Here is a 56,930-nt window from a genome sequence, read left to right on the forward strand (position 1 = left end):
GACTATCGCTATTGTGCGACCTGCCTGCTCTATTTTCTCCCCTCTTCAGCGTTCTATGCTATCATGCTCCTCTAAACAATGACTGAACACAACCAAGAGCCTCGTTCCCGGGTGGAAGCGAGGCTCTTTTTTCGGCAGGGTGAGGGTCTGGCTATACGAGAGTGCGGTCCCAAGGCACCGTATGCAGGATGACCACATTGCGATTGAGGTTCAAATCCAAGGTATAAGGAACGGGCGTCGGATGCCCGTCGGCTTCGCGGATAATACGGACGATCGGACGGTGGGCCAGCCGGTTGTCGACGTTCTCGACGACGCCCATCTGGCCGGTGCTCAGCAGGACGACGGACGATACCGGGAAAACGGCGATATGCTTCAGGAAGAGCCGGATCATCCCGATCCCGAAATCGTAGTTGCCCGCGGCGAACAAATACTCCATCGCTTCGATATTCGGGTAGGGATCGCGGTGATGCCGTTTCGAGATAAGCGCGTCATAGACATCGGCCAAGCCGATGATCTGGGCCATCTCCGGAATGTCCCCGCCCTTGAAGCCAAGGGGATAACCTCCGCCATTGTACCGTTCGTGATGAAGCAGCGCGCTTCTCGCCGCCTGCTGGGGAACTTCCCGAATCGAGGACAGCACTTTGTAGCCGACCTTGGTATGCTGCCGGACCAGCGACCGCTCCGAATCCGTCAGCTTCCGCTGCGCCTTGATCAGCCGCTCCGGCAGCCGGGTCATCCCGACGTCGAACAGAAGCGAGCCGATCGTCAGCTCCTGCAGGCGGGACCGGTCGAATCCGTTCAAGTCCGCCGCGATATTGGAGAGCAGCGTCACCTGCAAGGAGTGCTCGAACAGCTGGGTATCGGTCTGCTGCAGCACGCTCATCTCCTGGGCGATCGCCGGCTGGGCCATCGCCTCCAGCACCCGCTCGCGGAACTCGCGCCGGAAGCGCGCCGTCTCGGCGTAGGGGAGCGACAATCGGTCGAACGTCTGCTCCGACTCCGCGAACCAGCGAACGGCATCCATCGTATCCGCCACGGCCCGGGCATCGTCCTTCATCCGGTCGATGGCCGCCGTGTTCCAGGTGAGGATCTCCTCTTCCGCCTGTTCGCGGCTGCGCTTCCAGGCCTGCGCCGCATCCGGCGCCGAATGGACGCCGCTCCTGCCCTTGACCGCGACCCGGCGAAAACCGAGCGTACGCAGCCGATCGATATAGTATGGCGTCAATACGGTGCCGGCCTCCAGCATGACGATTCCGTTCTTGCCGAAGACGGTTCGCTCCAGCACGTCGCCGGACTGCAAATCGTCCACATGAATCTCCCTCATCTCTCCACCCTTTTCCCCGATCGGTTCCGCAGCAGCATAGATAGTCATATCGTACCATATCCCGACAAGAAAATGGATGAAATTCTAGTGGATTCCGATCGGTTTTTATAAATCTTTAGAACCAAATCTCTTAATTCGTCGAATCATAGGGTTTTCCGAAAACACGAAAAAACCGGAACCGCGATAGATTGCGGTTTCCGGTTTTTCCGGGCGCCGGTTACTGCGCCTTGATCAGCGAGTTCGGGTCGACGGACTGGCCGTTGTTGCGGACTTCGAAGTGGACGTGAACGCCTTCGTTCTGCTCCATTTCGCTCCGGCCGGCCATGGCGAGAACGTCGCCTTGCTTGACCTCGTCGCCCTGCTTCACCTTCAGGTCGTCCAGGCTTTGATAGACCGTGACGAGCCCGTTGCCGTGGTCGATCTGCACTTCGTAGCCGTTGGTCGGAGTTTGCTCCGCCACCGTCACTTTACCGCTCATGGCCGCGCGAACTTCGAACGCCTTCTGATCCTTGCGGGCGAAGTCGATCGCCGTGTGCGGCGTGAAGCTGTTGTTGTACTCTACCATCGCTGCGGCTTTCTTGTCCTCGGACGCGTTGGCGTCATAGAACGGCAGCGATACCGACAGGTCTCCCGAGCTGACGAACGGCCATTCCAACGACTCTCCGGATGCGGCGGCTTCCAACGCTTCGGGGCTGGATCCCGCGTCTTGCGTCTCGACTCCCGACAGACCGGGGGCAGCGTCTTGCGGCTCCTTCGTGCCGCTTCCGCCCGCGTTCAGCCAGAGAATCGTTACGATGATTGCCGCGGCGGCCATGTAGGCTGCTGGGAACACCCAGCGCTTGGAGAAGAACTTCTTCATCCCCGACGGCTTGGCGGGAGACGACGACCCGGCACTCTTCGGCGCCTCTTCGATCTTGCGAGTGGTTTTGTTTTGGTCACTCATTATTTGATCACCTCAGTAAGCAAGTGTTACCAGGTGATAGACTTTTATACGTGACCGGTTGAAAGGTTTTTATTTTTATAGTTTGGCGGCTCCTGCGAGCTTCGAAGCGTCCTCGATTTTGATCCCGGTATAGTAATAGGAGACGATCTGCGAGGCGGAATAGCCTTCCTTGGCCATGCCTTCCGCGCCCCATTGGCTCATGCCGACGCCGTGTCCGTTTCCATAGGACGTAATGACGATAGTCTTCTTATCCAGATCGAGAGTAAACGCGGCGGAGCGGAGTCCCAGCTTCTCACGAACCTCTTCCCCGGTCCATTCCTGACCGCCGACCGCCAGCGTCTTCACTCGCCGGCCCGGCGTCCGGTCGACGATCCGAATGCTGGAGCCCGCTCCCGCGCGGGCGAGCTTCGCCGTCTCCTGCACGCCGAGCGCCCCGTAGAAGTCTCGAACCGAAATCTCGCTCGTCGTCTCCCAATTGCTCGCTTCCTCCCGGTCCCAAGGGCTGGCTACCGACCGCAAATAGGGGACACTCTCGGGGAATACTTCCTCCGAATTCTCGGTGAACCCGTTGCTGGAAGAAAAATAGAGCGCTTCGATCGGCTGGCCGTCATAGACGAGAATCTGCCCTTTCGTCCGAAGCGCCGCTTCGTTCGCCTTGCTCCACAGAGAGGGATCCGTACGCTTCAGCTCGTCCATCTCGGCTTCCGACCGATACACCTGGTTGTCCTGCGTGTCGATCGTATCGGCTCCGCCGGCGGGAACGCCGGTCCGGTCGTTATTCAGCAGCTTCCTTACGATATACGTCCGGGCGGCCAGCGCCTGCGCTTCGAGAGCGGCCGGTTCGAACGACAGCGGCATCTCGGCGGCCACCACTCCGCGGACGTACGTCTCCAACGGCACTGTCTCTACGGCGCCCCGGCCGCTCAGGTATACCCGTACGCGGACACTGTCGCTCCAAGCGGCTGCGGGCGCGGCCGGCGACACTTTCTCCTTCTTCTCGGAAGGCTTGTCCTGCGTTTTCGGCGACGCGCTGGATTTGGGATGCGCGTGCTCCGCCGGCTTCTCTATCGTGTGCGGCGGAACCGCCGCCTGCTCTTCCGGATCCGCAGGATGCCCGGGCCCGCCGTGCAGCGACGCCCACAACGTGCCGGCGACCGCGATTCCGCCCGCGAACGCCGCGACGTCCGTCCACCAAGGATAATTCGTGCTCCGTCTTATGCTCCATCTAAGCATCTTCCACCTCCGCGAGAATTACGCTGTTTGCTCTTACTCTATGAATTTCCATTCATCGCTAGAACAAACCCCGCCAAGAGGGCAAGAGAATTCAGTTACTCGAAAAAACGGCGGCTGCACAGTTAACAAACAATGCTAGCGCAAATATGCGAGTCCCTTTCGCTAAGGGGCTTTGCGGCACGCCGTGCCTCTATCGGTTCCGGCGGCCCGTTACCCGAGGGCTTTTGCGGCACGCCGTGCCGCCGCCCAAAATGTCGCAGGTCGCCTCAGTCCCTATAGACCGCCCCTCATGCGATCTTCCGTATCTTATTTAGCCGATTTTCTCGGCTATCGGCATCCGTTCGACCCGCCGCGAGGCTCCATTAGCCGATTTTCTCGGCTATCGGCATCCGCTCGGCCCGCCGCGAGGCTCCGTTAGCCGATTTTCTCGGCTATCGGCAACTGCTCGGCCCGCCGTGAGGCTCCGTTAGCCGATTTTCTCGGCTATCGGCATCCGTTCGGCACGCCGCGAGGCTCCGTTAGCCGATTTTCTCGGCTATCGGCATCCGCTTAGCCCGCCGCGAGGCTCCGTTAGCCGATTTTCTCGGCTATCGGCAACCGCTCGGTCCGTCGCGAGGCTCCGATAGCCATTTTAAATTTGCACAAAAAAAGCTCCGTCTCGTAAGCCGATCGCCTTCTCGCAAAAGGAAGATCGGGACTTAAGAGACGGAGACGGAGTCGCCGTTTATGGAAAGATGCAGATAAATTGCATTTCGCTCATATGTTCGGGTCTAGCGTTATCCTTATTGTTATATCCTTAGGCCAGCGTCGGTTGAACGCGAACCCGGGAGATCTCGGCAGGCGCCCGGTCTCCGAGCGCCTCCATGATTTTCGCGGGGTGGCGGGACGCGTGTTCGGCTTCCGCCAGCACTTCTTCCGGCGAAGGAGCCCGGTAGACGTCGGCTCCGAGCGCCACGAGCTTGCCGACGATGTCCACATAGCCGCGGTCGATGTGATGAATGCCGGACACTTCCGTCGTTCCTTCCGCCGCCAGCGCCGCGCAGATGAGCGCCGCTCCGGCCCTCAAGTCCGTCGCGCAGACTTGCGCGCCGACCAGACCCGAACCGCCGGATACGACCGCGGTGCGGCCGTCGACCTTGATCGTCGCTCCCATCTTGACCAGTTCCTCGACATGCATGAACCGGTTCTCGAACACCGTCTCGGTCACGATGCTCGTGCCTTCCGCATGCAGCAGCAGCGCCATCATCTGCGCCTGCATGTCGGTCGGAAAGCCCGGATACGGAAGAGTCTTCACGTCGACGGCCCGCAGCGGCCGACGGGAGACGACCCGGATTCCGTTCTCGTCGCTCTCGACGCGAACGCCCATTTCCTCCAGCTTGGCGACCACCGGACCCAAATGATCGTGGATCGCCCCTTCGATATAAACATCTCCGCCCGAAATGGCGGCCGCAACCATATACGTGCCGGCTTCCACCCGGTCCGGGATGACGGCATGCTCAACCCCGGCCAGACGTTCGACGCCTTCGATGCGAATGACGCCGGTGCCCGCGCCGCGCACTTTGGCCCCCATCGCGTTCAGGAAGTTCGCCAGGTCGACGATCTCCGGCTCCTTGGCCGCATTCTCGATCGTCGTCGTGCCGGCCGCGGTGGCCGCGGCCATCATGATGTTCTCGGTCGCTCCGACGCTGGCGATATCCAAATAGATCTTGGCGCCGCGCAGCTTCCCGTTCACGCGGGCTTCAATCGCCCCTTGGCCGAATCCGATCTCGGCTCCCATCGCTTCGAATCCCTTTAAATGCTGATCGATCGGACGCGTGCCGATCGCGCATCCTCCCGGAAGAGACAGACGCACCCGTCCCAAACGGGCAAGCAACGGCCCCATAACCAGGAAGGAAGCCCTCATTTTGCGTACCAATTCATACGGCGCCTCGAACGAAGTCAGCTTCGCCGCGTGCAGGTGCACTTGGTCGCCGCTTCGTTTGCTTTGGACTCCGAGCGCCGCCAGTACCTCTATAATGTTCGTCACATCGTCCAGAGCGGGCACATCATGGATGACGCAAGCGCCTTGCTCGGCCAACAAAGATGCGGCCAGGATCGGCAGAACTGAATTTTTAGCGCCGTGTACGCGGACAGTCCCTTTCAGAGGACGGCCGCCTCGGACGATGATTTTGCTCATGGGTGATTCCCTCCGCGGGTCTGTAATCATTCCGAAGCGATCGGCTGGCAGCCAGCCCCGGAAAACCCAAACTCCATCATATCACTGTCACCGCTTTTGGCACAAGCGGCAGGTCTTTACAAAATTCTCCTTATTTCCCGGGCAATCGGGCCGTCCGAACGTTGTTACGCCATATTCCCCATTGTTATCATTCCGGCGTCCGGTTATGCGCGGACTTCGGAACGGGCACCGGACGTCAGCCGGATCCGAACAGCCATTTCAGCGATGAAGTCCAGTTCCAGTAGTCGAGAATAAATCCTGCCAGCTGGTGCCCGATCACGATCGCCAACATGAGCTGCAGCAGCCTCGCGCCCGGACTGAGCGGATGCCGGAAAATCCGGTCCCAGCGGATCTCCTTGAGAAGGACCCAAGTGACCGCGATCAGCCCCAATGTGACGAACATGGAGAACAAGGCGTTCCAGCCGGCCGAACTCATAAGATCGCCGGTGCCCATCGAATTTCAACTCCCTCCCTTACAGCAAGTTGGCCAGCATGGCGGCCCATTCCGCCCGGGTGACCGGCCGGTTCGGACGGAACGTTCCGTCCGGGTAGCCGCCGATCCAGCCTTTTCGGACCAACGCGTCCAACGCCCCGGCCGGCTTGCTGAGAATCGGAACGTCCGCGAACCGAAGCTTGGGGGCATCGGGGATCGTCAGCTTCGCCGCCCTCGCGAGCAGCAAGGCCGCTTCCCCTCTGGTCATCGCCCGATCCGGTTCGAAGCGAATGCCTCCGATCCCGTTCAACCAATGAGCCCCTTCCGCTTGCGCAATCGCATCATGTGCCCAGTAGCCGTCCGGAACATCCGAATAAGGCGGCTGGCCGGCATTCGCGACAGGCTTTCGCGCGCGCACCGCCATGACGACCGCTTCGGCGCGCGTGACGCTGCGGTCCGGTCCGAACGTTCTTCCTCCGTAGCCGGCGACCCATCCGGCCTCCGCCAGAGCTCGGATCGCCGACTCGGCCCAATGTCCCTTAATGTCGAGGAAAAGGGAGCTCACGGGATCCTGTTCGAGCGTCAGCCGGTAAAAAGAATCGCGGAACGGAGCGTCGGCCGTCAGTTTGACGTAGTACGTTCCGGGATCCAGCCGGCCGCGATAGCCGGCCGTACCCGCGCCCGCCGCGGTGCTCCAGTGGCCGATCTCGGCGAGCTGCTTGCTGTAGAGCGTCATCGTCGCCCGGACCGACTTCGGAATTTTCGCCAACTGCAATCTTACCAAATTTGACTCGTCCAACGCGAATCGGAACCAATCGGCGTCGGTTGCCGTTCCGATCAGCCCTTCCCTTCCTTCGGCTCCCGCAGCGAGCGGCGTCGCTTCGAGCGGCCCGTCGTTCGGCTCGTTCCGGTCTTCATACGGAGCAATGTATTCCAGCCGCGCGGTATACGTTCCGATCACCCCGACCGGATCGGGAGCCGTCGCGTTACGAATTCGTATGTAATACTTGCCGGGCGACGCCTGCGGAAGAATCACTTCTTCGCTCTCTCCGTCTCCGTTGTCGTCCGTTTCCTCCGCTTCTTCCCCTTCCCGCTCGACCGTCAGCGCCGGATCAATGCGGGTCGTATCGGCATCCACCCGGATGCTGAGTTTGCCCTCCCGGGGAAGGGTGACGGCAAACCAGTCCTCGTCGCCCTGCTTGTCGAAAGTGCCGGTCCATTGCTGGGTGCGTGCCCCAAGCGTAAACGCCGTCAGCGCCGTCTGGTTCGGCTCCATCGCGTCGGGCGCCATCCGGAACGCCGACTCCAGCCGATAGCTCTGTCCGCCCGCTCCGCCTTGGGTCTCCAAAATGTAGCTGCCCTTGGCCACCGTCCAGGTGCGGGAAGACGACGCGTTCTTGGCGGCCGGAGTCATCTTCTCGGCGCCTGCCGCGTACAACCGAAGATCCGGCTGGCTTCCTGCGCCCGCCGTTGAAGCGGTCTGCCAGGAGACGGTTAGCGAGCCGTCCGCGGGCACCTCGATCCGATAGTCGTCGCGGTCCTCCGGCGACGCCCATATTCCCAGCGCTTCGGCTCCGATCGGCAGCACGGATGCGTGGCTCCGGTCGTCGTTCGGCTCCCTCCAGTCGGCGTTCTCGTCGGCTTCGACCGCCCGGTCGGCCCGTATGAGGCCATAGCCGGTAGCCGAATCCCAGCCTGCGGAACCGATATCCTGCGCGGTTCCCCGCAGAAGGTCGCGGAGCCGGGCCGGACTTGCTTGCGGCTTCGCGGCCCGGAGCAGAGCCGCCGCTCCCGCCGCCTGCGGAGCGCTCATCGACGAGCCTTCCATCGTCACGGTTCCGCCGCCCGGCTTCAGGGTCTGCACTTGCCACGCGGCGGAGACGTCGAGCTCGGGCCCGGGCGTCGACCGGCTGTCCGCCTTGGTGCCGTTCGAACCGCCGACCGCCAGCACCGTCGGGTAGGCCGCCGGATACTGCACCGCCGCCTTGGTTCCGAATTGCGCGGCATCGTTGCCGCTGGCGGCTACCAGCAGCACGCCTTCCCGCTCGGCCTGAGCTACGGCCTGGCGAATGTCCGAGGAGTCGCGGTGCAGTCCGAGCGAGAGCACGACGATGTCGGCTCCGTGGCCGACCGCGTAGCGGATGCCCTCCGCCAGACTCGCTTCGCTTCCTTCCGCTTGGGCATCCAAAGCCTTGATCGGCATGATCTTCATGCGCCAAGCGGCGCCTGAACGGGAAATCTTCGCCGCGTCCGCGATCTCCGCGAGAACGCCGGCGACCGCCGTTCCGTGTCCGTTGTCGTCCAGGGGCGGCTTCGTTCGGTCCAACAGATTGATACCTTCCGTCAGGTAAGGCGTCAGCCGCGGGTTTTTCAGATCGGCTCCCGTGTCGATCACCGCTATGGTTCCCGAGACATCATGGGTCAGATGCGCCCAGGCTTCCGGAATGCCGATCATTTTCAAAAAAGCGGGTTCTTTGTCCGGCTTCATCGCTTCCGCCGCACTCGGCTGAGCGGCCGGTTCGGCGGCAGCGGCGGTTTGTTCCGGAGAGGGAACCGCAGCGGCAGCCGTTTCCGCCGCCGCTGCGAGGCCGCTCGCCCCAAGCGCCAGCGCCGCCAGGCATGCGGCCGCTCGTATCCGGGCTTCGTTGGCCACGATCGATCACAACCTTTGTTCGTCCATTCGCTCGGGCTTCCCGGCTATTTCTCTTTACCCGCCGATGCCTCATTTTGACTCGAAGAGCGAGATCCCAAAGGTGCCTTTGACTGATTTCGATCGGGCTGCCGCAAGCGCCTGGACAGCTCTTTCTCGAGAAGCGCGCCCCGCTTCGTTACGTCTTTTATCGCCCCGGACCATCGCATCATTATATGATTCGTGCAATGACATCCGCTTCCTTCCGTGCGGCGAAAAAAAAGGACTTTTGTCGCATTTTCGACGATGTTGTCATTAACGCCACTCTTGTGCAACCTGCCGCCTCTCACCTCCCGGGCAAAGAGAAACCGCCGGAGAAAGCCTCCGGCGGCCGAGTCTCGAGCGCGGACCGAGCGTCCGCGCTACCGGGCCAGGAAGTCGGTCGTCAGCGAGAACAAGCCGTCCACCCAATCCAGCACCGGCTTCGGAAAAATGCCGAGCGCCACCGAACCGGCCGCGCAAACCCAGATAACGACTCCGGTGGGGATCGTCATCCGCACGGAAGGCTCGTTTTCTCCGCCGCGCATGTACATCTGGCGGATGAACGAGAAGTAGACGTAGTACGAAACGACGGTCGTTCCGAGCAGAATGGCAGCGAGCCAATATTCTCCGGTTTGTACCGTGGCGAACAGGATGTACAGCTTCCCGTAGAACCCGGCCGTGATCGGCAGCCCCGCCAGCGAGCAGAGCAGCGCGGTCATCGCCGCCGCCGTCCAAGGAGCGCGGTGGTACAACCCGGCGAACGCGGACAGCTGCTCGTGCCCGGACGACCGCGACACGAGTGTCAGCACCGCGAGCGCCCCTATATTCATCAATACGTAAGCCGCCAAATAATAGACGAATTCCGAGAACAAAGAGGAGTGCAAGTTGGTCAGGTCAAGCGAAAGCGGCACCAGCAGAATGCCTGCGTTGGCGACGCCCGACAGGGCGAGCAGCCGCTTCGCGTTCTGCTGCTTCAGCGCCCCGGCGATGCCGACGATCATGGCCGCCGCGGCCAGCACCCCTAGCGCGAGGAACAGATCGTCCCGCACCTGCGAGTCGTCCCCCGTCGCGAACTGGGCGGTGTTCAGGAAGATGCGGTATACCATCGCCATCGCGGCCCCTTTGGCGACGACGGCCAGGAACGCCGTCACCGGCGTCGGAGCCCCCTGGTACACGTCCGGCGCCCAGGCGTGGAACGGCGCGAGCGCCAGCTTCAGGGCGAAGCCGACGATCATCAGGAAGAAGGCGACGTAAATCATCGCCCGGTAATCCGCCAGCGCTCCCGGCAGCGCCTGCCCGATCGAGGCCAGATGCGTGGTGCCGGTGACCCCGTACAGGAACGACATCCCGTACAGCACGAACGCCGACGCCGTCCCTCCGGTCACCACGTATTTGAAGGCCGCCTCCGCGGACTGTCCGCTTTTTTTGCGCACGGCCACCAGAACGTACGTCGTGATGCTGAGCAGTTCCATGCCGACGTACATCGTCAGCATGTCGCCCGAGGAGGACATCGCCATCGCGCCGATAACGGCGGGAAGGATCAAGTAATAGAATTCTCCCTTGATCGGAACCTCGCGGTCCCGGACCGTTCCGAGCGAAGCGAGCACGATCAGCGCCGTCGCCCCGAGGAACGCCAGCTTGAGCAAGTTGCCGAAGTTGTCGACGCGCCAGCTGCCGCCGAGCACGTTCCGGAAAGCGTCTTTGCCCGCATCCTTCCAGACATTCAGATCATGGATGTGCCAGCAGACGAACACGCCGGCCAGCACCAGCCCGACGAGCGCCCCCCAACCGATGACGTCGCGGCCGACCCGCCTCGGCAGCGCCAGATCCAGAACGGCCAGCGCGATCGTAAAGGCCGCCAGCACGATCTCGGGCGCCAAGTACCAGCTATCGCTCCATGTCAACGTCGTGATCATGTTCAGCCCCCCACCCTCGTCTGGAGTTCCTTAAGCAGTCCGTCGAAGCCGTGCTGCATCAGGTCGGTGAGAAGAGACGGGTAGACGCCGAGCAGGACGATGAGCGCGGTAAGGGCGACCATCGGAAGCGCCTCGATGAATCTCGCCTCCTTGAGGCCGATCCACTTCTCCTGCATCGGTCCGTGGATCATCGCCAGCACGCCGCGAAGCACGTACACCGCCGCGAACAGGACGCCCAGCACGCCGATCGCGGTCAACCATTTCCAGGTATCGAACAGACCGAGGAACGACAGGAATTCGCCGATAAAACCCGACAAGCCGGGCAGCCCGAGCGATGCAAGCCCCGCGGTCAGCAGAATGCCCGACGTGAACGGCAGGCTGCGCGCGAGTCCGCCCAATTCGTCCAGCCTTGTCGTCCCCGTCCTCTCGTACAAGCTGCCGACGATCAGGAACAGCAGCGCCGAGATGAGCCCGTGCGAGACGGCTTGGTAGATCGCGCCCTCGAATCCGGTCTCGTTCAAGGAAGCGATGCCTAGCAGGACGATCCCCATATGGCTGATGCTGGAATAGGCGAGCACCAGCTTGAATTCTTTTTGCGCGCAGGCGAGAATCGCCCCGTACAAAATATTGATCACGCCGAGCGTCGCCAGCACCGGGGCCCAGGAATCGATCTGGCCCGGGAAAAGGAGCGCCACGAAGCGGATGAGGCCGTAGACTCCCATCTTCAGCAAAATGCCGGAGTGGATCATGACGACCGAAGGCGGAGCCTCCGTGTGCACTTTCAGCATCCACGTGTGGAACGGGAAAAACGGAAGCTTGATGCCGAACGCGATCAGAAGCAGAATGAACGCCGCCCAGCGCAGGTTGCCGGACAGGAACATGGCTCCTCCCGCGTTCGCCGCCGCGTTCGGATCGGCTAGATTGGCCAGCATCGTATCGTAGCTGCCGCTGTAAACAAGCTCCACGCCTCCGGCCGTCTGCGTCGCGCTGAAGCCGAGCGTCGCGATCAGAATCAGGAACCCGAGCAGCATGACCGCCGAGCCCAACCCGTTGTAGAGAAGGAAGCGGTTGGCGGCTTTTTCCTTGCCGAAGTACCCCCAGATGCCGATCAGGAAAAACATCGGAAGGAGCGTCAGCTCGAAAAAGATGAAGAACAGCACGACGTCCCGCGCCAGGAATACCCCGTACATGCCGGTCTGCAGCAGCAGAAACAGCGGGTAGAACGTTTTCCAGCGCTTATGGATATGAACCGTAGCCAGCGCCGACATCGTCGAGACGATTCCCGTCAGCAGCACGAGCGGAAGCGAGATGCCGTCAATACCGAGCAAATAGTTGAAAACGAGCCGGTAAGAGGTTACGCCTTGCGACGCCGACCAAGCTTCCGCATTGAGCGGAACCGACAGCCACGTGCCGTGCTCCGCGTACGCCCCCCCTCCGAGTATCGGTTCGTAGGAGGCGAACAGCAGGAGACCCAGAACGAGCGGAACGACGGAGAAAACGATCGCCGTCCAGCGCAGCAAACGGGCGTTCTGCTTGGGCATGAGCAGCGTGACGACCGCGCCCAGCAGCGGGAGCCAGACGATGAGCGACAACACCGGAATGTCCTCCAGCATCACCAGAACCTCCTTCCGGCGATCGCCAGCACGAGGATGACGGCCGCGATGATCGCGACGAGCCCATAGGTCTGCACCTGGCCGTTCTGCAGCCGGGTATTCGCCCGGCCGAGCGCGCTCACCGCCGAGCCCGCAAGGCGCACGGCCCCGTCCACGACCACTTCGTCGAAGAAACGAAGCCCCTGCCCGAGCCGGCCCAGCGACTTCACGAACAGCAGGTCATACAGCTCGTCGACGTAATATTTGCGCTCCAGCAGCCGTGCGAGCCAAGGCAGCCGGGACGAGACGACGTCCGGCCGCACCGCTCCCCGCCCGCCGTAGATCAGCCAGCCCAGGCCGATACCGAGCAGAGAGACGACGATCGAGACGACGATAGCGACTCCGTTCGCGTCCTCCTTCTCTCCGCCGCCGCTCAGCCAGGGGCCGAGCCAATCCTGGAACGGCGTCATGACGAAGCCGGCCGCAACCGCCAGCACCGCGAGCACGACAAGCGGCACGGTCATGACCGCCGGAGATTCCTTCGCGTGCGCATACGCCTCTGCGCTTCCGCGAGGCTTGCCCGCGAAGACGAGCAGGAACAGCCTCGCCATGTACAAGGCGGTAAAAAACGCGGCGACGGCGCCGACGACGAACAGCCACGGGCGATCATCCAGCGCCGCGCCCAGAATGGCGTCCTTCGACCAGAACCCGGACAGCGGCGGAATGCCCGACAGGGCCAGGGCTCCGATGCCGAACGTCCAGGCCGTCGTTTTCATGCGGCGGCCGAGTCCGCCCATCTCCCGGATGTCCTGCGTATGTACCGCGTGAATGACGCTGCCCGCGGCCAGGAACAGCAGCGCCTTGAAGAAGGCGTGCGTGAACAGGTGGAACATGGCGGCGGTCGTGGAACCGACTCCCAGCGCCAGCATCATGTAGCCGAGCTGGCTGACCGTCGAGAAGGCGAGCACGCGCTTGATGTCGTTCTGCGCAAGGCCGATCGTCGCGGCGAAGATCGCCGTGAACGCGCCGACGATCGCCACGGTGTCCATCGCGGCCGGCGCCGCCGCGAAGATGTCGAACGTGCGCACGACGAGGAACACGCCGGCGGCGACCATCGTGGCCGCGTGAATGAGCGCGCTGATCGGCGTCGGGCCTTCCATCGCGTCCGGAAGCCACACGTGCAGCGGGAATTGGCCGGACTTGCCGGCGGCCCCCAGGAAGATCAGCAGCGCGATCAGCGTCGTCAGCGACGTCGAGATCAAGCCGCTCTGCGTTCCGAACACGTTGTGCAGGCTGGAGAAATCAAGCGCATGGCCGGGCATATACCAGAAAAGCAGAAGAATGGCGATCAGCAGCCCGAGGTCTCCGATGCGGGTGACGATGAACGCTTTTTTGGCGGCGGCGCGCGCTTCGGGCTTCTGGAACCAGAAGCCGATCAGCAGGAACGAGCAGACGCCCACCAGCTCCCAGCAGACGTACATGATCAGCAGATTGTCGGACAGCGTCAGGCCGAGCATGGAGCTGACGAACAGCGATACGTAAGCGAAGAAGACGGCCGCTCTGTCGTCTCCTTTCATATAGCCGATCGAATAAAGGTTGACGAGCAAGGAGACGAACGTGACGATCGCCATCATGAGAGACGTCAGGTTCGTCACTTCGTAGCCCGCCGTAAGCTGCGTCCCTCCGACTCTCAGCCAATCGAAGCTGCCGTTGTAGTCGTCGGCGTTGCCCGACATCCGTTCGATCAGGATGAGCAGCGCGACGACGAAGGAGGCGAGCGAAGCGATCGTCGCGATCCAGCCCCCCGTCCGGTTCTGCTGGCGGCCCATCGCCGTCAGGACGGCGAACGCCGCGAGCGGGAACGCGGGGACGAGCCAGGCGTATTGCGAGAAGACGGTTGCCATGGCCTCACCTCCTGAGCTCATCGAATTCGTCCACGTTGACCGTAGCCCGGTTGCGGTAGAGCGCGATCAATACGGCGATTCCGACGGCGGCTTCGGCGGCCGCGACCGTCATGGAGAACAAGGCGAACACCTGGCCTTTCAGGGAAGGGGCGATGCCGTACCGCGAAAAAGCGATCAAGTTCAAATTGACCGCGTTCAGCATCAGCTCGATCGACAGCAGCACGACGACGGCGTTGCGCTTGGTGAGAACCCCATACAACCCGATGCAGAACAGGACGGCGGCCAGCGTCAAATAGGAAGCGAGCATGCTCACGATTCTTCGGCCTCCTCCCGTTTGGCGAGCGCGACGGCGCCGACGAACGCCACCGTCAACAGCACCGACACCAGCTCGAACGGAATCGCGTAGCCGGTGTACAGCTCCTTGCCGATCGCCATCGTATTGTCGCCCGGCAGCGGGTCGGCGGGCGCCGGAAAGCCCGCGCTGCGGATCGCGTAGAACAGAATGCCGAACAGGCACAAGCACCCGATCGCCGCCAGCGTCTCCTGCAGCGGGCGGCCGGCTTCCTTGCCCTCGTCCTGGTGCTTGGTCATCATGATGCCGAAGATCATCAGAATGGTCACCGCGCCGACGTACAGCAGCACCTGCACGAACGCGACGAATTCGGCTCGCAGCAGGATGAACAGCCCGGCCAGAGAGACGAAAGTGAACGCCATGGACAGCGCCGTATGCACCACTTTCGTAAAGTTGACGGCCAGCACCGCCCCTGCGATGGCGCACACCGCCAGCAGGAAGAAAGCGAAGAACTCCCCGCTCCAATCGACGTTAAACGTTAACACGGCTTACTTCGCCCCCCCTCGTTGCGGAGCGCCGATGTTGTTGTTGTCTTCGCGAACGTTCGTGTTGTTGCCGTACAGCCAGTCGACATCCTTGAACAAGTCGTCACGGCTGTAGGCGGCCAGCTCGAAGTTGTTCGTCATGACGATCGCTTCCGTCGGACATACCTCCGTGCACAGGTCGCAAAGGATGCAGATCTCGAAGTTGACGTCGAACGTGTCGAGCACCTTGCCCTTCTTCTCCGGGTCCGGATTCGGCTTGCCGGTGAGCGTGATGCATTCGGTCGGACAGATGCGCGCGCACTGGTTGCAGACGATGCATTTGTCCGGGTCGAGGTACTGAATGCCGCGGAAACGGTCCGGCATCTCGATCGGAACGTCGGGATACTTCAGCGTCGACTTCTTGGAGCCCATCGTCTTCAGCGTCACGCCGAGCCCCTTGATGATTCCGGTTCCTTTCATCTATTCGTCAGCCTCCTCACCGCAACCATTATCGTCAGCCGCAGGCTGATTGATTGGTTGTCGGGTCACCGCAACCATTATCGTCAGCCGCAACCGTTATCGTCAGCCGCAGGCTGATGGATCGGTTGTCGGCCCAGCCGCAGGCTGATGGATCGGTTGTCGGGTTTATCCCCACCATTCGATCCCCAGCGCCGTCAAGAAAATATTCAGAATCGCCAGCGGAAGCAGCACCTTCCACGCCATTCCCATCAACTGGTCGACGCGCAGGCGGGGAAGCGTGGCGCGAATCCAGAACAGGAAGAAGACGATCACCGCAAATTTGAGAGCAAACCAGATCAGCCCGGGAATGAAATCGAGCTGCGGGAACGGCGGATTCCACCCTCCCAGGAACAGGATGGTCGCCAGGCAGGCGATCGCGTACATGTAGATGTACTCCGACAGCATGAAGAAAGCGAAACGGAAGCCGCTGTACTCGACATGGTAGCCCGCGACCAGCTCCGATTCCGCTTCCGGCAGGTCGAACGGGGTCCGGTTCAGCTCCGACACCGCCGCGACGACGAACACCGCGAACCCGAGAATCTGGGGAATGAAGTTCCAGTGCCAGAAATACCCGGTCTGATGAAGCACGACCTCTCTCAGGTTGAGGCTGCCGGTCATCATCGTCACGCCGACGATCGACATGACGAGCGGCACCTCGTAGCTGATCATTTGCGCCGCCGACCGCATGCCGCCAAGCAAAGCATACTTGTTGTTCGACGCCCAGCCGGCGACGACGATCGCGATCGTCGTCACCCCCGACAGCGCGATATAGTACAGAAAGCCGACGTTCAGGTCGGCAAACGGGAGATGGAGCCCGTAAGGAATAATGGCGAGCACGAGAAAAGACGGCACGAACGCCAGCGCGGGCGCGAGGATGAACAGCGCTTTGTCGGCGCGGGCCGGAATCGTGTCTTCCTTGAGCAGCAGCTTGGCGACGTCCGCCACGGTCTGCAGGAGACCCAACGGCCCGGTTCGGTTCGGCCCTATGCGGAACTGCATCCAGCCGATCACTTTGCGCTCGAAATAAATGGCGTACGTGACGAACACGATCACGACGGCAAGCGCGGCGATCGCTTCCAGCGCGAAGATGCCGACATGCCCCCAACTGACGGGCGAGTTGAAGTAACGATCCACTAGCAGTCCACCTCCCCGAGCACGATATCGATCCCTCCGAGAATGGTCACCAGGTTCGTCATGCTTTCTCCAACAAGCAGTTTGGGCAGAATCTGCAGGTTCACGAACGACGGACGCCGGAACTTGAGCCGGTACGGTTCGGCCTTGCCTTTGGACACGATGTAGCAGCCGATCTCGCCGCGCGGCGATTCGATCCGCACATAGATCTCGCCGGCCGGAGGCCGGATGACGCGCGGAACCTTGCCCATCGTCTCGCCGCCTTCGGGGAATTGCTCCAGCGCCTGCTCCAGAATGCGCAGGCTTTGGCGCATCTCCTCCAGACGGAGGAGATAGCGGTCGTAGCAGTCCCCGTTCGTCCCGACGGGCACGTCGAATTCGAAGCGGTCGTACAGGCTGTAGGGCTCGTTTTTGCGAAGGTCCCATTTCACGCCGGTGGAGCGAAGATTCGCGCCGGACAAACCGTAGGCGATCGCCGTCTCGGCGTCATACGCGCCGACGCCCTTGATCCGGGACAGCAAAATCTCGTTGCCGCTCGCCAGGTTGTCGTACTCCTCCAGCTTGCCGTGCATCGAACGGACGAATTCCTTCACCTTGTCGATCCAGCCGTCCGGCGCGTCCCATTTTACCCCGCCGACGCGCATGTAATTGTAGGTAAGCCTGGCGCCGCACAGCTCGTTGAACAGCTGCAAGATCCGCTCGCGATCGTTAAACGCATAAAGGAAGGGGCTCAACGCCCCGATGTCGAGCAGATAAGTTCCCCACCAGACCATATGGCTCGCCACGCGCTGCAATTCCATCACGATGAGCCGGAGGAATTCGGCGCGTTCCGGAATTTCGAGCCCCATCAGCTTCTCGACGGCATGCACCAGCACATAGTTGTTCGTCATGGCGGACACGTAATCCATCCGGTCGGTGTAGGGGATGATTTGCGTGAAATTCAAATTTTCCGCGAGCTTCTCGGTTCCCCGGTGCAGGTACCCCATGACCGGCGTCGCTTCGGTGATGATCTCCCCGTCCAGCTTGACGATGATGCGGAACACCCCGTGGGTGCTCGGATGCTGGGGGCCGACGTTCAGCAGCAGTTCCTCGGTTCGGATCATTCCGGTTCACACCTCCGGGTCCAGCGGCGCGTAATCTTTGCGAAGCGGGTGGCCGACCCAGTCGTCGGGCATCATGATGCGTCTCAAATCGGGATGGCCGGGAAAATCGATGCCGAGCAAATCATAAATCTCGCGTTCGTTCCAGTTGGCGGTCGGCCAAATCGGCGTGACGGACGGAACCGACGGGCTCTCGCGATCGGTCCGCACCTTCACCGCGTAATTGTGTCCGCTGTCCAGACTGAGCAGGTGGTAGATCACTTCCATATGCGTCTCGTGGTCGACGCCCGCCACGTTGCGCAAGTAGTCGATGTTCAGCTCGGGATGGCTGCGAAAAAGTCCCGCGCACGCCTGCCAACGGTCGCGCTTGATGACGAGCGTCGGCAGATGGTCGTTCGGCTCGTTAATGCTTGCTTCCTCGACGGCGTCCTCGTTCACCAGTTCCCGCAGGAGCTGCGCGGCGCGATCGAGCCGCGGCTGGTTCGGCGACGGCGGAGGAGGCGGCGCGTCGGCCGCGGCAGGAGCGGCCCGGCCCGCCGCAGCTGCCGGGTTGCGGCCGGCTGCTGCTGCACCGCCGGCCGCCTCCGGCCTCGCGGCGCCTTGCGCGGCCGCAGCCTTGGCCGCTTCGCGCGCTTCCAGCGCCGCCTTGCGCCGCGCAGCCTTCTCCTCGTCCGTCTCCTGGCGGCGAACGGGCGCTTCGCCTCCGGCGGAAGATGCGGCCGGCGCCGCGGCTTCCTCAGCAGCCTTGGCGGGCGGCGCAGCAGGTTCGCCTTCAGCCGCCTGCTTCGCGTCTACGGGGCCGGTTTTCGGCTCCGCGGCCGCCTGTACTTGTTTCGGAGCGGATGCCTGCTCCTCTCCTTCCGGCTTCCGGCCGTTCGGATCCGCTCCCGCTCCCGCGGCACCCGAATCTGCCTCCGCCGAAGGAACATCCTCCCGGTTATCCCCTTCGGCCGGAGCGTCCGTCGGAGTTGTCCCGGCGCCTTCAGCCGAGGTGCCTGCGGAACCTTCCGTCGGCGCCTCCTCTTCCGTTTCGCGGCGCTCCTCGCCTTTTGTTTCGTTCAGCTTCGCACTTTCCTCGCGCCGGTCCTCCCCGCTCATGCATTCGTCACCCGCTTCCCGGTTCTGGCTTCGTAGCGGATTTTCTCCTGGAGTTTATTAATGCCATAAATCAGCGCCGCCGGATTGGGCGGACAGCCGGGTATATAGACATCGACGGGGACGATCTGGTCCACGCCCTTGATAACGGAATAGGATTTGACGTACGGTCCGCCGGCCGTCGCGCAAGACCCCATCGCAATGACCCACTTCGGTTCCGGCATCTGATCGTACAGCCGGCGCAGCAGCGGCCCCATCTTTTTCGTCACCGTGCCCGAGACGATCATAACGTCCGCCTGCCTTGGCGACGTGCGGAACATGACGCCAAAGCGGTCCAGATCGTAGTGCGGCGCCCCCGCCGCCATCATCTCGATCGCACAGCACGCCAGCCCGAACGTAAGCGGCCAGAGCGAGTTGCTTCGCACCCAGCCTTTCAAAGACTCGATACTGCCGATAAACACGTTGCGTTCCAGTTCCTTGACATCCTCCGGAGAGATCTTCGTCAGATCGAATTCCACTGCAGCACCTTCTTCCTCCAGGCATAAATAAGTCCGATCAGAAGCAAGCCGACAAACAGGAACATCTCCGCAAGCGCAAAAAGGCCAAGCTGCTTATACGCTACGGCCCACGGATAGAGGAAGACGGTCTCGACATCAAACACCACGAACATTAAAGCATACAAATAATACCTCACGTTAAACCGAATCTGACTATCGCCCACCGGATCGTTGCCGCTCTCGTAGGTGGTCTCCTTCTCCGGAGTCGGTTTGCTCGGCCGGAGTATCCTGCCAAGCTGCAGTACGACAATCGGGAACACGATGCCCAGAATCAGAAAGACAGCTACGATCACGTACTGGTTCGCGTATTTCTCCATAACATCGCCTCCGGCGAACGGGATGAAACGCTCCACAGCCCTGGGTAAATTTCCACACAATTATAACAAAAGCTCCCAAGGGCGTCTATGGATAAAGCGGTTACACGGTTCGACAACTATTGCATTTGCGGGGAATCGGCGTTTGGAGCACTTACCATAGTTTATGAGGCAAGCCTGACATTGAGAAGTTTTCCGGCGTCCTGCTGTAACTTTCTTCAGCCTTTGTTCGTCAACAAGATGACTTCAAAAAGTTAATCACACCAGGAAAGGAAGTATCGATTATGTCTATGTCCCGGTTCATGCCCAGGGGTCGTCATATTCGTAAAAATCTCGCCGTATCCGTTGTGCTGGCCTCCTTGCTCGTCTTCGCTTCGGCTTGCGGAAGCGGCAATAGCAGCAACACCAATGCGGGGGCATCGAGCTCGGCTCCCCCGTCGGCGTCGTCCTCCGCTTCGTCTTCTTCGGAAGCGTCCGCTTCTCCTTCGGCTTCTCCGGAGTCGTCGCCTTCCGCTTCGTCGTCTCCGGAATCGCCTGCTTCCGCTTCTCCTTCCTCGGACGCCGAGTCCGGCAATCCCTACGAGGTGGCGGGCGTCAACGATCCCGCGGCTTTTGAGCAGATGTTCTCCTCCTTGCAAAAGGCAGTTGCCGATAGCGACAAAGAAGAAGCAGCCAAGTATGTCCTGTATCCGCTCCGCGTGAATGGGGGCAAGGAACCGCTGACGATTCAAGACAAGGACGATTTCGTGGCCAAATTCGATCTCATCTTCACGGATGACGTCAAAAAGGCTTTGGCCGACCAAAAGCCGCGCGAGATGTTCGTCAACGACAAAGGCGTCATGGCCGGCGGCGGTCAAATCTGGTTCGGCGCAACGGCCGACTCGGAACAAAAGTACGGCATGATCGCGGTGAATCTGAACGTTTAAGGACGTTAACTCGTTTCATTCATTTCATTTGAAAAGACGCTTGCGGCCTCTGAAGCAGCAAGCGTCTTTTCAAACGATCAGAGGGAGCCCCAGGAAATAGACACCGATTCGGACCACAAATGCCCGTCCTGTTCGGTAACAATGTAAACTTCATTAGTGTTCAGTGGAATACGGTAACGGTCGCCAGTCTTCTTTGCCCATTGCCAATCATCGGTTCCCGGGATGGGAATGAGCGCCCCTTCGACACTTCCCCCAGATCGGGCTATCGGGGCTAGATCTACAAATTCGGCACCCGACGGGAGCCAGCCGAACCATTCCGGTCCATCTTTCCCGAATTCCCTAGGTTCGCCATAGCTGTCGGTCCCGTTCAGCGATTCCAATCCCATGGTGTCTTCCGGGAATTGATCGCCGTTGTAGACATCCAAAGTATACTCCGCAGCCGTCCCGTGCCGGTTTGCCTCCGTCCAATCGGGGCCGTTGTAAAGCCTGACCGTAATCGTGTTCCAGGCTTCGTTTAATTCCATGTAATAAACCCCATCCGACGAAGCTTCGGCGCCGTTTACCAATACTTCCATGCCGCTTTCCATCATCCCGCCCCGCATAACCAGTCTGTTGTTATCTGGGTTAAGATAGCTTCCGGTAAAAGCGGAGAAAGAATGGGGCCCGGTCGGATTGACAGTTAATGATGGGCTCTGATAGTTGTGTTCCCAATCGTTCTCCGACAGGACATTGAACCCGTCAAACGCGGGAACTCCCACATAGACATTCAGGATCAACTTGATTTCCGTTGCTTCTCCTTGATCGTCTTCCACCTGATAATTTAATGAGAATGTATTATTCCCTTCATAAACTTCCAAGCTCACAGGGTCTGGCGACTGACTAAAATTTGCAATCGGGTTTTCGTCGTATTCTTTGTATAACATGGCACCCGCTGCATTATCGGCAAAATCAAAACCAACCTGAAGCGATGTCGGAATGGCGGTCAAATACAGGCTGTAGTAATGAGTCTTGGACGGTATCTCTCCATTAGTGCCAGACTCCTCGCCGTCGTAGCTCCACGAGGTTTCCGTTCCATCCAAAGTCGTCGTCCAATGATTGATTCCTAAGGGTACTTCTACCTTCAGAGAAATAGCGTACTGCTTGATCGTTCCGCCGTCCTCAGCCGTAACTTTCAAAATATCGCCGTTTGCGATCGGATCGCTTAGCCCAGTCTCATCCCACGTTTGATTCGGATCGCCTTTCATCAAAGCCGCAAGGAAGTCAATTTTTGCGGTTCCGTACGGAACGTTCGAGATAGTTTCCGAAACCGATCCGGTTTCGCTCACCGTATAGGCACCCGAGGTTACGGTTGCAATGGACGAAGCCTCCCTCGCGATATGCAGCTCATAACCCGCACTCGTCCCATCCGAAGCCTTAATCTGAAAGGAGACCGTCTCCGTGGCCAAGGACAGCGGAACAAGATCGCTCGCCGCATACTCGCGGCCGTTCAGCACCAGCTTGGAGGACGCGTCTGCCGGGACGAACTTCAGGCTCGCGTACTGCCAGGAGGCAGGGACACGAACCGACCAGTCGCTTCCGTCCGACGTAGCATCGTAAGTCGCTCTGCCTCCAACTTCGACAAGTTGCAGGCTCGTCAGTCCCGTGTTGCCGGACGGAGGCGCTTCGGCTCTCGTTGCCGTAATCGTGTACGTCATCTTGGAGCCGTTCTCGGCCGTAACGACGATCGAGATCGTATTGCTGCCCACGTTCAGCGGAACGGATACGCTGCCTCCGGTCGGCGCGGTGCCGTTGACCGTCACCGATGCCTTGTTGTCTTGAACGGACAGCTTCAGCGCCAGCTGCGTGACGTTATTCGCCACGCTCGTCATATAAGCCGTCTTCGAGGCATCGAATGCCGGACTTAGCACGGCGCCGGTCAGCTCCAGACTGCCGAGCAGGGAATTCGCCGATAGCGACGGAGTTGTCGGCTGCGAAATGACCGGGCCGGAGGTGCCTTCGTTCAACTTCTTGGCCGCTTCGTACGCCGCCTTCTGGGCGTCGGACAGCTGATCAAGCAGCCGACTCTCCGCTTGGAGACGAAGTTTTTCCAGCAAGGCTTGATTTGCGGCTTCCTGTTGCTCGCGTTCTCTTCGCAATTGTTCGATCAGCGAGAACGGGGCGCCTTCCTGCTGTTTCTTTTTCTCCAGAGAGGCCTGTTGGTCCGCCAGCTTTCTCTTCTGGAGCTCCTCGAGCGACAGCTTTTGATCGTCTGTCAACCGATAATTCGTATCGGAGACGTCGACTTTTTTGCCGGTCTGTTGAAAAATTTGGTTGAGCAACAGATCCAATTGCGCCCGGGTCATGTCCCCGCCGGCGACCGCTCCTTGAAGCATAGCCCCGATCATCGAGTTGAGATTCTGTATATAGAGGTCGGGATCGATACCGACTATTCCGGTGATACTCTGATCCTGGTTCATTTGGTCGATCAAGCTCCGATTCTCTTCGTCGATCTTCTCTTTGCTCATCAGGATCGCCTTGATGACCTCGGGCGACGCTTGCCCGACGATGTCGGCCGGATCGATGAACGTAACGATCGGAGACTCCGGCGAAGATTGCCCCGGCAGATAAATTTGCTGCGTCGGATACACAAGGTACCCCTGGCTCGGCGTTCCCGATGACGGCAAACTCCCTGCTGCCAAAGAAGAATCCGTATGCACGACGCCCGCGAAAACGAACAGGTTCGTGCCCCCGGTCAAGGGAGAGACGGTCGTGAAAAAGTCGGTTCCTCTCACGCCCATGACGGCCGTCGGCGTCTCGAGCTGGAACTCGTCGTCCTTCGTCTTGATCGACTTGACGTCGGACCAGACGGTCCCCTTGAGCATGCTGACCTTCGTCACCGAGCCGCTTTTGCCGGACAGCTTCGAGAAGGTAAGCGTCGTATTGCCCGACACGGTCATCGAGTCGTCCGAAGACGATCCGTTGGAGAAGACCAGCGTCGCTTCGCCGTCTTTTCCGGTTGTCAGAATATCCCCTTGCTTCAGGCTAAGCTTGGCGAAAGCGCGGAACGCCTTCGACCCCCCCGCTTTCTGTACTTTCACGTCGCCGGACATCTCCTTGATGACGGCAATCCGGGACGATTCGGCGTGCGAATCGTTCGCCGGAACGCCAAGCGCGGGAAGCGCCACGAGCAGGAACGCCATTAGTTGAACCAGACCTCTACGCAACATGATCCGTTTTTCCTCTCCTCTTGTCTGAAAAAAAGTCCGGCGAAAACGCAGCGCTTCGGCTTCCTTCCGCCGGTCTTCCATCCTCGGGCTTACGAGAAAATTTTATGACGGAGGACGACCGCGGAAGCCGCGGCGTCCCATTGAATATCCAGGCTCGCTTCGTCCGCGAAGAAGCGGACCGGAACGAACAGACGCTTGTCTCTTACGACCGGCGCCCCGTTCAGGACGAGCTCGGCCGATCGGCCGTTCGCGGTCTGCGTCACTCCCTTACGTCCGGCTTCGATCGAATAGACGACGCCGCCCAGCGTCAGCTTGCCGCTTTTCGTTTTTTCGTCGTAGGATACGTCATAGCCGAGCGCCTCGCCGACGCTGCGGAGCGGCAGAAGCGTAGCGCCGTTCGTCTGGTAGGCGGGAACGTCCGTCTTGACCAGCTTGCCGTCCAGAATCGTATGGACGGTCCCGTCATCCGCAAGCCCCTCCGGCTTCGCATACTTCTCCAGCACCCGCACCTTGTTGCCGTCTTCGTCCGCGATCGCGATCCGGCCGTCCGGCAGCACCGCCACATCCGTCGGGCGGTTGAAATGCGCCGCGTACGTGACGCCGTCGTTCGTCCCGTATTCCGTCGCCACGCCGGCCAGCGTCGTCACTCGGCCATCCTTGAGCAGCCGGATCGCATGGTTCAGGCTGTCCGCGATCACGAGCGTGCCGTCCGGCGCCAGCGCCAGCCCTTCCGGCGCGTCGAAACGGGCGGACAGCGCTTCTCCGTCCGCATAGCCGCCTTCGGCGTAGAGGGCGTCGTCGGCATACGCCGGCGCGCTCCCCGCCACGGTCGTAACCGTGCCCGCCGCGAAATCGATATAGCGAATGCGTTGGTTGCCCCGGTCGCTGACGTACAGATTGCCCTTGCCGTCCAACGCCAGCGCGCTCGGCTCATTGAACTTCGCCTGCGCGATCGGACCGTCCGCGTAATCGCCCGACGATTCCGCCGCGCCCGGCTGATACTGTACGGCGCGGTCCGAAGATGCCGTGAGCGTCGTCACTTCGCCGTCGGCCGAAATTTTGCGAATCGCGTTGTTCAGCGTGTCCGCCACATAAACATTGCCCACGCTGTCAACGGCGACATCCGAAGGAGCATTGAATCGCGCATCCTTGCCTTTGCCGTCCGCGCTCCCGATCTCGCCGTTGCCGGCCAGAGTCGTCGCTTGGCCGTCCGCCCCGATCTTCCTCACGGCATTGTTGCCTGTATCGGCCACATAGACGTTGCCTTTCGCGTCGGCCGCAATGCCGCCCGGCTCGTTAAATGCCGCCTCGGCCGCCGCGCCGTCGTGATACGCTCCAAGCGGCAACCCCGAATCGTCGTCGCCGACCGGCAGCCCGGCGAAGGAAGACACCGCGGACGCCGTCAGCTTCCGCAGCAGGTGGTTCCCCCGCTCCGACACGAGCACGCTGCCGTCCGGCAGAGAAGCCAACGAATACGGATGAAACAGCGTCGCCTCGGCCGCCGAACCGTTGTCGCTCCCCCACTTCGCTTGTCCCGTCCAAGTACGAATCTCGTACAGGCCGCGAGCGCTCGTCCACCCCGTATCCGCAGCGGAAGCGGCCTGTGCCGCCAGCGGGGCCGCCAGCACGATCGCCGCCAGACCGGCGGTCCCTCTTTTCGCCCAATTTCTCATCCCGGTTCACTCCTCTATCATCTCTTAAAAATAGAAAAACGCGCGAGAAATCGCTGCGATTGGCGCAAATATGCAAAAATACCCAAGCTACTCCCGATTATACTAGAATTCATGCGGAATTTGTTGGATTTTCGCAGACTTGAGATAGGAAATTGGCCTTGTCGCCTGCAAGTAGGAGCCTTCAAAAGAACGCAAGATAACCCCACAAAGTGGGGCTTGGCTTCGAAGCTTACTCAGGTACTTTGCGGGGACCCCGGGGAACTTATTCATTCTTATATTGCAAAAAAGCGCCGCCCTTCTCCCTAGGAGAAGCAGCGGCGCTTTGGGACGTTCGGGGATCAGGCTCGAACCGGCAAGCCTTTAGCCGTGGCCGTCAGCATCCAGATTTCCTTCTGCAGCCTCTCGACCAAGGCGTTCAGGAAATCCGACGTAACGGCATCGCCGGCTTCGTCCGCGAGCTTGGCCGTCCCCTTCTGGTCCGCGGCCAGCTTCCGGAAATCGTCGATCACGGCTTCGAGCATTTCCGTGTCTCTGGATTCCTTCCCAGCTTCGGTCAGCATGGTCAAGTCGAGATACTGCTTCAGCGAAGAGACCGGCTCTCCGCCGATGGCGAGAATCCGCTCGGCTACGGCATCCATCGAGTCGGCGGCGAACTCGTAGAGCTCCTCGAACTTGGCGTGAAGCGCCAGAAAATGCGGCCCGGTCACGTACCAATGGTAGTGGTGCAGCTTCGTGTACAGAATGTTCCAGTCGGCCAGATGGACGTTCATTTTATCGATGATTTTGTGCATGGTCGATTCCTCCCCGAGTGCTTGTTCCAGAATAATGTACCCGCGGGAGCCGTCGTTTAAACCAAATCTTCCATGGCTTCGATGTTCAGGCGCCGTTCCGGCTTGCCGCCAGATGGGCGGCAATCTTCGTTCCGTGATAGCGTCCGCTCTCGATGAAAATCTCGTTGGCGTCCCGGCCGGTCGAGACGACGCCGGCCAAGTAGAGCCCGGGCACGTTCGTCTCCATCGTCTCGGGATCGTGCGTCGGCGGAATCTCCCCGTCCGGCGCTTCGACGCCCATCGCCCGCAAGAAGCCGCGATCCGGCCGAAAGCCGGTAAGCGCCAGAACAAAGTCCGCTTCCACCGTCCGTAAGATCGGCTCGCCCGCCGGCTCCTGCTCCTCTGACCGAACGATTACCCGGCCGTATTCGATCTCGACCACTCTCGAGCGGGTAAGCAGGTCGATTCTTCCCTTGGACACGCTCGACAGCAGGAGCGGACGAACCCACGGCTTCACGTTGTCCGACACCGACTCCCCGCGGTAAACGATCGTCACCCGAGCGCCTACGTGCACGAGCTCCAGGGCGGCATCGACCGCCGAGTTGCTGCCGCCGATGATGACCACCTTCGTGCCGGCGTAGGGATGCGCCTCTCGAAAGAAATGGCTGACGTGCGGCAGCTCTTCGCCCGGGATGCCGATGCGATTCGGATGGTCGAAATAGCCTGTCGCCACTACGACCGCGCCGGCCGTCGTTGTCAGCGTCTCGCCCGCCCGATTGACCGAGGAGACGCGAAATGCGCCGTCTTCGGTTCGCTCGACCGACGTCACTTTCTCAAAGCGGCGAATGCGAAGCTGTCTCCGTTCCGATACGATCCGATAATAGTTCAGCGCCTCCAGCCGAGAGGGTTTGTCGTTCGGCGTCACGAACGGGATGCCGGCGATCTCCAGATTTTCAGCGCTGCTGAAAAAAAGCATGTGAACCGGGTATTGAGAGATCGAGTAAGCGACGTTTTCCTTTTCGATGATGAGCGGATCGAAGCCCTGGTCCTGAAGCTCGGCCGCAGCCGACAAACCGCACGGGCCGGCTCCGACCACGACGACTTGTTCCTTTTCCATGTTGCTAAACACCGCCTTTCGAGTGACCCCCGTGCCGCCTTATGCTCCAACGGGCAGATGAACGGCAAAAATCGCCGGGAAGCGGCCCCTTGGAGGGGCGAACGCTTCTCGGCGATTCGGGTGATGGATATCAACGACCGGACGTCTGGATACGAGTCACGGCGCGCTGCAACGCAAGTTCGGCCCGCTTGTGGTCGATCTCGTCCTGCTTGCTGGACAGCCGATGCTCGGCGCGATCCTTGGCTTGCTGAGCGCGGGCGACGTCGATGTCCGCCCCGAGCTCCGCCGTCTCCGCCAGAATGACCACTTTGTCCTTGCGCACTTCCATGAAGCCGCCGTGAACGGCGATGAACTCTTCCGAGTTGTCCTTCTTGGCTTTGACCGGCGCAATCTTCAGCGGCGTGACCAGCGGCACGTGATGCGGCAGAATCCCGAGCTGTCCGCCAACGCCGTGTACGACGACCATGTTGACGTCTTGCTCGTAAACTTTCCGCTCCGGGGTGACGATCTCCAACCGTAAGGTGCTCATGGGTATTCCTCCTTAGCGGCGGATTAGAGCCCTTGTGCGAGCTTTTTCGCCTTCTCGACGGCTTCTTCGATCGTACCGACGTTGTGGAACGCCGGCTCCGGAAGATCGTCGTGCTTGCCATCCAAAATTTCCTTGAAGCTGCGAACCGTATCCTTAACCGGCACGTACACGCCCGGAATGCCGTTGAACGCTTCCGCGACGTGCAGCGGCTGGCTCAGGAACAGTTGCACGCGGCGGGCGCGAAGAACGACCAGCTTGTCGTCCTCGGACAATTCGTCCATCCCGAGGATGGCGATGATGTCCAGCAGTTCCTTGTAGCGCTGCAGCAGCTTCTTGACGCCTTGAGCGACGTTATAGTGCTCTTCGCCCAGGATTTCCGGAGCGAGAATCCGGGAAGAAGACGCGAGCGGGTCGACCGCCGGGAAAATACCCATGGCGGCAATGTTCCGCTCCAGGTTCGTCGTCGAGTCCAAGTGCGCGAACGCCGTTGCCGGAGCCGGGTCGGTGTAGTCGTCGGCCGGTACGTAGATCGCTTGGATCGAGGTTACGGATCCTTTCTTCGTGGACGTGATCCGCTCTTGCAGCTGGCCCATCTCCGTTGCGAGCGTCGGCTGGTAACCGACCGCGGACGGCATGCGGCCGAGCAGCGCGGATACTTCCGAACCCGCTTGGGTGAAGCGGAAGATGTTGTCGATAAAGAGCAGAACGTCGCGGCCTTCCTCGTCGCGGAAGTACTCGGCCATCGTCAGGCCGGTCAGCGCGACGCGCAGACGCGCGCCCGGCGGTTCGTTCATCTGGCCGAAGACCATCGCGGTCTTCGAGATAACGCCGGAATCGCTCATTTCGTGATACAGGTCGTTCCCTTCGCGCGTCCGTTCGCCTACGCCGGCGAAGACCGAGATCCCGCCGTGCTCCTGCGCGATGTTGTGGATCAGCTCCTGCATCGTTACCGTCTTGCCGACGCCGGCGCCGCCGAACAGGCCGACTTTACCGCCCTTGGCGTAAGGAGCGATCAGGTCGATGACCTTGATGCCCGTCTCCAGCATCTCTTGGGAAGTGGACAGGGCTTCGAATTCCGGAGCCTTGCGGTGAATCGGATTGGTATTCGTGCGGTCTGCGTCGCCGTTGCCGTCGATCGGATCGCCGAGCACGTTGAAAACGCGGCCCAGCGTCGCCGGACCGACCGGCACCGAGATCGGCCTGCCGGTGTCGACGGCTTCCATGCCGCGAACCAGACCGTCCGTCGACGACATGGCGACGGCGCGAACCAGGTTATCGCCGAGGTGCTGCGCGACTTCAACCGTCAAGTTGATCTCGCGCTCACCGGATTGCTGAATCTTGATCGCGTTGTAAATGTCCGGAAGGTGCCCTTGGTCGAACTCGATGTCGACGACAGGACCCGTTACCTGGACAATGCGCCCCTTGCTCATTCGTGTCCCTCCTGAAACTTCGATTGGAATCCGTTAGCTCAGCGCGTTCGCGCCGCCGACGATCTCCGCAATCTCTTGCGTAATGGCCGCTTGGCGCGCACGGTTGTAATTTAGGGTCAATTGAGAAATCATCTTCGTCGCGTTCTTCGTCGCGTTGCCCATCGCGGTCATCCGCGAACCGAACTCGCTCGCCTTGTTGTCCAGCAGCGCGCTGTACACGAGCGTCTCGGCATACTTCGGCAGCAGAACGTTCAGCACTTCCTCCGCCGACGGCTCGTACTCGTACTGAGCCGAAGGGCCGGACTTGTCGCCGGAGAACTGGGACGCATCCAGAGGGAGCATCCGGCCGATCGTCGGGATTTGCGAGATCGCGTTGACGAATTTGTTATAGACGACGTACAGCTCGTCGAACTCGCCGGTCTCAAACCCTTGCACCGCATTGGAAGCGATGGACTTGATGTCGGCGAACTTCGGAGAGTCCGGAACGCCGACCTCTTCCTGACGGATGGCGAAGTTCCGGCGCTTGAGATAATCGCGGCCTTTGCGGCCGATGACGAACAAAGCGAATTCGTCCGCGGACTTGTGCTTCGAACGGATCGTCTCCACCAGCTTCTTGAGCAAGTTGGTGTTGAGGCCTCCGGCGAGCCCGCGGTCCGAGGAGATGACCAGGTAAGCGGTCCGCTTGATCTCTCGGCTTTGCAGCATCGGATGGCTGACGCTTCCGCCTCCCGTCGCAATGCTGGATACGACTTCCCGCAGCTTGTCGGAGTAGGGACGGCTGGCCAGCGCCGCCGATTGGGCGCGCTTGAGCTTCGCGGCCGAGACCATCTCCATCGCCTTCGTGATCTGCTTCGTATTCTGCGTGCTCTTGATTTGGCGCTTGATCTCGCGCATTCCTTTAGCCATTCATGTCACCACCTTATCGCCGGGCTGCCCGAACGGTCGGACAGCTCCCGGCGCCAGCTTATTCGGACGTTGTAAGATGAGCTTAGGCCGTCGTGGCGAAGCCCCTCTTGAAGGTGCCGATCGCTTCGACAAGGGCTTTCTCGTTGTCGGAGGTCAGGTCTTTCGTATCGCGAATGGAAGCGAACACTTCCGGCTTGTTCGCATCCAGGTAGGCCAGGAATTCGTCTTCGAAGCGGCGGACGTCCTGAACCGGCACGTCGTCGGTATGGCCTCTCGTTACGATGAACAGAGACACGACTTGACGCTCGACCGGCATCGGAACGTTGATGCCTTGCTTCAAGATTTCGAGCGTGCGAATCCCGCGGTCGAGACGGGATTGCGTTACCTTGTCGAGGTCGGAGCCGAACGCGGCGAACGCCGCCAGCTCGCGGTACTGGGCCAGGTCGGTCTTGAGCGTGCCCGCGACCTTCTTCATGGCCTTGATCTGAGCCGAGCTGCCGACCCGGGAGACCGAGATCCCGACGTTTACCGCCGGACGCTGGCCGGAGTAGAACAGGTCGGACTCCAGGAAGATCTGGCCGTCCGTGATGGAGATGACGTTGGTCGGGATATATGCCGATACGTCGCCCGCTTGCGTCTCGATGAACGGAAGCGCGGTCAGCGATCCGCCGCCGAGTTCGTCGTTCAGCTTCGCGGCGCGCTCGAGCAGACGGGAATGCAGATAGAAGACGTCGCCCGGATACGCTTCGCGGCCCGGAGGGCGGCGGAGCAGCAAGGAGAGCTCGCGGTAAGCGGCCGCTTGCTTGGACAGGTCGTCATAGATGATCAGAACGTGCTTGCCGTTGTACATGAAGTACTCGCCCATCGCGCAACCGGTGTAAGGCGCGATGTAGAGCAGCGGGGACGGCTCGGACGCGCTCGCCGAGACGACGATCGTGTAGTCCAAGGCGCCTTGGCGGCGCAGCGATTCGACGACGGTACGAACCGTCGATTGCTTCTGGCCGATGGCGACGTAAATACAGATGACGCCGTTGCCCTTCTGGTTGACGATCGTGTCGATCGCGATCGTCGTCTTGCCCGTCTGGCGGTCGCCGATGATGAGCTCCCGTTGGCCGCGGCCGATCGGAATCATCGAGTCGATCGCCTTGATGCCGGTCTGCATCGGTTCGAAAACCGATTTACGGGCCATAACGCCCGGAGCCGGCGATTCGATCGGACGGAACTTCGTCGTGTTGATCGGACCGTTGCCGTCGATCGGCTGACCCAGCGCGTTGACGACGCGGCCGAGCATTTCATCGCCGACCGGAACTTCCATAATGCGCCCGGTGCGCTTCACTTGGTCGCCTTCGCGGATGCCCAGGTACGGACCCATGATGACGACGCCGACGTTGTCCTCTTCGAGGTTCAGGGCCATGCCCACGGTGCCGTCGGCGAACTCGAGCAGCTCGCCCGCCATACATTTCTCGAGTCCGTGCACGCGCGCAATACCGTCACCGACTTGGATGACCGTACCGACGTCCACGACTTGAATATCGGATTGATATTGTTCGATCTGTTTCTTGATCAAAGTGCTGATTTCTTCAGGCCGGATACTCAATTCGTTCACCCCTGTCTAATTTGCCGACGTTTGCAGCGCTTTGTCCATCCGTTCCAACTTGCCGCGGAGGCTGCCGTCGTACAACGTATCTCCGATGCGGACCGTCAGTCCTCCAAGCAAGGAAGAATCGACCGTATCGTGCACTCGGACCGTTTTGCCAAGCAATTCGCTGAACTTTGCTGCCAGCCGTTCCTTCTCGCCCGCCGCAAGCGGCTTCGCGGAAGTGACTTGCGCATCGGCGCGGCCGAGCGCTTCGCCCGCAACTTGCAGATAAGCTTCCAGCACCGCGTCCAGTTCTCCCTGACGCCCGCGCTCGATCAGCAAACCGACCGTATGAAGCACGAACGGCAGCATCGCTCCCGCGAACGCCTTGTTGACCGCTTCAACCTTCGCATTCGGCTGAATGTTCGGTGCCGACAGAAAAGCGCGGAACTCCGGAAGCTGACCGATCGCGGTTACGATCGATTGGAGCTGCTCTTCCGTCTCGGAGACTTTGCCTTGTTCACGGGCCAATTCGAAGAGCGCCTTCGCGTAACGCTTCGCGACTACACTGCTGCGGCTCATGACTTCTTCCCTACCTCTTGGAGGTATTGGTCGACCAATTGCGATTGCGTCTGCTCGTCGATCTGCTTCTCGATGATCTTGGAAGCGATCAGCACGGACAACCCGCTGACTTGCGCCTTCAGGGAGGCAATCGCCTTGTTCTTCTCGGCTTCGATGTCGCGCAGCGCCTCATCTTTGAGGCGAACGGCCTCATTGCGGGCCGCGGTTACGATCTCGTCAGCCTGCTTCGAGCCGGTCGACTTGGCGAGCTCGATAATATCGTGCGCTTCCTTGCGGGCTTGCTGAAGCGCCTGCTTCTGATCTTCCAGGAACTGAGCCGCGTCCGCGCGGTTCTTCTCGGCGCTGTCCATCTGGTCTTTGACCATCTGACGGCGCTTCTCCATGATGCCGAACAGCGGTTTGAACGCAAACTTCGAGAGCAGCAAGTACAAGATCCCGAAAGCGATGATTTGAATGACAAAGCTGGTCCAGTTAAAGAGACCTCCCACCGAGAGTCACGCTCCTTTCGCCATACTGCGTAGATAAATCCCAAACGCCGATTTCATAAGGAAGGCGTGGAGGCAGAAGGCCTCCGCGCCTACCGTTATCGATTCGATTCTTATTTCGCCATGAAGATGAAGGCGAGGACGAGCGAGATGATCGGCAGCGCTTCGACCAGGCCGACGCCGATGAACGCCGTCGTTTGGAGCGCGCCGCGCAGTTCCGGCTGGCGGGAGATGCCTTCTACCGTCTTGCTGAAGATCAGACCGTTACCAATGCCGGCGCCGAGTGCGCCAAGACCGAATACGATTGCCGCTGCAAGCAGTGCATAAATTTCCATTTGTTAAAATCCTCCTCGATTTGGGGTCGTTCTATAGAGTTAGTGATTCTCTTCATGAATGCTGGCCTGGCCGATATAGACCATCGTCAGCATTGTAAAGACGAACGCTTGAATTGCGCCTACGAACACGCTGAAGCCTTGCCATAAGAGCAGTGCCGGAATTCCGACCCAGCCCATGCCGAGAATAACCCCGATCATAACTTCGCCGGCATAGATGTTGCCGAAAAGCCGCAGGCCGAGCGTAAGCGGTTTGGACAACGTCTCGATGATATTGATCGGCAAGAAGAAAGGCCACGGTTCGAAGTAGTGCTTGAGATAATGCTTGCGGTTATGCCGAACCCCCTGAATGTGGGAGATCACGATGACGGTGAGGGCCAGTGCCATCGTCATCGAGGCGTCAGCCGTAGGAGACTTCCACCAGGCGAATTCCGCTTCGTCCTTGCCGTCCATGAACAGCTCCATTCCGAGGAACGTCGCGTGTCCGTGGTGGGCTTCGGTAATAAAGTTAAACGGCAGGCCGAGCATGTTCCCTATAAAAATATAGAGAATCAAAGTCAGGCCGAGAGTCAAGTAAACCCGTCCTCGCTTGAAATCGGTTGCCATGCCGATGACGTTGCTGACGAACTCGACGACCCATTCCATGAAATTCTGCAGCTTGCCGGGGTTCTCGACCGACAGGTTGCGGACGGACAAGCGCGCCAAAATAAACGCGACGAGACTTGTCACGACGATCATGATGATAGCGGCAAAATCCAGGTTGACTCCGCCGCCGAACTTGACGATTGGCGCCAAATGTTCCATGCTAGTGCTTCTCACCCCTTTCATCGGTGGGATGGCTGCCGGATCGGCGCCTTCTGGAGAGAATACCCAATAGGAGTGTTGCCAACGGCGACGCAATTAAACCGGCCGCGGTGGACGCCAGATCGAAATGAAGCGTTCGCACCGAGACGACTCCGGCCAGAAGGCCGATGCAAGCCCGGGTCAAAAATCCCAGCCCCGAGCGCGGTTTGCGTCCCGAGATGATGGTATCGCCGAGCCTCGCGAGCTTCCAGGCCAAGTGCCAGGAGATCGCCAGACCGCCGATTACGCCGATCATAAACCCTCCGAATACATTCTGGAGATCGGGCCGAATCGCCCACCCCAGACAACCCGCGGACAAAAAAAAGAAAGCGATTCTGGAAACTCTTCTGAGCAGAGCGGGCAATTCATCCATTACTGCTTACGCCTTTCTCCTGCGAACTTCCGAATCAGGGCGACGGCCGAGCCGATCCCGGCCACCAAGCCGACGACCAAGCCGACCAGGTACCAGTACGACGTCCCGTTGTCGCGATCCATAGCCGCACCAACCCACCAGCCCAGTCCGACGCAAACGGCGAGTTCGATCCCGATCGCGGTGACCAGTCCGGCGGCCCGCCACGGATTCTCATCCGGGGGGATCGGCGGCTGACGTCGGGAATCTGGCAATTGGCATCCGCTCCTTCGACGTCTTTCGGAGTGAAGAAAAGGCGTTAAAGTAAGCCCTTTCTTCCTAAGGTTCCCGTTATATTGTATCGTTGGGGCACTTGCTTTGTCAATTCGTCCAATTTCAAACTTTATGTGAACGGCATACGGAAAAATCGCGCCACTACGCGATTTGCAAGGATTCCCAACCGTACAGTTTCACTGTATGCTGTATGCCGTCGTCACAAAATAATCTGCCAACTCCTCCAAGCGTCCCCAATCAGCTCTTCGCACATACCCGGCCGACGTCTTCGCGCCCGGAAATCGAGCGGTTCCGAGCGCTGTCGACCGGAGCTTGCGGCAAGGCGCTTCCGTTATCTCGAGAACGGCTTCGGACGCTCTCCCCGGCCGAAATGGTGCAGGATCGCTTCGGCGATCCGCTTGGAGGCCTGACCGTCGCCGTACGGATTGGCCGCCTGGCTCATCCTCTCGTACAGAGCGGAATCGGTCAGGAGCGCTTTGGCCCGTCCGTAAACCCGATCTTCGTCGGTTCCGACCAGCTCCAGCGTCCCCGCCTCGATGCCTTCCGGCCGTTCGGTCGTATCGCGGAGAACGAGCACCGGCACGCCGAACGACGGCGCTTCTTCCTGCAGCCCGCCCGAGTCGGTCAAAATCAGGCGGGCATGGGGATAGAAGTTGTGAAGCTCGACCACGTCCAGCGGATCGATCAGCCGAATGCGCGGGTGCCCGCCGAGAATTTCTTCCGCCGGACCCTTGACCGCCGGGTTGGGATGCACCGGATAGACGATCGCGATGTCTTCGAACTCATCCGCCAGCCGGCGAACGGCTTGGAAGATGCGGCGATGGGGCTCGCCGAGCGCTTCGCGGCGGTGAGCGGTCATCAGGATCATCCGCTTGCCTTTCGCCCAGTCGAGCACGGGATGGGCGAAGTCCGGCTTTACCGTGTACTGGAACACGTCCGTCACCGTATTGCCGGTAACGTAGATTCTATCCTCCGGCTTGTTCTCCTTGCGAAGATTGCCCGCCGACCAATCGGTCGGAGCGAAATGCAGGTCGGCGAGAACGCCGGTCAGCTGCCGGTTCATCTCTTCGGGATACGGCGACAGCTTGTTCCACGTCCGCAGCCCCGCTTCCACGTGGCCGACTTGAACCTGCTGCAGGAAGGAAGCGTAGCTGGCCAGGAATGTCGTCAGCGTGTCCCCGTGAACGAGCACCAGATCGGGCTTCGCTTCTTTCAGAACCGGCTCCAGCCCTTGCAGCACGCGGACCGTAACCTCGTTCAACGATTGCTGCGCCTGCATGACGTCCAGATCGTAATCGGGCCGGATGCGGAATACTTCCAGCACCTGGTCCAGCATCTGCCGATGCTGCGCGGTCACGCAGACGATCGATTCGATCTGCCCCGGGTATTTCTGCAGTTCCAGGACAAGCGGCGCCATCTTGATCGCTTCCGGGCGCACGCCGAAGATGCTCATCACTTTAATTGCGCTCACGTCGGTTCTCTCCTTACCTGTCCGGTCTTGTCCGCCGAACTCTTTTATTTCGTGCCGTAAAGACGGTCGCCGGCATCGCCCAGTCCCGGAACGATGTATCCATGGCCGTTCAGGTGCCGGTCCAGCGCGGCGACGTAAATGTCGATGTCCGGGTGCGCCTCCTGCACCGCCTTGACGCCTTCGGGCGCGGCGATCAGGCAGACGAGCTTCGTCGGACGGCAGCTCCTGGCCTTCAGCGAGGCGATCGCCGCGTTGGCGGAACCGCCTGTCGCGAGCATCGGATCGAGCACGATCAGTTCCCGCTCGGTCACGTCGGAAGGCAAGCTGAAATAATACTCTACCGGCTGAAGCGTCTCCGGGTCGCGGTACATTCCGATGTGGCCGACCTTGGCCGAAGGAAGCAGCTTCAGCATGCCGTCCACCATGCCGAGCCCGGCGCGCAGGATCGGCACCAGACCGAGCATTCGGCCGACGACGAAGCCTTCCGCCTCCGCGACCGGCGTCTGAACGCGGATCTTCTCCAGCGGAATGTCCTTCGTCACCTCGTACGCCATCATCGTCGCCAGCTCGTCTACCAGTTCGCGGAACTGCTTGGTATCCGTATTCTTATCGCGCAGAAAGGTCATTTTGTGCTGGATCAGCGGGTGATCGCACACGATAAAACGTCCCATTCCTTCCTCTCCTTCCTATGTCGAGGGTCCGGTCGGCGTTTGGCCGATCATCCCCGCCCCTTCCGCCGCGGCAAAAAAGTTATTGTCCGTTTTAGCCTATCCGATTATAACTGAAACTCATCCCCCGCGCTCCCCTTTTTTTCAAAAAAATGCCGGTCCCGATAAGGAATTGCTTCGAACGATTCACCCGTTGCCGGGCATTCGCATAGCTTATCGAAGATCAATAGGGAGGTATGCCCATGAGCGCGAGCACGACCAGGGACAGCTCCGTCCTCTATAAAGCAGAGAGCGGTTGGGTCGATCAGGTCAAGCAAGCCCGAAGCCAGCTCAATAGCTTGTGCAGCAAGCACATGAACCGCGCGGTGCGGGTTCAGACGATCGACGGCCATACGTACGAAGGCGTACTCGTCGGCTCCGACGGCGGCCATATTCATCTGATGGTCCGGCCGACGCCGAGCGATTTCCGGTTTTTCGGCCCATCCGCTTCCAACGCCATCCTGACTCTCGTCCTTTACGAGCTGTTGGTGATCACGCTGCTGATCTGACAACGGAACCGGACTTCCGGCGCAAGATTTCCTCTCCCGGCCCAGGCCGGGCGTTTTTTTTTGACAGATTACCCATGCCTCGTCCCTCTCCGCCGCATTCAATAATCATGAAAAATCGAATCAGGCGGTGAGCAGACCATGTCGAACGCACGTATTCCGAACCATCGTCCCCGTCTAACGGCCGGGTCGGACCGAGTCCAGGCCAGCAGCTACGGATGGACCTCGTCCAACTGGAGCGGCTACGCTCTCTCCGGAGCGAAAGGCGCATTCCGCCGCGTCTCCGCATGCTGGACCGTGCCTTTCGTCCGGCCAAGCTCCAGCCCGTCTTACTCCTCCGCATGGATCGGAATCGACGGCTTCAACAACAGCAGCTTGATCCAGACGGGAACCGGGCACGACTATGTGAACGGCAAAGCATACTATTACGCCTGGTGGGAGATCCTTCCCGCCGCGGCGACCCTCATTCGGCTGCCGGTTCATCCCGGAGACCGTATTCAAGCCGTTATCGCCCGGATCAGCCGGTCCCGCTGGTCGATCGTTCTTCGCAACCGGACCCGCAATTGGACCTTCCGTACCATTCGACGTTACAACGGGCCGCAGAGTTCAGCCGAATGGGTCGTGGAAGCGCCGCAGGTCGGAACGTCATTGTCCCGGCTCGCAAGCCTGTCTCCCGTTCCGTTCTCCCGCTGCCGGGTTAACGGCAGAAACCCTCGTCTGACTCTCGGCGAGCGGGGCGTGATGGTTCGCGACAACCGCGTGATCTCCATCCCTACCCGTCCAAACGGCGAGGGCGACGCTTTTGTCGTCAAAGGAACGCAGACGACCCACTCTCCCTCCTACGCGTATGTCGGCAAACCGATTCTGAATCCCCGTCCCCGTTAGCCGCGCTTCAAAAAAAGACCCGGTTCCCCGCGGACAACCGCGTCGGAATTCGGGTCTTTCCAAACGTGAAGGCTTCATCGTCGTCGCGAGATACGGCCGAAGCCGCCGACTTTCGTTCGGGGGACGGTGGATTTGCGGGGCTTCAACCAGCCGGAAGACGATTTCGAGCTGCCGGAGCCGCTCCCGTCATTGCGGGTAATCGAGCCGCTTGTCCCCGACGACGTGCTTTTCTTCTTGCCGAACAGGCCTCCGGAGCCGGCGCCTCCGTCGTCTCCCGAATTGCTTCGTTTGAAGATCGAGCCTTTTTTCTGGACCGTGATCGGAGGAGCCGCCTTGGTATCGCTCGCCGTCGGCGCGTGATAAGTCCCCGTCTTCGGCGGACTTTGATTCAGGCTTCCGTAGCCCCGGTAATCTCCGTAGCTTCCGGCGCGGGACGAGTCGAACAGACTGCCGATCAAGCTGGCCAGCAAGTAGCCTTCGAGGAAGGAAGGGCTGTAGTTCTGCCGGACGTATTCCTTGCTGTCCACCTCGACGAGCGTATCTTCCGGCTTCTGCCCGTCTTTCTGGACATGAATGATCTGATCGGAATAGACCAGGAACATGTGGTCCGGATCTTCCTTGGATATCTGATCCGGCTTTTTCTGGTCGGCCAGTTCCTTGGCGACCTCCTGAACGGTCTCGCCGGCCGCCCGGTAGACGTAGGAAGTCTCGCCGCCGGTCTTGTTCACCGACTCGAGCGGGTACGTCTCCGAGACGTTCACGCTGCCGCAAGCCGACAACAGCGTGACGACCAGAGCCAGAATGACCGTCAGGTGAAGACGGGTCGCCCACTTGCGCATTCGTGGGCTCATTCCGCAGTCCCCCGCAGCCACTGAACGTCAGCCGGCAGCACCGACTCTCCTTCGTAAAGCATGAAGCGCCCGTCCTGCCATTCGACCCGCAGCAGCTTGCGTCCGTCCGACTGGTACTGCCAAATGTACACTTCCCCGCCCGATGCCGTGAACGGCGTATGGCCCGCATCGGCAATCCGGGTGGAGTATTGTTCATCCAAATAATAAAGAACGCCGTCCAGCTCGATCTCCGTCGGCACCTCGTCAACGGAATCGAGCCGCCCGTCGATGGCGGAATACAGCCCGTAAGTCGCCTGCGCCCGCTCTTCGACGGACAGATAGCGAACGTCCGCCCCGTCGCGAAGCGTCAACCAGACGGCGTTCCGGTTTAACGGCTTCGTCCTTCCGGCCACCTGGTACGTGACCAGCGAAACTTCGCAGACGTCTCCCGGCCCCATCGTCAGCGGGCTCCGGTCGGCCTTCAGCGGCTCCGGCGATTGAAACAAATTTTTAGCGCGTCGAAACAAGCCCATGTCCGATCCTCCTTCCGCCCGATTCTACAGACAAGCGCCGATAATGAGCGCGCCCACGAGATGGAGCGTTCCGGCGATCAAGCCATAGCCGACGATCCCGTTCTTGACGCCTTCTTCCAGGCGAAGATCCGCCAGTCCGCGCAGCACGGCTTCCACGAGCCATTCCAGCACGAACAGAATGACGAACGACACGAACGATACGATCAGCGCCTCGCCCAGATTGTCGGATGTCACGATCGACCTCGACAGGATATAGCCTTGGGCTCCCAGCTTCATCACGAAGCGGACGATGACCGCCGTGTTGCCGTTCTTCATCTCGGCCAGATCGCGGTATTTCGTGAACAAGGCGTCGATGGTCATCAGGACGAACAGCAGAACCGCGCTCGCAGCCGTCCATAGTAGCGTTCCCAGTATTTCGTTCAGCGTCAAAAGGACCGTCTCTCCTCTCCGACTCTCCGGCTCTTGTCGCGGTCCCGTCTGCCCGGCCGCATGCGCGGAGGAAAAAAGAAGGAACCCCCGCAGGGGTTACCCTTCTTGCTTCACCATCATTCGTACTTCTTCATCAGCGCGGCCAATTCGTCTTCGACCGCTTTATCTTTCCCCAGTGCGGCGAATTCCTCGTCGAGCGACTTGCCCTTGGAATCGCTGAGTTCTTCCGTCGCTTCGGCGTGGGCTTCCATCTGGAGCACTTTCTCTTCCATCCGCTTGAGCCCCGACAGCGCCGTATCGGATCCGAAGCCCGTCATCGCCTTGTTGATCTCCGCTTGAGCCTTGGCTGCGTTCGCGCGCGCCACCAGCGTCTCCCGGCGGTTCTTCAGATCGACGAATTGCTTGCGCATCTCATCGAGCTTCTCGCGCAGCCGGTCGGCCGCCGCCTTGTTCTGGTCGTAGCTCGCTTTGTACTCGCCCGCCTTCTGCTCGGCGGCTTTCTTCTCTTCCAGCGCGCGGCGGGCCAGATCGATATTCTTGGCTTGCGCCGCCGTGTTCGCTTGTTCGTCGCGCTTCTGCACGAGCGCCGCCTGTTCTTCGTAAAGCTGCTTGAACTTCTTCTCCAGCGCGATTTGCGCGGCGACCGCCTTCTCCGCATCCTCCAGGTCGTCCTGCATGTCCCGAAGGTATTGATCGGTCATCTTGACCGGATCTTCGGCTTTCTCGATCAGAGCGTACACATTGGACAGCGTCAGGTCGCGCAAGCGTTTGAAAATAGACATATTCACGTATCCTCCCTTGGGGTGGTTTCCCCGTCTTATATCTTCTTCATACGGACGGATCGAGTGCGGGTTTCATTCGCCGCGCATTTTTTCGACCGTTGGAAAATGGTTGCGTTTCCTACGAATTGCCACCCGGGACGCGAAGCCCCTTCTCATTATAGTTGGTACGATTAGGAAAATTCAATTGCGATTTCGGGCCGCAACCGCCTAATCTTGCCGAGGCAAAAAAATCGCGAGGCCCCGGTAACGGGGCCTCGCTCTTATCGATCGCATCAGTCCGGAATCTCGTACGGAACTTTGAGATACGTGGCGCTGCTCGGCGTCTTGCCGGTGCGTTCGGACAGCGGTCCGCCGGCCAGATCTTCGAACGACTTCGCGCCGGGCGGGCATTCCTTGATCATGAACCGGCCGTTGGCATCATGGCGCGAACGGTGGCTTTTCATATACGCTTTGCCGTTCTCGATCGCCAGGATCTCGAAAAAGCCGGTTTCGTGCTTCATCGTCAGCCGAGCCCTTCTCGCAGGTCCGGATACGCGGGATTTGGCCGCTTCCGCCAGCCGGTATGCCCGTTCCAGCGTGATCGCCCCCTGACCTCCTGCATCCAATACGAATTGATAGGGAATGACGCCTGCCTGGGTCAGCCCGCTCAGCAGCTCCGCGATCGTATCCGCGTTCGCCGCGGGGTCCGGCAGGAACGGCACTTCCGCCAGCAGGCCGGCTCCGGCTTCGCTCAGCGCCCGGAACGCCTCGATCGCCGCCTCGTTCACTTCGTCCGGATGATGGAACCGCATCATGACGTAGATGCTTCTCTCCGAACCGGAATATTCGGCGATCAGGTCGAGCAATTCCCGGTTCCGGACTATTCTCTCCGGCTGCACGGCCGGCACCCGGGAGGTGAACCGGATCATCCGGACGTGGTCCAGCTCCGCGAGCCCTTCCACGATCGAACGCAGGCAAGCCGCCGACAGGCTCAGGCTGTCCGGACCGTCAATCAGGACGTGGCTGATATCTTCGTGATCGGCCACATACCGCAACGAGGAAGATATGCCGGCCTCGTCGTAGGCCGGAAGAATCAGCGTGGAACGATCGACATGCAAATAACCGGCAGCGGCTTGGGGAACGGTCTCGGCCGAGGCCATCGGGCCGATCATGTTCACGACAGGGGCTTGAGCGTCGACGGCGGATTCGGACTCGCAAAAATCGTGCGGCAGCGACATCTTCATTCCTCCTTGTCCGGTGTTGGTTCCCGAGAGAGGAGAGGACGATAGGGCCCCCGACGCCCAGGAACGAAATACGCTTGCCAGCGAGGGGTCAATAAACAGAAAATGACCCTTGCACAAAGGGTCAAATGTTCGCGAATAAATGAAAGAAATTGACCCATCCACTGCTGACGAGGTTAGCTGTCGGGCTCGGGTCAGATGGTACCCTATGCCGCATCCGATCGCTCGGCCGCCGCAATTCGCCCCAATGATTGGTTCCCCCGCTTCCCGATCGGCACCGGGAATTAAGCGTAGTACTATTATACTCCTTACCCTTTGAAACCGTCAAACGAAAACCGCCTAATTTTCGGCGCGCTCGGCCTCTCTATCGGTTCGGCCATATTGCGGCGATGATAGAACGATCGCTGCGGGAATGGCTCCGGCGATGCGCCCGTCGGTCCCGCCCTTCGGCCATGCACCGTTGCGCCCACGCAATTGCATCGCGATCCCGCCCTTCGGCCATGCACCGCTGGCGCCCCGCAAATGCGCCTCGGTCCCGCCCTTCGGCCATGCACCGCTGGCGCCCACGCAATTGCGTCGCGTTCCCGCCCCCTCCACTCCCCCTTCGCGATCTAACGAAACCGTGTGATCTTATCGGGCAGCAAAAGCAAGGATTTTCGTTTTAACGAATCTGAGCGGCCTTATTTATCTCGGATGATCTTAAAGAAGGCGATCGCGTGCGAAATAAGATCTCTCCGTTTCGTTACATTTTGCAAACCGCTGAATTCGAGCGAATAACGTCTCTGGGATTCGTTAGGCGACCGAACTGCCGCACCGGCACAGAGAGGCGGCGCGGGGAAACTTCTGGCCGCCCAGTCGGAGAAGGTCGCCGCGCGCACTATCCCGGCTCAAACCCGAGAGAAACGCCAAGAGCCGCCCGAAGGCGGCTCTCCCCTCCCGGCCGGACGGCCGGAACGAATCAATATTCCAATCCCGGATACAGCGGGTATTGCGCCGACAAGTCGCGAACCATGCCGCGGGCTTGCTCCAGCTTCGCGCCGTCTTGCGGATTCTTGAGCGTGAGCGCGATCACCTTGCCGATCGTCTTCATCGCTTCCTCGTCCATGCCGCGGGACGTGACGGCCGGCGTGCCGATCCGGATGCCGCTCGTGACGAACGGGCTCGTCGGGTCGAACGGAATCGCGTTCTTGTTGACCGTGATGCCGACGGAATCGAGCACGTGCTCGGCGTCCTTGCCGGTAATGTTCAGATTGCGGGTGTCAACCAGCATCAGGTGGTTGTCGGTGCCGCCGGAGACGAGGTTGAGGCCTTCGGCCAGCAGCGTGTCGGCCAGCGTCTTCGCGTTGGCGACGACGTTCTTGGCGTAGTCGCGGAACGACGGCTGCAGCGCCTCTCCGAGAGCGACCGCCTTGGCCGCGATGATATGCATGAGCGGGCCGCCCTGCGTGCCCGGGAACACCGCTTTGTCGATCGCCGCAGCCCACGGCTTCCGGCACAGGATCATGCCGCCGCGCGGACCGCGCAGCGTCTTGTGCGTCGTCGTTGTGACGAAGTGCGCGTGCGGCACCGGGCTCGGATGCTGGCCGCCCGCGACGAGGCCGGCGATATGCGCCATGTCGACCATCAGCAACGCGCCGACGTCGCTTGCGATCCGGCCCAGCGCTTCGAAGTCGATGATGCGCGGATAGGCGCTCGCGCCGGCGACGATCATGCGGGGGCGATGCTTGAAGGCCGCTTTGCGGACCTCGTCGTAGTCGATCGTGAACGTCTGCTCGTTCACGCCGTAAGCGACGAAGTTATAGAGCAGGCCGGACGCGTTGACCGGGCTGCCGTGGGTCAAGTGGCCGCCGTGCGCCAGATTCATGCCGAGCACGGTGTCGCCCGGCTTAAGGGCGGCCAGGTAGACGGCCAGGTTCGCCTGTGCGCCGGAATGGGGCTGAACGTTCGCGTGCTCGGCGCCGAACAGCTCCTTCGCGCGATTCCGGGCGATCTCTTCCGGAATGTCCACGTATTCGCAGCCGCCATAGTACCGTTTGCCCGGGTAGCCTTCCGCGTACTTGTTCGTCAGAACCGTGCCCATCGTTTGAAGAACGGCTTCGCTGACGATATTTTCGGAAGCGATCAGCTCCAGGTTGTCGCGTTGGCGGGTTAGTTCCTGGTTGAGAGCTTTGACGATCTCGGGATCCTGCTTGCGCAATTGTTCCATGTTCGGGGTCCTCCTCGGGGTATGGGATCATGCCAAAAAACACGCGAAAAATTTTCGAAGCTTCGGCGTTCAGTCGCAGGTTCCGGCATCCGGCGAGTCCGGCAGCGCATATACCGCGCGTTCGCCGCCGATCAGCTTCGGACGGGAGAAGGCCATCGTAAGCCGCGCTTCCCCGATCCAAGGAACGGAAGGGCGTACGGGCACCGCGACCGGGCGCAGGTGCATGCCGATCAGCGTCTCGCCGATGTCGAGCCCCGCGTCGGCCCGGACGGACTCGACGAGGCACGGATCGGACAGCTTGCGGTAAGCGAGAGCGGCCATGGAACCTCCGGCCCGGCGAACGGGGACGGCCGACACGATCTCCCAGCCTCTCGCTTCCGCCAGCTCGCGGGGAGCGACCAGCGCGCGGTTCAAATGCTCGCAGCACTGCCAGACGACCTCGAAGCCGATCTTGCCGCGAACGCGGGCGACGCCTTCATAGATCTGCTCGGCGACCGATTCGGCGCCGGACGTGCCGATGCGGCGGCCCTGCACTTCGCTCGTGCTGCAGCCGATCGCCACGATGCGCCCCGGACGCAGCCCGCCGGCCTCCGCCAGCTCGGTCAGCGACCTCTCGACCTGCTCCGCGATCGAAAGTTCCTTCTCCTTCGGATCAGTAGTCATGCCCGTCTCCTCCCGGCCTCGCCAGCGAGTTCGAAAATGTTACGGATGAAGGGAATATTGCGATTCCAGCGCCTTGACCTTGTCGATCCGGCCTTGATGCCGCAGCCCTTGGGAGAACGGAGTCTCCAGCCAGACGCGGACGATCTCCTCGGCGACGCCGGGGCCGATGACGCGCTCGCCCATGGCGAGAACGTTCGTGTCGTTATGCTCGCGGGTCGCTTTGGCCGAGAACAGGTCGTGCACGAGGGCGCAGCGAATGCCCGGCGTCTTGTTGGCGGCGATGGACATGCCGATGCCCGTTCCGCAGATCAGGATGCCGCGCTCCGCTTCGCCGCTTACCACCTTGTCGCATACCGGCACGGCGTAATCGGGATAGTCGACGGAATCCGCGCAATTGCAGCCGACATCGATAATCTCGTGACCCTGCGCCTGCAGGAACGGTACGATCGTATCCTTCAGACGGTAACCCGCGTGGTCGGCTCCGATGGCGATTTTCATGCTTGATGTCCTCCCTTGGCTTGTCTTGCAGTCCACCATATTATACCTTGAACCTGCGAAAAAAGACGAAAAAAGAGCAAGCGCGCGAAGAAACGCACGCTGCTCTTTGCCCAGGCGACCGGCCGATATTCCGATGCTCCACCGTGGTTAAGTCCACCTGTGTCGCCAGTTACATCGGAACTGCAACTTGTATCCTCATCATACCGAAGGAATCGGCAAAAATCAATCGGGTTTTTGCAGTCTGCCGAGCGCCCGCCCGAGCGCCTCGAAGATCTCGTCGGCACAACGCTCGTACAGCTCCGGCGGCCCGCCGTAAGGGTCGGCGATATCGAAATCCGGCAGCTTCAGCTGAAGCTCGCGCAACCGTTCCAGATCCGCTTCCGACAGCCTCTGTCCGAGCGATCGCTTCAACTGCCATTCCGCGTAAAGCCGATCGATCTCGGCGATATCGTCCATGGCCGGATCCCCGTTTAAGGAGAACTCCTTCAACGTGTACGTCTTGCCCGCGGCGGCCGGGAACCGTTCGATAACCGCCTGCTTGTGCCCGGACGTCATGGTCAGGATCCAGTCGGCCCACTCCGCTTCCGCGGACGTGAGCGAAGAGGACGCGCCCGGCAGCGGCACTCCGCGCTTGCGCAGCGTCTCCGCCGCGTGTTGGGAGATCGGCAGCCCGTTCATGGCGGATACGCCCGCGGAACGAACTTCGACCGGAAGGCCGTTATCTCCCGCGAGCTTGCGCAGCATCGCTTCGGCCATCGGGCTTCGGCAGGTGTTGCCGGTGCATACGATCAGAATGCGCGTCAACTTGCCCGCCTCCTTCGGCTCATCTCGTGGGATACCGAAGCTCCGCCAAAAGGGGAATCGCCGCGGAGTCTCGCACCATAGGAGCTATATTTACCTAGTTATATCAGAAAAAGAAGTCCGAACGCAAACAAAATAGCGCCGCCCAGCGCTTCCCCGTAACCGCCCAGCCTGCCGCTGATCCTTCTGCCCAGCATCAGCCCGAGCACGCTCATCGCGCCTCCGAAAAATCCGAACGTCAGCACGGTTTCCATGACGTGGGAGGCGAACATGCCGAGCGACACCCCGACCGAAAAGGAGTCCACGCTTACGCTCAGCGCGAACAACAGCAGTCCCCATAAGGTGCGGTGGTTGATCGACTGCACCGCTTCCCCGCGCAGCGAGCTGTACACCATGTGCCCGCCGAGCAGCAAGAGCAGCGCCCCTCCCGCCGACGTGGCCACGCCCCCGAGCAGGTCGCTGACATAATGGCCGGTCACCATTCCCCCAAGCGGCATGAGCACGTGAAAAATCGCGATCACCGAGCTCAGCTTCAGGATGTCCAGTCTGCGCACGCCCTTCAGTCCGATTCCGACGCCCAGAGAGAACGCGTCCATGCCCAGCGCGACGGCCATGATCAGAATCGTAATCCATTGCCCCAAAGAGGCGGCGAAGTCCTCCATGACGAATCCCCCTTGCCTGCAGACGGAAATGCGGCGAATATCGGCCGGCGTACAAGCCGATACCCCAGCATATGCGAACAGGCCTTGGAACATGTCCTTCGGGGAATCGCCGTTCCGTGCGCGGTGCTTGTCCGAGGTCTCGGATACGGGCGGATCTCGCGGCGGCGGGAGACGAGGTCGGGGCAGCCGAACGAGCGCATGAGCGAATGGCTTCATGGGGATGGGCTGCGGCTATAGGAAGACCGTAAGGCCATTCAGGAACACGATCGATCGCCTACTTCGTCTCTCATAAGAGCCGGCTGCGTTCCGGGAGAGCCGCATGAGGTCGTGAGCGGACAGGCCTGCGATAGGCGGGAAGCCCGATCGGCAGGCCTCGGCCGGGGCGGGCGGCCTGGCGCCCGGAGCGCTAGACGTAATGGATGCGCCCGCCGGCGGCTTTGCGCATCCGGTTCATGAGCGCGGCGCCGATGCCGCGCTCGGGATAACCCTCGGCGACGATAAAGCCGACGCCGAGCTCGTCGCATTCGCGCAGCGCGGCGTAGAGCGCCTGCGCCGCCCGTTCCGGCTCGGCCCGCGGCCCGAGCCGAAGCACCGCGTCCGCGCGGTAAGCCGGGGCGTTCTCGTCGCAGGCGAGAACGCCCACGCGCAAGCCGCGCGAGCGCTGGGCGTCGGCCGCCTCCTGGGCGGCCGCGCGGACGCGGGCGGCGTCGCCGCCCGCCACGACGACCATGACGCCCTTCGGGGCGTAATGGGAGTACTTAACGCCGGGCGAGCGCGGCGCGCCCGCGTCCGCGGCGGCAGCGTCCCCCGCATCCGGGGCCGGGGACGCCACGTGCGCCTCGCCGCCGAGCGCGGCTTCCAGCTGCTCGGCAGTGACGCCGCCGGGGCGGAGCACATGCGCCGCGCCGTCCACGATCCGCACGACCGTCGACTCCACGCCGACGCCGGTCGGTCCTCCGTCCAGAACGCCGTCGATCCGTCCGTTCAGGTCCTCGAGCACGTGGCCGGCCCGCGTCGGGCTCGGCCGGCCGGAGCGGTTCGCGCTCGGCGCGGCGATCGGGCAGCCGGCGGCGGCGATCAGCCGCCGGGCGAGCTCATGCCCGGGCACGCGCACCGCGACCGTATCGAGCCCCGCGGTGACGCGCGCGGACACCACTCCCGGCCGCGCCGGCAGCACCAGCGTCAGCGGGCCGGGCCAGAAGGCGTCCATCAGCCGCCGTTCCGCCGGCCCGATCTCCGCCGCCAGCGCTTCCGCCTCTTCGGCGGAGGCCGCATGCACGATCAGCGGGTTGTCCGAAGGCCGCCCCTTCGCCGCGAAAATCCGCTCCACCGCCGCCTCGTTCCGCGCGTCTCCCCCGAGACCGTACACCGTCTCGGTCGGAAACGCGACAACGCCGCCGGCGGCGAGGAGCGCGGCGGCTTCCCGCACGCCCTCGTTCTCCCGCTCCGGCGGCCAATAGATCGTTTGATGAGTCGTCATGTTCTCCGTCCATCCTTACGTTATCCTGAAGTTGACTATTATTATAGCACAGGCTCCTTCAGCTTTTACGAGAAGAGCGAGGCGATCCAGGCGATCAGCTTTTTCAGAATCACGATCAGGAAAAACTCCGCGTGCGGCTTCTCCGGGGCTGCGGCATCCGTCTTCCCGTCCATCGCCGCAACCGTCCGCGCGTCCGCCTTCCCGACCGCTTCCGTCGCGTGAACCGAGCCGGATTTGGCGTTCGTCTTGGCGGTTGCGACATGGGTATCGGCCGATTTGGCTTCGTCCGCATCGTCTTTCGCCGTTGCCGCCGTCAGGCATAGGGGCGGAAACAGCACGCACCACCAGTTGGCGCCGTCGCCCTTCCCGAGCGTGATCCGCAGCGCTTCGTACTTGCCGGCCGGGTAAGCTTTGCCTTGGAACGTTTTGGCCGGGAACGGCACTTCGTCCAGATCGATCGACGCTCCGTACGGCGCGTTCTGCGCCTTCAGGGCTTCGTCCGCGACCTTCCTCACTTCGGGAAGGCGAGCCTTGAGAAAAGCTTTCGCCTCGTCCTCGGTCGTCGGCATCTTTCCCCACGACTCGATCAGCGCGGCCATGCGGTCGCGCACCCCGCGCTTGATCGCCTGGTCTGCCGCGCTGTCGGACTGCGCGATAATTCGAATCCGGATCGCATCGTCCGGAATAGGTTCCCTATCATTGCCGGCATAGGCCGGATTGGTCTGAGCGATCAACGTCGTACCGCCGATAAGAAGAAGAAAAAATAATAGGATTGCCGGGCCAAGACCACGCATCGTGATTCGCTCCTCGTGAGCGCCCGTCGGCGCCGCTCGATGCGTTCCGGAACGTCTTAGCCCTAGTATGTCCTCCTCGCAAAACGATAAACCTACCATTTCGGCGGATTGCTAGATTTTCTCCAGGCTCCCCGTGCGGCTGAGAATAATTAGCCTCTCAAAACGAAGACGGCTCGCGGTACGGCGGCGGATTTGCGTTCAAACGAAAAATCTCCCTTTGTCCCGCCATTTGGCCGGCTGAGAGACCGGCGAGGCCGAACAAAAGGAGATTTCGGGGGAGTTCCTTGTCTCGTGTTACCGGCGAACCGCGATCACATGCCGGTCGATGCCCGCATAGTCGCGGACAAAACGGACCTCGCTCCAGTCGGCGGCGGATCGGAGCAGCTCCGCGACGTCCTCCGCCTGGCCCGCTCCGACTTCCCAGGCGACGAGCCGGGGCAGCTGCGGCAGCAGGCTCATCCGTTCCGCCATCCGCCGATACGGGGCCAGGCCGTCCGCCCCGCCGTCCAGCGCCAGGCGGGGCTCATGCTCGCGCACTTCCCGCTGGAGGCCGGGCAGGTCGGCGGAAGGGATATAGGGCGGGTTGGACACGAGAATGTCCGCCGCCAGCCCTTCCCTCGCCGCGCCGCCGCGATCCGCGGCGATAAAAGGCTCCAGCAGATCGCCTTGAACGAAGGCGATCCGCGGCTCCACGCCGTTCGCCCGCGCATTGCCGCGGGCGACTTCCAGCGCGTCCGGCGACAAGTCCGACGCCACGACGCGCCAAGCGGGCCGCTCCGCGGCCAGCGTGACCGCGAGCGCGCCGCTTCCCGTGCCGACGTCCAGCGCCGTCAGCTCGGCGCCCTGCCATCGCTCCGCTTCCAGCAGCACCGCTTCCGCCAGAAGCTCCGTCTCCGGGCGCGGAATGAGCACGCTCGGCGTCACCGCGAACCGGCGCCCGCAGAAGGATTGTCCGCCGACGATATATTGCACCGGCTCGCCCGCCGCCTTGCGCGCCAGCAGCCGCTCCCATTCCGCCCGGCGCGAATCCGGGAACGGCTCGCGCAAGTCGCGCAGAAGCTCGGCCTTGCCGATTCCCAGCGCATGCAGAAGCAGCAGCTCCGCGTTCGCCTCGGCCTCGTCCACGCCTGCTTCCCGCAGTGCCGCCGCCCCTTTCCTCCACGCATCTCCGATCGTTTGCATCGGTTCCTTTTCCCGTTCCATGGTCATCCAACGACTCCTATCCGCCGCGAAACGTCCGTCCCACTGCCATCTGTCACGCCCGCTCTCTACCGAACGCCCTGGCATCTCCGAAAAAAACTGCAAGAATGCAGGCTTTCCTCTCTCGCTCGCGGCGACAGTATCTCAATCCTGCAAAAATGCAGGCATTTTAGCGTCGGCGGGTTGATTTGGAGGGCTAACGGAGGAAATTCCTGCACTTTTGCAGGAATTAAGGCTTATTGCGGCTTTCTCTGCATAAAAACCTGCATTTTTGCAGGTTTCGGCAAGTTGGCAGGCAAGGTTGCCCGCCGGACCGGCAAACTCAGCTTCGGCATCCGCCCAGCATCCGGTTCGGCTTGCGCCGGCTGCAACTCCCCGGAAGTCGGCTCGGTTTGCGCCAGCTGCGGCTCACCGGAAGTTGGTTCGGCTTGCGACGGCTGCGGCTCCCCGGAAATCGGCTCGGCTTGCGAAGACTGCAACTCCCCGGAAGACGGTTCAACTTGCGCCTGCTGAGGCTCACCGGAAGTCGGCTCGGCTTGCGCCCGACCGCGCCTCGTCGGAGGCCGAATCGGCTAACGCCAGCTCAGCTCGCCGGACGGTTCGGCTAGCGCCGGCTGATGTCCGTCGACAGCCGCTCGGGACCGCGCCCGAAGGCGCTCCGGCCGAATTCGCAGCGAGAGGCTGCCCTCCGGCAATCAAGCCGTGAGAGACAGCCTCCTTTCCCGCATGGGCCGCTCGAATATCAAAGCCGGACAAGGGCCGTGCGGCAGCCTTCTTGGCTCAAGCCATGCCCTCGCGGGCGAGCATCTCGGTCTGTTCGGCCAGCGACAGCGCCTGGACGATCTCGTTCATGTCTCCGCCCAGCACCGCATCCAGCTTGTGCAGCGTCAAGCCGATGCGATGGTCGGTGACGCGGCTCTGCGGGAAGTTGTACGTGCGGATGCGCTCGCTGCGGTCGCCGGTGCCGACCTTCTCCTTGCGTTCGCCGGCGTACTTCGCTTCTTCTTCCTGCATCTTAATGTCCATGATGCGCGTCCGGAGCACCTGGAGCGCCTTCGCTTTGTTGTCGTTCTGCGATTTGCCGTCCTGACAGGTGGCGACGATGCCCGTCGGAAGGTGGGTGACCCGCACCGCCGACTTGGTCGTGTTGACCGACTGGCCGCCCGCTCCGCTGGAGCAGAACGTATCGACGCGAATGTCTTTGTCCAGAATCTCGATGTCGAGCTCTTCCGCCTCCGGCATGACGACGACGGTCGAGGTCGACGTATGGATGCGTCCGCCCGACTCGGTCTCCGGCACGCGCTGCACGCGGTGAGCGCCGCTCTCGAACTTCATCTTGCTGTACGCGCCTTGGCCGTTGATCGTGAAGATGACCTCCTTGAAGCCGCCGAGATCGCTGACGCTCGCTTCGAGCATCTCGGTCCGCCAGCCTTGGCTGTCCGCGTACTTCGCGTACATCCGGTACAGCTCGGCGGCGAACAGGTTCGCTTCCTCCCCGCCGGCCGCGCCGCGAATCTCGACGATGACGTTCTTGCTGTCGTTCGGATCCTTGGGCAGCAGCAGAATGCGGATTTGCTCCTCCAGCTCTCCCTGGCGCTCGGTCAGCTCCTCGATTTCCATTTTGACCATTTCGCGCATTTCGTCGTCCAGCTTCTCTTCCTGCATCGCCTTGGCGCTGCCGAGCTGCTCCACGACCGATTTATATTCCTGATAAGCCTGATAGGCTTCGTTAAGGTCCGATTGTTCCTTCGCATAGGAGCGCAGCCGCGCCGGATCGTTCACCACGTCCGGGTCGCATAACAGTTCGCTCAGCTTCTCATATCGGTCCGCCAATGCTTGAAGACGGTCCAGCACGTTCCTCAGCCTCCGTAAATAGTCCGGCCCGGAAAACCGTTGCGATCAGAAAACCCGATCCGCGAACGCCCGGCACTCATGCACCTGCGCGTCTTGGCGGAACGTTTCTCCCGCTTCGATCGATCCTTGCCGTCTTTTTCAGAATGAACTGAGAATATTATATCACACTCCCGCAATCTTTGCGGCGGCTTCCGTCGCCCGAACGGCCGGCTTGGTCCGCCAATTGACGAGAAAGATGCCCAGGCAGATGAGCGCGCCGCCCGCCCCGACGTACCAGTGCAACGGTTCTCCCACGAGCGCCCAGCCGCCAAGCACGCCGAAGAACGGAGCCAGAAACAGGAACGCGCTCGTTCGGGCGGGATCGGTCGTACGAAGCAGGTAGAACCAAATGGAGAATTGGCCGATCGAGCTGATCAGCACGAGCCACAGCAGCACGCCGATCGTCGTCCCGTTCACGGTCAGATGCGGATGCTCCGAGACGACGCTCAAGGCAAGCAGCACGATGCCGCCGGCGAGCATCTGATATCCGGTCAGCACGAAGCTGTCGAAGCCGCCTCCCCAACGCTTGGTCAGCAGCGTCGCCGAGGCGAAAAACAGGGCGCCCAGCAAACCGATGAACGTCCCGGGCGACACATGGAAACCGGTGCCGAACGTCTCGACCACGCCCGCAAGACCGACGGCTGCGCCGATCCATTGCCTGGCCGAGTATCGGACCCCGGCGAACAGCGCGCTCAGCACGATGACGAGCAGAGGGCTGACGAATGTCAGAATGGCCGATTCTCCCGAAGTGATCCACCTCATGCTATAGTAAGCGCAGCCCATGACTCCCGCGGAGTTCAGGACGCCGATCAGCGCCGCCTGTCCCCACTGCTTCGGGGTACGCGGCTGTGTCCGCTTCCTCATGGCGAACGTCATGATCGCTCCGCCCAGAACGAAGCGAATTCCCATGAGCAGGAACGGGCTTGCTTCGTCCAATCCGATCCTTCCGATCGGAAAGGCGAGCCCCATCATCAGCGTCGCGGCCAGAACAAGAATGGCGTAAGTCATCCGGCTCATAGCGTTTTCCTCCTCTCGATGCTGTTTGTATTGTACTCCCGTTTGGCGTTCAGTTAAAATAAACATTATCGATGTTTGCAATCATTATGAGTGATGGAGAGGTGTTCGCGGTGGAGAGCGGGGATCTGCGCGTTTTTCAGGCGGTGGCGACGGAAGGGTCCATTACGAAGGCGGCGAACCGGCTCGGCTACGTGCAGTCGAACGTGACCGCCCGCATCCGGCAGCTCGAAGCCGACTTGCAAACCGTGCTGTTCCACCGGCATAACCGGGGAATGGTTCTGACCGCCGGCGGCAAATCGCTGCTGGAATATGCGAACCAGATTCTCGGCTTGCTGGACGAAGCCGCCAAAGCGGTCACTTCGGCCCATGAGCCGCGCGGCCCGCTCTCCATCGGGTCCTCGCAGACGTGCGCGGCGGTGCGGCTGCCCAAATTGCTGGCCCGCTACCACCGGCAATATCCCGAGGTGGCGCTGTCCCTGACGACCGGCAACTCCGACGAACTGACGGAGGGGATCTTGCGTTACGAGTTGGACGGAGCCTTCCTGTCCGGTCCGTTCGATCATGACGAACTCGCGGCGATTCCCATGTTCGAGGAGGAAATGGTACTCGTCTCGGAAGCCGGACTGGAGGAATTGGAGGAGGCTCCGGCCAAGCCGATCCTCGTGTTCGCCGGGGGCTGTTATTACCGGTCCGCTCTGGAGTCGTGGCTCAAGCAGAATTCGTGGAAAAGTCCGCAAACGATGGAGTTCGGAACGCTGGAAGCGATCCTCGGAGGGGTGTCGGCGGGACTCGGCATCTCCCTTCTTCCCCGCACGGTCGTGGCCAAAGGGGTCGAGGAAGGCTATCTGAGGGCGCACGAATTCCCGGAGGAAGCCCGCTATGTCGATACGAGCTTCGTCTGGCGCAAGGACGCTTTTCTCAGCCGGCCCCTTCGGCTGTTGATGGAGCAGCTGGCGTCGGCTGCGGAGCCTGCCGCGGACCTTTTCCGCGCCTGACGGAACGGGATATCGGAAAGCCGAAAAGCCGCATCTCCCCCGAGGGAGGTGCGGCTTTCATGTCTGCGCGGTTAGGCGAATCAGCCGTGCGCGGCCGACGCTTGCGGATAAAGCGTGCCGTTCGCCGATTGGGTCAGGATGCGGATCAGCATCACGGCGGCGAAACCGGCGATATAGGCGATCATGACGCCCGTCTCGCGCCAGAGCAGGTCCCAGTTGCCGGTCGAGACGACCGCATGGAACCCGCGCAGCGCGTAGGTCATCGGCAGGCACCGGCCGATCGCCTGAATCCATTCCGGCGCCAGTGGGAACGGGAACGTGCCGCCGCTCGTCGCCAGCTGGGTGACGACCAGGAAGATGCCGAGCAGCCGGCCGAACGTGCCGAACAGCGAGACGAGCATGACGATGAGCGTCATAAAAGCGAACGAGACGATCAAACTATACAGCAGCATAAGCGGAACGCTGACCGGACGGATTCCGAACGCGAAGATCAGAACGCCGTTCGCGAGCAACGTCTGGATCAAGCCGACCGAGTAGAAAAGGCCCAGCTTGCCGAACATGTACCTCCATCCGTTTACTTTCGGGGCGGCCGGGAGATGCAGCGGGATGATGTTGGCCGCCAGCAGGCTTCCCACAAGCAGCCCCAGCGCCAGGAAGTAAGGCGTCGAACCGGTGCCGTAGTTGGGCACGGCGTTCATCTTCTGCTCGACCAGTTGAACCGGCTGCGCGTACATTTGCAGCGTCGGATCGTCGGCTTTGACGCCGGCCGATTGGGCGGCCGCCTCCTTCAGGCTCTCCGACAGCTGTTCGGAGCCGTTCGCCAGGCTTACGAAGCCTTGCGCCAGCTGCTCCGAGCCGGTGTCCAGCCGCTTCGCTCCGTCGGCCAACGATTGCAGTCCGCCGCCAAAACGCTGGAAGCCGGCCGCCCATTGGAAGAGCCATTCGCGGCTTCGTTGATCCGGAAACGAAAGCTGCGTTCAATGAGATGTACGGCGAAAAATATGGAGGGAAATAAGCGCCCGCACCTTCGCTTGGGCGATGCCCTCCAACAGCACTTCAACAAACGACTTTCCATCGTCCCGATGGAAAAACCTACTTACACAAACTTCTTGACGCTACCCACGTGGAGGCGCACAGGCGCCGTTTGCGGCACGCGCTGCCGCTATGCGCTCCGCGCGGAGGCGCGCAGGTCCCGTTTGCGGCACGCTCTGCCGCTAACGAATTTCAGCGACGTTATTTCGCCAAAATCAAGCTCGGGCCAAACGTAACGAAACGGATAGACCTTATGGAGGCGGATGACGGCCGTTTGCCGGATGAAACGGGCAAATAAGCTTCCTCCGATTCGTTAGAACGCAAACCCGCCTCTTTTTCGTCAAATAAGAACTCTTGGATTCGTTAGCGAGGGAGAATTGGGCTTGTTCGAATACCAGCATGGGGCGATGTGCCGCAAATCCGGACGGGCGGCCGTCCGAAAGCGGGCAATCGCTAGCGCCGCAGCGTAAAGATGGAAGGGTGAAGCCCCTTCAAAGACAGCGTCATCCCCTTCGCGCAGGATAGCCCCGCACGCTCCGCGGCTTCAAGCAGCGCGGCTTCCGCGTCGGTCAGGCAGAGAAACGTTCCGCTTCCCGCCAACACCCGCCCCGCTTCCCGCAGCATGCCGAAGTAGAGGTCGGAGAGCGGCTCGTCCGCGGCGATCTGCCGGCCGAACGGCAGGTTGGCCGCCATCTTGTCTACGCTGCCGGCATCGAGCGGGAGCCGGCGGGCGTCCCAAGTGCGGAGACGAACGCGTTCACAGGGCTCGAGATTGGCCCGCGCCGCCGCGACGGCTTCGCCGGACCGATCGCCGCCTACGATCCGAGCGTACGGGTAGGCGAGCCGCTCGGACAAGATCGTGCCGGAGCCGCAGCACGGATCGACGAACGTATCCGCGGCGTCCGGGCGGGACAGCCAGACGAGCGCGTGCGCGACGGTGGGCCGCAATGCGGCGGGAGCGAATGCCCTCTGCGCCGAGCGATAGCGGTAGGAAGCGCCGGTCATCCTCAAGGCGAAGACGGCTTGGTCATCTATAAGATCCAGACGGAACTCCAGCTCGTGGCCGCCGGACGGATCGCTGCGCCAGCGGGTATGGCGCGTCTCCAGTCCCCGCTCAGCCGCGGCCGCCGCATCGAAGCGGGAATAGCTGTGTTTCCCCATCCGGCTGGCGTTCACCTTGAACCGGACCGTTCCGGCATGCGCCCGGCCCCGCCCCGCGGTCCATCCGAAATCCAACGCGGACAGTTCCCGCTCGATGCCGAGCAGATCCGCCTTGCGGGGGCCGACCCGGAAGCGGCGAAGAGGCCGGTACAGATTGTCCGCGGTTCGCAGCTCCATCAACCGCTCCAGGGAGCTGCGCGAAGCGAAATAGATTTTCCCCCGTTCCTCTCCCTGAAGCCGGGCATCCGGCAGCTTCGCCCGAATCTCGTCCATCAGAACGGGTTCCAGCCCCGGCAATACGGTCGCAAAATAAGAAGTCATCGAAGATCAAGACCTTTCGCATGGAATGGAAAAACGCAAAAAAGACGCGGAAGAACCGAT

Annotated in this window: 54 protein-coding genes and 2 riboswitches; of the genes, 4 read left to right on the top strand and 50 right to left on the bottom strand. The window is 61.2% G+C overall.

Annotated features, from left to right (window positions below; genetic code table 11):
• Positions 1-151: 151 nt before the first annotated feature.
• From H7C18_RS18805 to H7C18_RS18885, 17 genes are all read right to left on the bottom strand, one after another.
• Entirely contained in the window at positions 152-1,372 is a 1,221-nt protein-coding gene (locus H7C18_RS18805) for an HD-GYP domain-containing protein (RefSeq protein ID WP_185130637.1), read from the bottom strand.
• A 169-nt stretch (positions 1,373-1,541) separates the two neighbouring features.
• Positions 1,542-2,267: a M23 family metallopeptidase gene (locus H7C18_RS18810; protein WP_185130638.1), complete on the bottom strand. Its 726-nt coding sequence runs from the start codon at positions 2,265-2,267 to the stop codon at positions 1,542-1,544.
• Between the two features lie 75 nt (positions 2,268-2,342).
• Positions 2,343-3,500: a stage II sporulation protein D gene (gene spoIID, locus H7C18_RS18815; RefSeq protein ID WP_185130639.1), complete on the bottom strand. Its 1,158-nt coding sequence runs from the start codon at positions 3,498-3,500 to the stop codon at positions 2,343-2,345.
• A 796-nt stretch (positions 3,501-4,296) separates the two neighbouring features.
• Positions 4,297-5,676: a UDP-N-acetylglucosamine 1-carboxyvinyltransferase gene (murA, locus tag H7C18_RS18820; protein ID WP_185130640.1), complete on the bottom strand. Its 1,380-nt coding sequence runs from the start codon at positions 5,674-5,676 to the stop codon at positions 4,297-4,299.
• 235 nt (positions 5,677-5,911) lie between these two features.
• The gene (locus H7C18_RS18825) at positions 5,912-6,169 is read right to left on the bottom strand and encodes a DUF1146 domain-containing protein (RefSeq protein ID WP_185130641.1); all 258 of its coding nucleotides are present in this window, start codon (positions 6,167-6,169) and stop codon (positions 5,912-5,914) included.
• 19 nt (positions 6,170-6,188) lie between these two features.
• A complete protein-coding gene (locus H7C18_RS18830) occupies positions 6,189-8,801 on the bottom strand; it encodes a S8 family serine peptidase (protein ID WP_185130642.1) in 2,613 nt (870 codons plus the stop codon).
• Between the two features lie 398 nt (positions 8,802-9,199).
• A complete protein-coding gene (locus H7C18_RS18835) occupies positions 9,200-10,735 on the bottom strand; it encodes an NADH-quinone oxidoreductase subunit N (protein WP_185130643.1) in 1,536 nt (511 codons plus the stop codon).
• Between the two features lie 2 nt (positions 10,736-10,737).
• The gene (locus H7C18_RS18840) at positions 10,738-12,348 is read right to left on the bottom strand and encodes a complex I subunit 4 family protein (protein ID WP_185130644.1); all 1,611 of its coding nucleotides are present in this window, start codon (positions 12,346-12,348) and stop codon (positions 10,738-10,740) included.
• Complete coding sequence (gene nuoL / locus H7C18_RS18845; protein WP_185130645.1) at positions 12,348-14,231, bottom strand: NADH-quinone oxidoreductase subunit L; 1,884 nt, start codon at positions 14,229-14,231, stop codon at positions 12,348-12,350. Before nuoL ends, H7C18_RS18840 begins: the two co-directional genes overlap by 1 nt.
• A gap of 4 nt (positions 14,232-14,235) precedes the next feature.
• Positions 14,236-14,538: an NADH-quinone oxidoreductase subunit NuoK gene (gene nuoK, locus H7C18_RS18850; protein WP_202887177.1), complete on the bottom strand. Its 303-nt coding sequence runs from the start codon at positions 14,536-14,538 to the stop codon at positions 14,236-14,238.
• 2 nt (positions 14,539-14,540) lie between these two features.
• Positions 14,541-15,068, bottom strand: a complete 528-nt coding sequence (locus H7C18_RS18855; RefSeq protein ID WP_185130646.1) for an NADH-quinone oxidoreductase subunit J — start codon at positions 15,066-15,068, stop codon at positions 14,541-14,543.
• A gap of 3 nt (positions 15,069-15,071) precedes the next feature.
• Positions 15,072-15,527 carry an NADH-quinone oxidoreductase subunit NuoI gene (gene nuoI, locus H7C18_RS18860; RefSeq protein WP_185130647.1) on the bottom strand — a complete coding sequence of 152 codons (456 nt, stop codon included), beginning with the start codon at positions 15,525-15,527 and terminating at the stop codon, positions 15,072-15,074.
• A 165-nt stretch (positions 15,528-15,692) separates the two neighbouring features.
• Positions 15,693-16,655, bottom strand: coding sequence for an NADH-quinone oxidoreductase subunit NuoH (gene nuoH / locus H7C18_RS18865; protein WP_337913792.1), 963 nt, complete (start codon positions 16,653-16,655; stop codon positions 15,693-15,695).
• Positions 16,656-16,699: 44 nt separating this feature from the next.
• Complete coding sequence (locus H7C18_RS18870) at positions 16,700-17,800, bottom strand: NADH-quinone oxidoreductase subunit D (RefSeq protein WP_185130649.1); 1,101 nt, start codon at positions 17,798-17,800, stop codon at positions 16,700-16,702.
• 6 nt (positions 17,801-17,806) lie between these two features.
• Positions 17,807-18,895, bottom strand: a complete 1,089-nt coding sequence (locus tag H7C18_RS18875; RefSeq protein ID WP_185130650.1) for an NADH-quinone oxidoreductase subunit C — start codon at positions 18,893-18,895, stop codon at positions 17,807-17,809.
• On the bottom strand, positions 18,892-19,410 hold the full coding sequence (locus tag H7C18_RS18880; protein WP_185130651.1) for an NADH-quinone oxidoreductase subunit NuoB: 519 nt from the start codon (positions 19,408-19,410) through the stop codon (positions 18,892-18,894). Before H7C18_RS18880 ends, H7C18_RS18875 begins: the two co-directional genes overlap by 4 nt.
• Positions 19,395-19,766, bottom strand: a complete 372-nt coding sequence (locus H7C18_RS18885; RefSeq protein ID WP_185130652.1) for an NADH-quinone oxidoreductase subunit A — start codon at positions 19,764-19,766, stop codon at positions 19,395-19,397. Before H7C18_RS18885 ends, H7C18_RS18880 begins: the two co-directional genes overlap by 16 nt.
• Positions 19,767-20,047: 281 nt before the next feature.
• Here H7C18_RS18885 and H7C18_RS18890 point away from each other — a divergent pair, with 281 nt between their 5' ends.
• Complete coding sequence (locus H7C18_RS18890) at positions 20,048-20,689, top strand: hypothetical protein (protein WP_185130653.1); 642 nt, start codon at positions 20,048-20,050, stop codon at positions 20,687-20,689.
• Between the two features lie 77 nt (positions 20,690-20,766).
• Here the strand turns inward: H7C18_RS18890 and H7C18_RS18895 are convergent, their stop codons facing one another.
• The 16 genes from H7C18_RS18895 to upp all read right to left on the bottom strand — a co-directional run bounded on the left by H7C18_RS18895 (position 20,767) and on the right by upp (position 36,926).
• Positions 20,767-23,895: a cadherin-like beta sandwich domain-containing protein gene (locus tag H7C18_RS18895; RefSeq protein WP_185130654.1), complete on the bottom strand. Its 3,129-nt coding sequence runs from the start codon at positions 23,893-23,895 to the stop codon at positions 20,767-20,769.
• Between the two features lie 89 nt (positions 23,896-23,984).
• Positions 23,985-25,568 carry an NHL domain-containing protein gene (locus tag H7C18_RS18900; RefSeq protein WP_185130655.1) on the bottom strand — a complete coding sequence of 528 codons (1,584 nt, stop codon included), beginning with the start codon at positions 25,566-25,568 and terminating at the stop codon, positions 23,985-23,987.
• Between the two features lie 338 nt (positions 25,569-25,906).
• Positions 25,907-26,359: a Dps family protein gene (locus H7C18_RS18905; protein ID WP_202887165.1), complete on the bottom strand. Its 453-nt coding sequence runs from the start codon at positions 26,357-26,359 to the stop codon at positions 25,907-25,909.
• Between the two features lie 85 nt (positions 26,360-26,444).
• Complete coding sequence (locus H7C18_RS18910) at positions 26,445-27,455, bottom strand: YpdA family putative bacillithiol disulfide reductase (RefSeq protein ID WP_185130656.1); 1,011 nt, start codon at positions 27,453-27,455, stop codon at positions 26,445-26,447.
• A gap of 130 nt (positions 27,456-27,585) precedes the next feature.
• Complete coding sequence (locus tag H7C18_RS18915; RefSeq protein WP_185130657.1) at positions 27,586-27,984, bottom strand: F0F1 ATP synthase subunit epsilon; 399 nt, start codon at positions 27,982-27,984, stop codon at positions 27,586-27,588.
• Positions 27,985-28,007: 23 nt separating this feature from the next.
• On the bottom strand, positions 28,008-29,414 hold the full coding sequence (gene atpD / locus H7C18_RS18920) for a F0F1 ATP synthase subunit beta (protein WP_185130658.1): 1,407 nt from the start codon (positions 29,412-29,414) through the stop codon (positions 28,008-28,010).
• A gap of 33 nt (positions 29,415-29,447) precedes the next feature.
• A complete protein-coding gene (gene atpG / locus H7C18_RS18925; RefSeq protein ID WP_185130659.1) occupies positions 29,448-30,320 on the bottom strand; it encodes an ATP synthase F1 subunit gamma in 873 nt (290 codons plus the stop codon).
• Between the two features lie 82 nt (positions 30,321-30,402).
• Entirely contained in the window at positions 30,403-31,917 is a 1,515-nt protein-coding gene (gene atpA / locus H7C18_RS18930; protein ID WP_185130660.1) for a F0F1 ATP synthase subunit alpha, read from the bottom strand.
• 15 nt (positions 31,918-31,932) lie between these two features.
• Positions 31,933-32,481 carry a F0F1 ATP synthase subunit delta gene (locus tag H7C18_RS18935; RefSeq protein WP_185130661.1) on the bottom strand — a complete coding sequence of 183 codons (549 nt, stop codon included), beginning with the start codon at positions 32,479-32,481 and terminating at the stop codon, positions 31,933-31,935.
• Positions 32,478-32,969: a F0F1 ATP synthase subunit B gene (gene atpF / locus H7C18_RS18940; protein ID WP_185130662.1), complete on the bottom strand. Its 492-nt coding sequence runs from the start codon at positions 32,967-32,969 to the stop codon at positions 32,478-32,480. The genes H7C18_RS18935 and atpF overlap by 4 nt, the downstream gene beginning before the upstream one ends.
• A gap of 110 nt (positions 32,970-33,079) precedes the next feature.
• The gene (atpE, locus tag H7C18_RS18945; RefSeq protein WP_090116173.1) at positions 33,080-33,301 is read right to left on the bottom strand and encodes a F0F1 ATP synthase subunit C; all 222 of its coding nucleotides are present in this window, start codon (positions 33,299-33,301) and stop codon (positions 33,080-33,082) included.
• 39 nt (positions 33,302-33,340) lie between these two features.
• Positions 33,341-34,102 carry a F0F1 ATP synthase subunit A gene (atpB, locus tag H7C18_RS18950; RefSeq protein WP_185130663.1) on the bottom strand — a complete coding sequence of 254 codons (762 nt, stop codon included), beginning with the start codon at positions 34,100-34,102 and terminating at the stop codon, positions 33,341-33,343.
• A 1-nt stretch (position 34,103) separates the two neighbouring features.
• Positions 34,104-34,514, bottom strand: a complete 411-nt coding sequence (locus H7C18_RS18955; protein ID WP_185130664.1) for an ATP synthase subunit I — start codon at positions 34,512-34,514, stop codon at positions 34,104-34,106.
• Positions 34,514-34,765, bottom strand: a complete 252-nt coding sequence (locus tag H7C18_RS18960) for an AtpZ/AtpI family protein (RefSeq protein ID WP_202887167.1) — start codon at positions 34,763-34,765, stop codon at positions 34,514-34,516. Before H7C18_RS18960 ends, H7C18_RS18955 begins: the two co-directional genes overlap by 1 nt.
• Positions 34,766-35,115: 350 nt before the next feature.
• Positions 35,116-36,255 (bottom strand): non-hydrolyzing UDP-N-acetylglucosamine 2-epimerase, encoded by a 1,140-nt coding sequence (gene wecB, locus H7C18_RS18965; protein ID WP_337913746.1) that lies wholly within the window; start codon positions 36,253-36,255, stop codon positions 35,116-35,118.
• Between the two features lie 44 nt (positions 36,256-36,299).
• Complete coding sequence (upp, locus tag H7C18_RS18970) at positions 36,300-36,926, bottom strand: uracil phosphoribosyltransferase (protein WP_185130665.1); 627 nt, start codon at positions 36,924-36,926, stop codon at positions 36,300-36,302.
• Positions 36,927-37,165: 239 nt separating this feature from the next.
• Here upp and H7C18_RS18975 point away from each other — a divergent pair, with 239 nt between their 5' ends.
• Together H7C18_RS18975 and H7C18_RS18980 are read left to right on the top strand one after the other, a co-directional pair.
• Positions 37,166-37,471, top strand: a complete 306-nt coding sequence (locus H7C18_RS18975) for an LSm family protein (protein WP_185130666.1) — start codon at positions 37,166-37,168, stop codon at positions 37,469-37,471.
• Positions 37,472-37,609: 138 nt separating this feature from the next.
• Positions 37,610-38,353 carry a G1 family glutamic endopeptidase gene (locus tag H7C18_RS18980; RefSeq protein WP_185130667.1) on the top strand — a complete coding sequence of 248 codons (744 nt, stop codon included), beginning with the start codon at positions 37,610-37,612 and terminating at the stop codon, positions 38,351-38,353.
• Positions 38,354-38,427: 74 nt separating this feature from the next.
• Here H7C18_RS18980 and H7C18_RS18985 read toward each other — a convergent pair whose 3' ends face one another.
• The 15 genes from H7C18_RS18985 to H7C18_RS19055 form a co-directional block, all read right to left on the bottom strand.
• Positions 38,428-39,204: a DUF4247 domain-containing protein gene (locus tag H7C18_RS18985; protein ID WP_238357807.1), complete on the bottom strand. Its 777-nt coding sequence runs from the start codon at positions 39,202-39,204 to the stop codon at positions 38,428-38,430.
• The gene (locus tag H7C18_RS18990; RefSeq protein WP_185130668.1) at positions 39,201-39,716 is read right to left on the bottom strand and encodes a DUF4178 domain-containing protein; all 516 of its coding nucleotides are present in this window, start codon (positions 39,714-39,716) and stop codon (positions 39,201-39,203) included. The genes H7C18_RS18985 and H7C18_RS18990 overlap by 4 nt, the downstream gene beginning before the upstream one ends.
• A gap of 24 nt (positions 39,717-39,740) precedes the next feature.
• Entirely contained in the window at positions 39,741-40,145 is a 405-nt protein-coding gene (locus tag H7C18_RS18995; protein WP_185130669.1) for a DUF350 domain-containing protein, read from the bottom strand.
• Positions 40,146-40,261: 116 nt separating this feature from the next.
• Positions 40,262-40,927 carry a PspA/IM30 family protein gene (locus H7C18_RS19000; RefSeq protein WP_185130670.1) on the bottom strand — a complete coding sequence of 222 codons (666 nt, stop codon included), beginning with the start codon at positions 40,925-40,927 and terminating at the stop codon, positions 40,262-40,264.
• A gap of 272 nt (positions 40,928-41,199) precedes the next feature.
• Positions 41,200-42,144, bottom strand: a complete 945-nt coding sequence (locus H7C18_RS19005; RefSeq protein WP_185130671.1) for a hypothetical protein — start codon at positions 42,142-42,144, stop codon at positions 41,200-41,202.
• Positions 42,145-42,297: 153 nt separating this feature from the next.
• Positions 42,298-42,448: riboswitch (cyclic di-AMP (ydaO/yuaA leader) on the bottom strand.
• 657 nt (positions 42,449-43,105) lie between these two features.
• Positions 43,106-44,353: a serine hydroxymethyltransferase gene (locus H7C18_RS19010; protein WP_185130672.1), complete on the bottom strand. Its 1,248-nt coding sequence runs from the start codon at positions 44,351-44,353 to the stop codon at positions 43,106-43,108.
• 69 nt (positions 44,354-44,422) lie between these two features.
• Positions 44,423-45,016, bottom strand: a complete 594-nt coding sequence (locus tag H7C18_RS19015) for a TIGR01440 family protein (RefSeq protein ID WP_185130673.1) — start codon at positions 45,014-45,016, stop codon at positions 44,423-44,425.
• A gap of 39 nt (positions 45,017-45,055) precedes the next feature.
• The gene (rpiB, locus tag H7C18_RS19020) at positions 45,056-45,514 is read right to left on the bottom strand and encodes a ribose 5-phosphate isomerase B (RefSeq protein WP_185130674.1); all 459 of its coding nucleotides are present in this window, start codon (positions 45,512-45,514) and stop codon (positions 45,056-45,058) included.
• 101 nt (positions 45,515-45,615) lie between these two features.
• Positions 45,616-45,697, bottom strand: a riboswitch (ZMP/ZTP riboswitch).
• Between the two features lie 39 nt (positions 45,698-45,736).
• Entirely contained in the window at positions 45,737-46,318 is a 582-nt protein-coding gene (locus tag H7C18_RS19025; protein ID WP_185130675.1) for a low molecular weight protein arginine phosphatase, read from the bottom strand.
• Positions 46,319-46,416: 98 nt separating this feature from the next.
• Positions 46,417-46,977 (bottom strand): manganese efflux pump MntP, encoded by a 561-nt coding sequence (locus tag H7C18_RS19030; protein ID WP_185130676.1) that lies wholly within the window; start codon positions 46,975-46,977, stop codon positions 46,417-46,419.
• A gap of 406 nt (positions 46,978-47,383) precedes the next feature.
• Positions 47,384-48,457: an L-threonylcarbamoyladenylate synthase gene (locus H7C18_RS19035; RefSeq protein ID WP_185130677.1), complete on the bottom strand. Its 1,074-nt coding sequence runs from the start codon at positions 48,455-48,457 to the stop codon at positions 47,384-47,386.
• 65 nt (positions 48,458-48,522) lie between these two features.
• Complete coding sequence (locus tag H7C18_RS19040) at positions 48,523-49,191, bottom strand: stage II sporulation protein R (RefSeq protein WP_185130678.1); 669 nt, start codon at positions 49,189-49,191, stop codon at positions 48,523-48,525.
• Positions 49,192-49,545: 354 nt separating this feature from the next.
• Positions 49,546-50,460 (bottom strand): peptide chain release factor N(5)-glutamine methyltransferase, encoded by a 915-nt coding sequence (prmC, locus tag H7C18_RS19045; RefSeq protein WP_185130679.1) that lies wholly within the window; start codon positions 50,458-50,460, stop codon positions 49,546-49,548.
• A gap of 771 nt (positions 50,461-51,231) precedes the next feature.
• Positions 51,232-52,305: a peptide chain release factor 1 gene (gene prfA, locus H7C18_RS19050; protein WP_185130680.1), complete on the bottom strand. Its 1,074-nt coding sequence runs from the start codon at positions 52,303-52,305 to the stop codon at positions 51,232-51,234.
• Between the two features lie 162 nt (positions 52,306-52,467).
• Entirely contained in the window at positions 52,468-53,361 is an 894-nt protein-coding gene (locus H7C18_RS19055) for a DMT family transporter (protein ID WP_185130681.1), read from the bottom strand.
• Positions 53,362-53,471: 110 nt separating this feature from the next.
• On the opposite strand from H7C18_RS19055, the gene H7C18_RS19060 reads away from it, so the two are divergent.
• Entirely contained in the window at positions 53,472-54,356 is an 885-nt protein-coding gene (locus H7C18_RS19060; RefSeq protein ID WP_185130682.1) for a LysR substrate-binding domain-containing protein, read from the top strand.
• 80 nt (positions 54,357-54,436) lie between these two features.
• On the opposite strand, the gene H7C18_RS19065 is transcribed toward H7C18_RS19060, so the two are convergent.
• Both H7C18_RS19065 and H7C18_RS19070 read right to left on the bottom strand, forming a co-directional pair.
• A complete protein-coding gene (locus tag H7C18_RS19065; RefSeq protein ID WP_185130683.1) occupies positions 54,437-55,243 on the bottom strand; it encodes a YhgE/Pip family protein in 807 nt (268 codons plus the stop codon).
• A gap of 598 nt (positions 55,244-55,841) precedes the next feature.
• Complete coding sequence (locus H7C18_RS19070; protein ID WP_185130684.1) at positions 55,842-56,870, bottom strand: methyltransferase domain-containing protein; 1,029 nt, start codon at positions 56,868-56,870, stop codon at positions 55,842-55,844.
• Positions 56,871-56,930 lie beyond the last annotated feature (60 nt).

The sequence above is a fragment of the Cohnella zeiphila genome (assembly GCF_014212055.1).
Lineage (GTDB): Bacteria > Bacillota > Bacilli > Paenibacillales > Paenibacillaceae > Cohnella > Cohnella zeiphila.

Bases quoted from the DNA above. Each gene is read 5' to 3' on its own strand.
- H7C18_RS18805 (WP_185130637.1), bottom strand. From the start codon at position 1,372: ATGACTATCTATGCTGCTGCGGAACCGATCGGGGAAAAGGGTGGAGAG.
- H7C18_RS18810 (WP_185130638.1), bottom strand. From the start codon at position 2,267: ATGAGTGACCAAAACAAAACCACTCGCAAGATCGAAGAGGCGCCGAAG.
- spoIID (WP_185130639.1), bottom strand. From the start codon at position 3,500: ATGCTTAGATGGAGCATAAGACGGAGCACGAATTATCCTTGGTGGACG.
- murA (WP_185130640.1), bottom strand. From the start codon at position 5,676: ATGAGCAAAATCATCGTCCGAGGCGGCCGTCCTCTGAAAGGGACTGTC.
- H7C18_RS18825 (WP_185130641.1), bottom strand. From the start codon at position 6,169: ATGGGCACCGGCGATCTTATGAGTTCGGCCGGCTGGAACGCCTTGTTC.
- H7C18_RS18835 (WP_185130643.1), bottom strand. From the start codon at position 10,735: ATGATCACGACGTTGACATGGAGCGATAGCTGGTACTTGGCGCCCGAG.
- H7C18_RS18840 (WP_185130644.1), bottom strand. From the start codon at position 12,348: ATGCTGGAGGACATTCCGGTGTTGTCGCTCATCGTCTGGCTCCCGCTG.
- nuoL (WP_185130645.1), bottom strand. From the start codon at position 14,231: ATGGCAACCGTCTTCTCGCAATACGCCTGGCTCGTCCCCGCGTTCCCG.
- nuoK (WP_202887177.1), bottom strand. From the start codon at position 14,538: ATGCTCGCTTCCTATTTGACGCTGGCCGCCGTCCTGTTCTGCATCGGG.
- nuoI (WP_185130647.1), bottom strand. From the start codon at position 15,527: ATGAAAGGAACCGGAATCATCAAGGGGCTCGGCGTGACGCTGAAGACG.
- H7C18_RS18870 (WP_185130649.1), bottom strand. From the start codon at position 17,800: ATGATCCGAACCGAGGAACTGCTGCTGAACGTCGGCCCCCAGCATCCG.
- H7C18_RS18875 (WP_185130650.1), bottom strand. From the start codon at position 18,895: ATGAGCGGGGAGGACCGGCGCGAGGAAAGTGCGAAGCTGAACGAAACA.
- H7C18_RS18885 (WP_185130652.1), bottom strand. From the start codon at position 19,766: ATGGAGAAATACGCGAACCAGTACGTGATCGTAGCTGTCTTTCTGATT.
- H7C18_RS18890 (WP_185130653.1), top strand. From the start codon at position 20,048: ATGTCTATGTCCCGGTTCATGCCCAGGGGTCGTCATATTCGTAAAAAT.
- H7C18_RS18895 (WP_185130654.1), bottom strand. From the start codon at position 23,895: ATGTTGCGTAGAGGTCTGGTTCAACTAATGGCGTTCCTGCTCGTGGCG.
- H7C18_RS18900 (WP_185130655.1), bottom strand. From the start codon at position 25,568: ATGAGAAATTGGGCGAAAAGAGGGACCGCCGGTCTGGCGGCGATCGTG.
- H7C18_RS18905 (WP_202887165.1), bottom strand. From the start codon at position 26,359: ATGCACAAAATCATCGATAAAATGAACGTCCATCTGGCCGACTGGAAC.
- H7C18_RS18910 (WP_185130656.1), bottom strand. From the start codon at position 27,455: ATGGAAAAGGAACAAGTCGTCGTGGTCGGAGCCGGCCCGTGCGGTTTG.
- H7C18_RS18915 (WP_185130657.1), bottom strand. From the start codon at position 27,984: ATGAGCACCTTACGGTTGGAGATCGTCACCCCGGAGCGGAAAGTTTAC.
- atpD (WP_185130658.1), bottom strand. From the start codon at position 29,414: ATGAGCAAGGGGCGCATTGTCCAGGTAACGGGTCCTGTCGTCGACATC.
- atpG (WP_185130659.1), bottom strand. From the start codon at position 30,320: ATGGCTAAAGGAATGCGCGAGATCAAGCGCCAAATCAAGAGCACGCAG.
- H7C18_RS18935 (WP_185130661.1), bottom strand. From the start codon at position 32,481: ATGAGCCGCAGCAGTGTAGTCGCGAAGCGTTACGCGAAGGCGCTCTTC.
- atpE (WP_090116173.1), bottom strand. From the start codon at position 33,301: ATGGAAATTTATGCACTGCTTGCAGCGGCAATCGTATTCGGTCTTGGC.
- atpB (WP_185130663.1), bottom strand. From the start codon at position 34,102: ATGGAACATTTGGCGCCAATCGTCAAGTTCGGCGGCGGAGTCAACCTG.
- H7C18_RS18955 (WP_185130664.1), bottom strand. From the start codon at position 34,514: ATGGATGAATTGCCCGCTCTGCTCAGAAGAGTTTCCAGAATCGCTTTC.
- upp (WP_185130665.1), bottom strand. From the start codon at position 36,926: ATGGGACGTTTTATCGTGTGCGATCACCCGCTGATCCAGCACAAAATG.
- H7C18_RS18975 (WP_185130666.1), top strand. From the start codon at position 37,166: ATGAGCGCGAGCACGACCAGGGACAGCTCCGTCCTCTATAAAGCAGAG.
- H7C18_RS18980 (WP_185130667.1), top strand. From the start codon at position 37,610: ATGTCGAACGCACGTATTCCGAACCATCGTCCCCGTCTAACGGCCGGG.
- H7C18_RS18985 (WP_238357807.1), bottom strand. From the start codon at position 39,204: ATGAGCCCACGAATGCGCAAGTGGGCGACCCGTCTTCACCTGACGGTC.
- H7C18_RS18990 (WP_185130668.1), bottom strand. From the start codon at position 39,716: ATGGGCTTGTTTCGACGCGCTAAAAATTTGTTTCAATCGCCGGAGCCG.
- H7C18_RS19000 (WP_185130670.1), bottom strand. From the start codon at position 40,927: ATGTCTATTTTCAAACGCTTGCGCGACCTGACGCTGTCCAATGTGTAC.
- H7C18_RS19005 (WP_185130671.1), bottom strand. From the start codon at position 42,144: ATGTCGCTGCCGCACGATTTTTGCGAGTCCGAATCCGCCGTCGACGCT.
- H7C18_RS19010 (WP_185130672.1), bottom strand. From the start codon at position 44,353: ATGGAACAATTGCGCAAGCAGGATCCCGAGATCGTCAAAGCTCTCAAC.
- H7C18_RS19015 (WP_185130673.1), bottom strand. From the start codon at position 45,016: ATGACTACTGATCCGAAGGAGAAGGAACTTTCGATCGCGGAGCAGGTC.
- rpiB (WP_185130674.1), bottom strand. From the start codon at position 45,514: ATGAAAATCGCCATCGGAGCCGACCACGCGGGTTACCGTCTGAAGGAT.
- H7C18_RS19030 (WP_185130676.1), bottom strand. From the start codon at position 46,977: ATGGAGGACTTCGCCGCCTCTTTGGGGCAATGGATTACGATTCTGATC.
- H7C18_RS19035 (WP_185130677.1), bottom strand. From the start codon at position 48,457: ATGACGACTCATCAAACGATCTATTGGCCGCCGGAGCGGGAGAACGAG.
- prmC (WP_185130679.1), bottom strand. From the start codon at position 50,460: ATGACCATGGAACGGGAAAAGGAACCGATGCAAACGATCGGAGATGCG.
- H7C18_RS19055 (WP_185130681.1), bottom strand. From the start codon at position 53,361: ATGAGCCGGATGACTTACGCCATTCTTGTTCTGGCCGCGACGCTGATG.
- H7C18_RS19070 (WP_185130684.1), bottom strand. From the start codon at position 56,870: ATGACTTCTTATTTTGCGACCGTATTGCCGGGGCTGGAACCCGTTCTG.